General features: G+C 70.2%; 42 protein-coding genes. 24 read left to right on the top strand and 18 right to left on the bottom strand.

The features are described from left to right. A partial coding sequence (locus VG296_RS21640; protein WP_325568419.1) for an NAD(P)H-dependent oxidoreductase occupies positions 1-354 on the bottom strand: 354 nt, incomplete at its 3' end. Between the two features lie 110 nt (positions 355-464). Here VG296_RS21640 and VG296_RS21635 point away from each other — a divergent pair. Then, entirely contained in the window at positions 465-1,079 is a 615-nt protein-coding gene (locus tag VG296_RS21635) for a helix-turn-helix domain-containing protein (RefSeq protein ID WP_325568417.1), read from the top strand. A 30-nt stretch (positions 1,080-1,109) separates the two neighbouring features. On the opposite strand, the gene VG296_RS21630 is transcribed toward VG296_RS21635, so the two are convergent. Next, positions 1,110-1,928, bottom strand: coding sequence for an enoyl-CoA hydratase/isomerase family protein (locus VG296_RS21630; protein ID WP_325568415.1), 819 nt, complete (start codon positions 1,926-1,928; stop codon positions 1,110-1,112). 64 nt (positions 1,929-1,992) lie between these two features. Here VG296_RS21630 and VG296_RS21625 point away from each other — a divergent pair, with 64 nt between their 5' ends. Both VG296_RS21625 and VG296_RS21620 read left to right on the top strand, forming a co-directional pair. Continuing rightward, on the top strand, positions 1,993-3,276 hold the full coding sequence (locus tag VG296_RS21625) for a CoA transferase (RefSeq protein ID WP_325568413.1): 1,284 nt from the start codon (positions 1,993-1,995) through the stop codon (positions 3,274-3,276). Positions 3,277-3,303: 27 nt separating this feature from the next. Beyond that, positions 3,304-4,215: an SDR family NAD(P)-dependent oxidoreductase gene (locus VG296_RS21620; RefSeq protein ID WP_325568411.1), complete on the top strand. Its 912-nt coding sequence runs from the start codon at positions 3,304-3,306 to the stop codon at positions 4,213-4,215. Between the two features lie 9 nt (positions 4,216-4,224). Here VG296_RS21620 and VG296_RS21615 read toward each other — a convergent pair whose 3' ends face one another. Then, positions 4,225-5,004, bottom strand: a complete 780-nt coding sequence (locus tag VG296_RS21615) for an enoyl-CoA hydratase-related protein (protein ID WP_325568409.1) — start codon at positions 5,002-5,004, stop codon at positions 4,225-4,227. Between the two features lie 100 nt (positions 5,005-5,104). Between VG296_RS21615 and VG296_RS21610 the strand changes: the two genes are divergently transcribed. The 9 genes from VG296_RS21610 to VG296_RS21570 are packed head-to-tail and all read left to right on the top strand — an operon-like array spanning position 5,105 to position 13,858. Further along, the gene (locus VG296_RS21610; protein WP_349259654.1) at positions 5,105-6,319 is read left to right on the top strand and encodes a CoA transferase; all 1,215 of its coding nucleotides are present in this window, start codon (positions 5,105-5,107) and stop codon (positions 6,317-6,319) included. Next, complete coding sequence (locus tag VG296_RS21605) at positions 6,316-7,158, top strand: NAD(P)-dependent oxidoreductase (protein WP_325568405.1); 843 nt, start codon at positions 6,316-6,318, stop codon at positions 7,156-7,158. Before VG296_RS21610 ends, VG296_RS21605 begins: the two co-directional genes overlap by 4 nt. 8 nt (positions 7,159-7,166) lie before the next feature. Continuing rightward, entirely contained in the window at positions 7,167-8,471 is a 1,305-nt protein-coding gene (locus tag VG296_RS21600; protein ID WP_325568403.1) for a cytochrome P450, read from the top strand. Between the two features lie 17 nt (positions 8,472-8,488). Further along, positions 8,489-9,919, top strand: a complete 1,431-nt coding sequence (locus tag VG296_RS21595) for an aldehyde dehydrogenase family protein (RefSeq protein ID WP_349259653.1) — start codon at positions 8,489-8,491, stop codon at positions 9,917-9,919. Between the two features lie 31 nt (positions 9,920-9,950). Then, positions 9,951-10,811 (top strand): mycofactocin-coupled SDR family oxidoreductase, encoded by an 861-nt coding sequence (locus VG296_RS21590; RefSeq protein ID WP_325568400.1) that lies wholly within the window; start codon positions 9,951-9,953, stop codon positions 10,809-10,811. Between the two features lie 35 nt (positions 10,812-10,846). Continuing rightward, positions 10,847-11,038, top strand: coding sequence for a ferredoxin (locus VG296_RS21585; RefSeq protein WP_325568398.1), 192 nt, complete (start codon positions 10,847-10,849; stop codon positions 11,036-11,038). A gap of 10 nt (positions 11,039-11,048) precedes the next feature. Beyond that, complete coding sequence (locus tag VG296_RS21580) at positions 11,049-11,858, top strand: SDR family NAD(P)-dependent oxidoreductase (RefSeq protein WP_325568396.1); 810 nt, start codon at positions 11,049-11,051, stop codon at positions 11,856-11,858. Between the two features lie 13 nt (positions 11,859-11,871). After that, positions 11,872-13,524, top strand: coding sequence for a thiolase C-terminal domain-containing protein (locus VG296_RS21575; RefSeq protein ID WP_325568394.1), 1,653 nt, complete (start codon positions 11,872-11,874; stop codon positions 13,522-13,524). Positions 13,525-13,543: 19 nt separating this feature from the next. After that, a complete protein-coding gene (locus VG296_RS21570) occupies positions 13,544-13,858 on the top strand; it encodes a hypothetical protein (RefSeq protein ID WP_325568392.1) in 315 nt (104 codons plus the stop codon). Between the two features lie 60 nt (positions 13,859-13,918). Here the strand turns inward: VG296_RS21570 and VG296_RS21565 are convergent, their stop codons facing one another. Further along, a complete protein-coding gene (locus VG296_RS21565; protein WP_325568391.1) occupies positions 13,919-14,386 on the bottom strand; it encodes a MaoC family dehydratase in 468 nt (155 codons plus the stop codon). Positions 14,387-14,467: 81 nt separating this feature from the next. Here VG296_RS21565 and VG296_RS21560 point away from each other — a divergent pair, with 81 nt between their 5' ends. The 3 genes from VG296_RS21560 to VG296_RS21550 are packed head-to-tail and all read left to right on the top strand — an operon-like array spanning position 14,468 to position 17,338. Continuing rightward, positions 14,468-15,637, top strand: a complete 1,170-nt coding sequence (locus VG296_RS21560; protein WP_325568389.1) for an acyl-CoA dehydrogenase family protein — start codon at positions 14,468-14,470, stop codon at positions 15,635-15,637. Positions 15,638-15,641: 4 nt separating this feature from the next. After that, positions 15,642-16,796 carry an acyl-CoA dehydrogenase family protein gene (locus tag VG296_RS21555; protein ID WP_325568387.1) on the top strand — a complete coding sequence of 385 codons (1,155 nt, stop codon included), beginning with the start codon at positions 15,642-15,644 and terminating at the stop codon, positions 16,794-16,796. 32 nt (positions 16,797-16,828) lie between these two features. After that, positions 16,829-17,338 carry an enoyl-CoA hydratase/isomerase family protein gene (locus VG296_RS21550; RefSeq protein ID WP_325568385.1) on the top strand — a complete coding sequence of 170 codons (510 nt, stop codon included), beginning with the start codon at positions 16,829-16,831 and terminating at the stop codon, positions 17,336-17,338. Here VG296_RS21550 and VG296_RS21545 read toward each other — a convergent pair. Further along, positions 17,274-18,320 (bottom strand): enoyl-CoA hydratase/isomerase family protein, encoded by a 1,047-nt coding sequence (locus VG296_RS21545; protein ID WP_325568383.1) that lies wholly within the window; start codon positions 18,318-18,320, stop codon positions 17,274-17,276. The genes VG296_RS21550 and VG296_RS21545 overlap by 65 nt on opposite strands. 61 nt (positions 18,321-18,381) lie before the next feature. Between VG296_RS21545 and VG296_RS21540 the strand changes: the two genes are divergently transcribed. From VG296_RS21540 to VG296_RS21530, 3 genes are all read left to right on the top strand, one after another. Continuing rightward, a complete protein-coding gene (locus tag VG296_RS21540) occupies positions 18,382-19,239 on the top strand; it encodes an acyl-CoA thioesterase (protein ID WP_325568382.1) in 858 nt (285 codons plus the stop codon). A gap of 74 nt (positions 19,240-19,313) precedes the next feature. Beyond that, complete coding sequence (locus VG296_RS21535) at positions 19,314-20,573, top strand: CoA transferase (RefSeq protein WP_325568380.1); 1,260 nt, start codon at positions 19,314-19,316, stop codon at positions 20,571-20,573. A 7-nt stretch (positions 20,574-20,580) separates the two neighbouring features. After that, complete coding sequence (locus tag VG296_RS21530) at positions 20,581-21,978, top strand: amidohydrolase family protein (protein WP_325568378.1); 1,398 nt, start codon at positions 20,581-20,583, stop codon at positions 21,976-21,978. 7 nt (positions 21,979-21,985) lie between these two features. Here VG296_RS21530 and VG296_RS21525 read toward each other — a convergent pair whose 3' ends face one another. The 8 genes from VG296_RS21525 to mftA all read right to left on the bottom strand — a co-directional run bounded on the left by VG296_RS21525 (position 21,986) and on the right by mftA (position 29,183). Then, the gene (locus VG296_RS21525; protein ID WP_325568376.1) at positions 21,986-23,074 is read right to left on the bottom strand and encodes an MBL fold metallo-hydrolase; all 1,089 of its coding nucleotides are present in this window, start codon (positions 23,072-23,074) and stop codon (positions 21,986-21,988) included. An 83-nt stretch (positions 23,075-23,157) separates the two neighbouring features. Beyond that, a complete protein-coding gene (locus tag VG296_RS21520) occupies positions 23,158-24,771 on the bottom strand; it encodes an MFS transporter (RefSeq protein ID WP_325568374.1) in 1,614 nt (537 codons plus the stop codon). A gap of 71 nt (positions 24,772-24,842) precedes the next feature. Beyond that, entirely contained in the window at positions 24,843-26,021 is a 1,179-nt protein-coding gene (gene mftD, locus VG296_RS21515) for a pre-mycofactocin synthase MftD (protein ID WP_325568372.1), read from the bottom strand. Positions 26,022-26,055: 34 nt separating this feature from the next. After that, positions 26,056-26,898 carry a mycofactocin-coupled SDR family oxidoreductase gene (locus VG296_RS21510; RefSeq protein WP_325568370.1) on the bottom strand — a complete coding sequence of 281 codons (843 nt, stop codon included), beginning with the start codon at positions 26,896-26,898 and terminating at the stop codon, positions 26,056-26,058. Beyond that, complete coding sequence (gene mftE, locus VG296_RS21505; protein ID WP_325568368.1) at positions 26,865-27,566, bottom strand: mycofactocin biosynthesis peptidyl-dipeptidase MftE; 702 nt, start codon at positions 27,564-27,566, stop codon at positions 26,865-26,867. Before mftE ends, VG296_RS21510 begins: the two co-directional genes overlap by 34 nt. Position 27,567: 1 nt before the next feature. Then, positions 27,568-28,758: a mycofactocin radical SAM maturase gene (gene mftC / locus VG296_RS21500; RefSeq protein ID WP_325568366.1), complete on the bottom strand. Its 1,191-nt coding sequence runs from the start codon at positions 28,756-28,758 to the stop codon at positions 27,568-27,570. Further along, the gene (mftB, locus tag VG296_RS21495) at positions 28,742-29,068 is read right to left on the bottom strand and encodes a mycofactocin biosynthesis chaperone MftB (RefSeq protein WP_325568364.1); all 327 of its coding nucleotides are present in this window, start codon (positions 29,066-29,068) and stop codon (positions 28,742-28,744) included. Before mftB ends, mftC begins: the two co-directional genes overlap by 17 nt. Next, entirely contained in the window at positions 29,058-29,183 is a 126-nt protein-coding gene (mftA, locus tag VG296_RS21490; RefSeq protein ID WP_325568362.1) for a mycofactocin precursor MftA, read from the bottom strand. The genes mftB and mftA overlap by 11 nt, the downstream gene beginning before the upstream one ends. A gap of 159 nt (positions 29,184-29,342) precedes the next feature. On the opposite strand from mftA, the gene VG296_RS21485 reads away from it, so the two are divergent. The 4 genes from VG296_RS21485 to VG296_RS21470 are packed head-to-tail and all read left to right on the top strand — an operon-like array spanning position 29,343 to position 33,982. Then, positions 29,343-30,878, top strand: a complete 1,536-nt coding sequence (locus VG296_RS21485) for a class I adenylate-forming enzyme family protein (protein ID WP_325568360.1) — start codon at positions 29,343-29,345, stop codon at positions 30,876-30,878. Beyond that, positions 30,878-31,906, top strand: coding sequence for a phosphotransferase family protein (locus tag VG296_RS21480; RefSeq protein ID WP_325568358.1), 1,029 nt, complete (start codon positions 30,878-30,880; stop codon positions 31,904-31,906). Before VG296_RS21485 ends, VG296_RS21480 begins: the two co-directional genes overlap by 1 nt. 25 nt (positions 31,907-31,931) lie before the next feature. Next, the gene (locus VG296_RS21475) at positions 31,932-33,173 is read left to right on the top strand and encodes an acyl-CoA dehydrogenase family protein (RefSeq protein WP_325568356.1); all 1,242 of its coding nucleotides are present in this window, start codon (positions 31,932-31,934) and stop codon (positions 33,171-33,173) included. Then, entirely contained in the window at positions 33,173-33,982 is an 810-nt protein-coding gene (locus tag VG296_RS21470) for an enoyl-CoA hydratase/isomerase family protein (protein WP_325568354.1), read from the top strand. Before VG296_RS21475 ends, VG296_RS21470 begins: the two co-directional genes overlap by 1 nt. On the opposite strand, the gene VG296_RS21465 is transcribed toward VG296_RS21470, so the two are convergent. Beyond that, positions 33,969-34,982, bottom strand: a complete 1,014-nt coding sequence (locus tag VG296_RS21465; RefSeq protein ID WP_325568352.1) for a lipocalin-like domain-containing protein — start codon at positions 34,980-34,982, stop codon at positions 33,969-33,971. The genes VG296_RS21470 and VG296_RS21465 overlap by 14 nt on opposite strands. A gap of 194 nt (positions 34,983-35,176) precedes the next feature. Here VG296_RS21465 and VG296_RS21460 point away from each other — a divergent pair, with 194 nt between their 5' ends. Beyond that, on the top strand, positions 35,177-35,902 hold the full coding sequence (locus VG296_RS21460; protein WP_325568350.1) for a dihydrofolate reductase family protein: 726 nt from the start codon (positions 35,177-35,179) through the stop codon (positions 35,900-35,902). Positions 35,903-36,268: 366 nt separating this feature from the next. Beyond that, a complete protein-coding gene (locus VG296_RS21455; protein WP_325568348.1) occupies positions 36,269-37,492 on the top strand; it encodes an FAD/NAD(P)-binding oxidoreductase in 1,224 nt (407 codons plus the stop codon). 163 nt (positions 37,493-37,655) lie between these two features. Here the strand turns inward: VG296_RS21455 and VG296_RS21450 are convergent, their stop codons facing one another. The 4 genes from VG296_RS21450 to VG296_RS21435 form a co-directional block, all read right to left on the bottom strand. Continuing rightward, positions 37,656-39,194 (bottom strand): MFS transporter, encoded by a 1,539-nt coding sequence (locus tag VG296_RS21450; protein WP_414641119.1) that lies wholly within the window; start codon positions 39,192-39,194, stop codon positions 37,656-37,658. A 723-nt stretch (positions 39,195-39,917) separates the two neighbouring features. After that, positions 39,918-40,799, bottom strand: coding sequence for an SDR family oxidoreductase (locus VG296_RS21445; RefSeq protein WP_325568344.1), 882 nt, complete (start codon positions 40,797-40,799; stop codon positions 39,918-39,920). Then, positions 40,792-43,731: an amino acid permease gene (locus VG296_RS21440; RefSeq protein WP_325568343.1), complete on the bottom strand. Its 2,940-nt coding sequence runs from the start codon at positions 43,729-43,731 to the stop codon at positions 40,792-40,794. The genes VG296_RS21445 and VG296_RS21440 overlap by 8 nt, the downstream gene beginning before the upstream one ends. Before the next feature lie 234 nt (positions 43,732-43,965). Beyond that, positions 43,966-45,183 (bottom strand): penicillin acylase family protein (locus tag VG296_RS21435; RefSeq protein ID WP_325568341.1); only part of this gene is annotated, 1,218 nt, incomplete at its 5' end.

Raw genomic sequence — 45,183 nt, 5'->3', positions numbered from 1 at the left:
GGAGCCGTAGGAGACGAAGGCCGCCGCCTTGTTGTTCCACTCGGCGTGCAGGTAGTCGATCGCGTTCTTCAGTACGCCGGAGGTGGAGTGGTTGTACTCCGGGCTGACGAAGATGAAGCCGTCGTACTGGTTGATCGTCGCTGCCCAGGCCTTGGTGTGCTCGTTCGCGTACTGGCCCATGGCCGGCGGCATCGCCTCGTCCAGGTGCGGCAGCGGGTAGTCCGCCAGGTCCACGAGTTCGTACTTCGCGCCGGTGCGGGCCGAGGCCTTTTCCAGGACCCAGTCGGCCACGGCCTTGCCGTTGCGTCCGGGCCGCGTGCTGCCGAGGATGATCGCGATCTTCAGGTCGCTCATGGGGACTCCCGATTGATTGCAGGTGCGTGCACGGTCGAACGGGTGTCGCCGCGCTCCCAGCATAAACGGACTTTACCCCGATTCGTATTCCGCTCGGTAGGCTGGCCCTCATGGAACGACCCGCGCTGTCCCTGGGCCCGCCGCGCGCCGAGCGCGCGGACGCCGCGCGCAACCGCAGGCACCTGCTCGCCACCGCCCGCACGATGCTCGCCGAGAACGGCGGCGCGGACACGCTGACCATGGACGCGCTGGCCGAACGGGCCGGACTGGGCAAGGGGACCGTGTTCCGCCGATTCGGCACCCGCGCCGGAATCTTCCAGGCGCTGCTCGAGGACGACGAACACGACTTCCAACTGCAGGTGATCGCCGGACTGCCCCCATTGGGCCCGGGAGCGCCTCCGCTCGAGCGGCTGATCGCCTACGGCCGAGCCAGGATCGCCTTCCTGATCGACCACCGCGAGATCGCCCGCGCCAGCCTCGACGGCAGCCAGCCCGTGCCGGCCGGCACCGAGTCGCCGCTGTCCCGCACCCACATCCGCATGCTGCTCGCCCATCTCCGACTCGAGAACACCGACCTCGACATGCTCGCCGTCCAACTCACCGCCGCCCTCGACGGCCCCCTGCTGCTCTACATGTCGAGCGCCGACCTGACCGAACCGACCACAACCGACAAACGCATGGCCCACGCCTGGCAGAACCTCATCGAACGCGTCTGCAGACCCTGACCGGTACCCGAGCTGTGAGCAGCCACTGAGCTAGCGCAGCCGCCATTCGTCGCGCCGGCCCGATGCGAATCGACGCTGGCCCTCGGCCAGCGACTCCTGGTCGGTGCCCAGTTGCACCAGCGTCTTGGCCACGTCGAGTGCCTGGCGGTGGCCGAGCTCCTGTGCGTACCAAACGGCTCGGACGCTCGTCTGGACCGCTAGCGGCGGTTGGGCGGCGATGGCGGCGGCGACGCGGTGTGCCGCCTCGTGCAACTCGGCCGCCGGCACCACCTCCTGGACGAGACCGATCTGATGCGCTCGCTGGGCGCTGAGGCGTTCCGCGTTGCCCATCAGCGTCATCCGCATCACCTCGCCCAGCGGCATGCGTTGCAGCATCAGCATCGGCTCGAACACGGCGGCCATGCCGAAGGTGGTATGCGGGTCGAAGAAGGTCGCGTGTTCGGCCGCGATGATGAACTCGACCTCGCCCAGCAGGTAGAAGGCGCCGCCGCAGGCCATGCCGTTCACCGCGGCGATGACCGGCTTCCACAGCTGGCCCGCCGTCTTCGGCGGGAGCAGGTCGCCCGGGTCGTCCAGATGCAGCGGCGTCGAGCCGCGCCGGCCGACCTCGCTCGGCCCTCCCTCGCCGACGCCGGCCGCGGTTCGGTCGATGCCCGTGCAGAACGCCTTGTCCCCGGCGCCGGTCAGGACGACTGCCCGCACGTCGTCGTTCTCACGCAGCATGCGCCAGCACTCGTGGATCTCGCGCATCATCCGGCCGTCGAAGGCGTTGTGCACCTCGGGGCGGTCGAGGGTCACCCAGGCCACGCCGTCGCGCTCGGCGTAGTCGAGAGTCTGGTATCGGGACACCGGTGCGTCCTCCTGATAGAATTGTGTACTGTATAAAATATGTCATCTACACGATGGAGGCGCGGTGCGCCAGAGTGACGAGGCCTCGACGTTGCCGGGCGCACGTTCCTCGGGCGAGACGCTGCTCGCCGGGCTGCGCATTGTGGAGTGCTCGATGCTCGGCCCGGGGGCGGTCTCCACGCCGCTGGCCGATCTCGGCGCCGAGGTGATCAAGGTGGAGCCGCCCTCCGGCGACTACATCAGGAAGATGAGCTGGCCGATCGTCGACGGGGTCTCCCTGCTGCACCTGCACGTGAACCGGGGCAAGCGGAGCATCGCGCTCGACCTGGCGAACCCGGCGGCCCGGGACGTCTTCTTGGAGCTGGTCGCCGAGGCCGACGCCGTGGTCGAGGCCATGCGGCCCGGTGGGCTGGAGCGCCGCGGCCTCGGCTACGACCGGCTGCGCGCCATCAACCCAAGAATCGTCATGCTCAGCATCACCGGGTACGGCATGACCGGACCGTACCGGGACCTGCCCAGCCACGGCATCGCCTATGACGCCTGGGCCGGGACCGTGGCGCCGGTGCCGGGACCGGAGGGCATGCCGTCGATTCCGGACCATACCTCCATCGGTATCACGGCGGGTCCGCTGTTCGGCGCCACCGCGCTGCTCGCGGGAGTGCTGAATGCCCGGCAAACGGGCGAGGGCTGCTACCTCGAGGTTGCGCAGTCGGATGCGGCGGCGGCCTTCGACTGGCTGCGCAGCGAGACCCATCGCGCCTATCTGCGGCCGGAGGCAGAAGTCACGGGCAACTCCGCGGACGACTATGAGCGCCGGCCACCCGGCACCGGCGGCATGCTCGACGGCGTGCGCTATCAGTTCTATCCCTCCAGCGACGGCCACGTGCTTTTCATGGCCTCGGAACGGAAGTTCTGGCGCAACTTCTGCGCGGCGGCCGGCCGGGAGGACCTGTTCGAGGCGCGGCCGGGCGCGATGCTGGCCGACCATGCCCGCGGTGATCTGACGCTGCGCCGCGAGCTGAGCGCGATCTTCCGGCTGCGCAGCACCGCCGAGTGGGTCGAGTTCGGGCTCGAACACGATGTGCCGATCGGGCCGGTCAACACCCCGGATTCCATCGCCGAGGACCCGCAGTTCGCCGACCGGCTGCCGTGGCAGTCGGCATCTCGCCTGTCCGCGGAGCAGCTGCCGTTCCCGGCCCGGGTCGTCGGCGAGGCCCCGCCCGCCGCCGCGGCAGCGGCTCCGACACCGGGGGAGCACGGCGAGGCGATCCTTCGCGATGTGCTGGGCTACACCGACGACCGCATCGCCGAGCTGCGCGAATCCGGCGCACTGGGCTCGGATTCCTGAACTTCGCCCATAACCGAGGAGGCCAAAGTGGCACGTCTGCTTGAGGACAAGGTCGCCGTCGTCACCGGCGCCGCACACGGGATCGGCCGCGGCCATGCCCTCGAGCTGGCCCGGCACGGCGCCAAGGTGGTCGTCAACGATCTCGGCACGTCGGTGCGGGGAGAGGGCGCCGGCCGGGACGCCGACGAGGTCGTGGAACTTATCAGCAAGAGCGAGGGCGTGGCCATCGCGGACTATTCCGACATCGCCGACGAGGAACAGGCGCGAGAGCTGATCGAGCGGGCGGTCGAGCGGTTCGGCCGGGTGGACGTGGTGGTCAACAATGCGGGGATCGCGCGCGACAAGGTCGTGTGGAACATGTCGGCCGCGGATTTCGACGCGGTCATGCGGGTCCATGTGCGCGGCAGCTGGCTGCTGACCCACTTCGCCGCACAGCATTGGCGGACCCGATCGCAGGCGGGGGAGAGCGTGACCGGCCGCATCATCAACACCACCTCGGGCGCGGGCCTCAACGGGAACTTCGGCCAGTCCAACTATGCGACCGCGAAGGCTGCGATCGTCGGCCTGACCCTGACCACCAGTCTCGAGCTCTACCGCTACGGCGTAACGGTCAACGCGATAGGCCCGGGCGGCATGACCCGGCTGACCGCCACCATGGCGGCCGGTCAGCAGTCCTTCGAGCCGGACGAGCTGTCCGCGGACGAGTTCCACCCGATGGACCCGGCGGGCAGCTCGCCGGTGGTCGCCTGGCTCGCCAGCGACGAGGCGCAGCACGTCACGGGCCAGGTGATCCGGGTGATCCACGACAAGATCTATCTGATGGGCGGCTGGTACGAGAAGGCCACGGTCAGCAGCGACGGCGCCCGGTGGGACGCCGCCACACTGGGCCGGATCATGGCCACCGACATCTTCCACACCAGGGCGCCGGGCCTGCGTTGAGCCGGGCTGTCACCGGTCGGCGCCGCTTTGGGCGTGCCGGGCGGCGATCCCGTCGCGGATCGCCGCCACCCGCTCGCGGAAGTCCGGCTGTTCGACAGACCACTGCTGTGCTTCCAGTTCGAGCGCCACCGCCTGCGCCGCGTCGCGGAGCCCCTCGCTCGCGCGCAGGGTCTGTTTGGTGCGGCGGACCAACTCCGCGGACCGTCCGGCGACTCGGCGCGCGAGCCGGGTGGCCGCTTCGGGCAACTCCGCGTCCGGCACACAACGCCACGCCAGACCGTGCGCGGCCGCCTCCGCGCCGGTCAGTGCGTCGCCGCAGAGCACCATTGCGGCAGCACCCTGATAGCCGATCCGCCGGGTCAGCCGCCACAGGTGCCCGCCGCCGGGATGGATCCCGACGTCGAGGAACCTCGGGTCGAAGCGCGCGCTCTCGCCGGCGAGCACGACGTCGCACGCCAGAGGCAGGTTCACTCCGGCGCCTACGGCCGGGCCGCACACCGCCGCGATGGTCGGTATCGGCGCGTCGGCGAGCGCGAGGAATCCCGCGTACATGGCCCCGAGACCGTGCCGCGGATCGAGCAGCCCCTCCAGGGAGCCGCCGGCGCAGAACACCGGCGGCTCGGCGTCCAGGACGAGCACGGCCGCTCCGGCACCGAGGGCGCGGGAGACCGCGGCGGCCAACGCGTCGCTCAACGCCTTGCTCAACGCGTTGCGGTGCGCGGGGTCGGCCAGGGTGATCCTGGCGATCCCGTCCTCGATGGCGACTCGGACCGGTTCAGTGGCGGGCATGGCGTCTCCCTCGAACTCTTGCTCATGGCGTGTATAAGATATACATTCTTCAAAGTCAGTGACCAGCTCCAACGAGGGAGGCGGCATGCCGGGCAGACCCATGGACGGCGTCCGGGTCGTCGAGGTCGCGCAGTTCACCTACGTCCCGGCGGCCGGCGCGGTGCTCGCCGACTGGGGCGCGGACGTGATCAAGGTCGAGCACGCGGTGACCGGGGACGCGCAGCGGGGCTTCGCGTATCTCGGCCCGGTGGCGGCCGGCGGCAGCTTCGCGCCGCTGATGGAGCATCCGAACCGGGGCAAGCGCAGCATCGGCCTGGCGCTGGAGAAGCCCGAGGCGCTCGAGGTGCTCTACGACATCGTGCGGCGCAGCGACGTGTTCGTGACGAACTTCCTGCCCGATGCCCGCGCTCGGCTCAAGCTCGACGTCGAACACATCCGGGCGGTCAACCCGGACATCATCTACGTCCGGGGCACCGCGCTCGGCGTGCGCGGCCCCGAGGCGGACCGCGGCGGGTACGATCAGCCGACCTTCTGGTGCCGGGCCGGCAGCGCCGCGGGCATCTCGTCGCCGGACCTGGACGGCGTTCTCGGCATGCCGGGACCCGCCTACGGCGACTCCGTCGGCGGCATGACCATCGCCGGCGGGATCAGCGCCGCCCTGTTCGCCAGGGAGCGCACCGGCGAGCCGTCCGTGGTGGACGTCTCGCTGCTGAGCGTCGGCGCGTGGGCCAACGGCTTGGCCGTCGATCTGTCCCTGGTCAGCGGGAAGCCCTGGCTGCCCAACGGACCTGAGCACAGCGGCGGCTTCGTGCGCAATCCGCTCGTCGGCATCTTCCGCACCGCCGACGGCCGCTATCTCAACCTGAACATGATGCAGCCCGGGCGGTATTGGCCGGACTTCTGCAAGCACATCGACCGGCCGGAACTCGCGCTCGACGAGCGCTTCGACACGGCCGAGAAGCTGATGGACAACGCGGTCGAGGCGGCCGGGATCATCGCGGGCGAGATCGCCGGGCAGACGTTCGCGCATTGGATGGAGCGTTTCCGCGCCCTCGAGGGGCAGTGGGCACCAGTCCAGAACAGCGTGGAGGTAGGGCAGGATATCCAGCTCAGGGCGAACGGATTCATCGCAGAGGTCATCGACGTCGACGGACAGGTCCGCGAATTGGTGACCGCGCCGGTCCAGTTCGACGAGGCGCCGGCGCAGCCGATCCGCGGCCCGCAGTTCGCCGAGCACACCCAGCAGGTGCTGACCGAGCTCGGCCTGGACGAACAGGCGATCCTCGATCTGCGGATCGCGGGCGCGGTCGCATGAGCCAGGTGAGGGCCGGGTTCATCGGACTCGGCAGGCAGGGCTCGCCGATAGCGCGCAGGATCCGACGCTCCGGCACACCGGTGACCGTGTGGGCGCGCCGTCCCGAGGTCGCCGCGCAGGCTGCCGGCGAATGGGGCGCGGCGGTCGCCGACAGCCCGGCCTCCGTCGGCCGCGCGAGCGACGTGGTCGGGATCTGCGTGTTCGACGCCGCGGGTGTGGAAGAGGTCTTGTTCGGGCCGGAAGGCGCGGCCGACGCGATGGCCGAGGGCGCGATCGTGCTCGTCCACACCACCGTCTCGCCCACGCAGATCCGCGGTTTCGCCGAGCTCGGCCGGAAACGCGGGATCTTCGTGCTCGACGCGCCGGTCAGCGGCGGCCCCGCCGCCGCTGAATCGGGCGAGCTACTGGCCATGCTCGCCGGTCCGGCTGAGGCCGTCGACCGGGTCACTCCCGTGGTCCGGAGCTTCGCGGGCCGGACTGTGCTGCTCGGCGACGTCGGCGCGGCCTCGCTGGCCAAACTCCTGAACAACGCGCTGCTGGCCGCCCAGGTGGCGCTCGTGCACGACGTACTGGAGACCGGGGAGCGCAACGGTGTCGGTGACGGGCTGCTCGACGTGCTCCGCGCGGGCAGCGCGCGCAGTTTCGCGGCGGAGCTGCTCGCCGCCTCCGGATCCCTGGAAGTACTGCTCGGCGGCCAGTTCGGCCCGACCATGAGCAAGGACGTGAACCTGCTCGCCGACGAGCTCGGCCGCCCAGAACCGCGGCCGACCGTGCTGGAACTGGCCGGCGACGTGCACCGCAGGATCGCCCGTCAGACCGAATCGATGCGAAGGGTGTGAATACTGATATGGACGAGCGGCCGGAGGCACCCCCGCTGGCGCCGCACGCGGTGGTTGACGGGCGGGCACAGATAGCGCTGAACATCCACGGCGCGGAGTTCTGCCGAGAGAACTACCGGATCTATGACGAACTGCGTTCGAGATGCCCGGTGGCCTGGTCTACCGAGCTCGGCGGCTACTGGCTGCTCACCGACTACGACTCGGTCTTCGAGGCGACGCGCGACGACGAGCTGTTCTACTCCAGCGCGGGCGCCAGTGTCCGGGACGATTCGGGCGTGACCGAGGATCAGGTCGCCATGCTGACGGTCATGCCGCCGATCCAGACCGATCCGCCGGAAACCGGAAAGATGCGGGCGTTGACGGTCAAGCACCTCTCGCCGGCCGCGGCCGAGCGGATGGAACCGGAGATCCGGGAGATCGCCAACGAGCTGATCGACTCGTTCATCGAACGCGGCGAGGCCGACATCGTCGCGGAGCTCACCACGCCGCTGCCGGCCAAGGTCATCCTGCGCCTGATGAACTTCGACGACAGCCGCTGGGCCGAGTGGGTCGTCTACGTCCACACGTTGATCCACGGCGCGGAGGGCGGCGAATCGCTCGAGGCCGTGGCGGGCGGGATGCGTCAGGCGATCGGCGAGGAGATGCGGCGCCGGGCCGAGCTCGGGCTCTCCGACGACGACATGGTCGGCAGCATCCTGACAGCGAAGGTCGACGGCCGGGAGCTCACCGCGCAGGAGAAGTTCGGCTACATCCTGCTGCTGCTGTTCGGCGGTATGGACACCACCAGCGGCCTGACCGGCAACACCCTGGTGGAACTCGCCGGCAATCCGGACCTCAAGCGACAGCTCATCGACAACCCCGATCTCATGGGCACCGCCACCGAGGAGTTCCTGCGCCACGGCTCGCCGACCCAGGGCCTCGGTCGGACGGTCAGCCGGGACGTGGACTTCCACGGCCAGCAGCTCAAGGCCGACGAGAAGATCATGCTCATGTGGGCCGCGGCCAACCGGGACCCGGCCGTCTTCGAGGAACCGGACACGATCAAGCTCGACCGCCACCCCAACCGGCACATGGCCTTCGGCGTGGGGCAGCACCGGTGTCTCGGATCCAACCTGGCGCGCACCATGTTCAAAGTCATGATCACCGCGATCCTGGACCGGCTGCCGGACTTCACCATGATCGACGACGAGCCGGTGCGGTTCAGCGACGCGGCGAACGTCTACGCCCCTCGCTCGCTGCGCATCCGATTCACGCCCGGAGAGCCGACCGGCGTCAAGGCCGCTACGAGTACGAATGAAGGTGGCGCCAGGTGACCGGTGGCGGAGAGCTCATGCTCATCGGCGGCGAACTGGTCGGCGCTGCCGACGGGGCGACGTTCGAGAACATCAACCCGGCCACCGAGGAGGTCATCGGTTCCATTCCGGACGCCGGGTTCCTCGACGTGGACCGGGCGGTGGGTGCGGCCCGCCGGGCCTTCGACTCCACCGGTTGGTCCGTGGACGCGGCGTTCCGCCGGGAGTGCCTGCACCAGCTCCGCGAGGGCCTTCGAAAGAACCTCGATGCGCTCCGCCCCTCCATCGTCGCGGAGACCGGTACGCCGGTGATGCTCACCCGCACGATTCAGCTCGACGCCGCGGTGGAGTTCACCGGACATTACATCGACCTGCTGGACGACTACGCGTTCGAGCGGGTCCTGCCGGACCGGCCGGGCGGCCCGGCAGGCCGGCGCATCGTGCGGCGGGAGGCCGCCGGCGTCGTCGCCGGAATCACCCCCTGGAACTACCCGCTCTACCTGAACCTCTGCAAGCTGGCGGCCGCTCTGGCGGCCGGCTGCACCTTCGTGCTCAAGCCGGCGCCGGACACCCCGTGGAGCGCCACACTGCTCGGCGAGATCATCGCGGAGCACACCGACATCCCGCCCGGCGTCGTCAACGTTCTGACGACCAGCAGTACGGACGTGGCGGCCGCGCTGGTAAGCCATCCCAATGTGGACGCCGTCACCTTCACCGGCTCCACCGCGGTCGGGCGCCGGATCATGGCCGGGGCAGCAGGCACGATCAAGCGGGTGACTCTCGAGCTCGGAGGCAAGTCCGCCGCGATCGTGCTCGACGACGCCGATCTGGCCCAGGTCATCCCGGGAGTGGCCGGCGCCGTGTGCAGCCATGCCGGCCAGGGCTGCGCGTTGCTCACCCGCCTGCTGGTACCCCGCAGCCGACTGGATGAGGCCGTGGGGATCGCCAGGAGCGTGATGGAGCGCGTTCCCTGGGGAGATCCGCAGGATCCTGCGAACCTGATGGGCCCGCTGGTCAGCCGACGTCAACTCGACAGCGTGCTCGGCTACTTCGCGCTCGCCGCGCAGGAGGGCCGGATCGTGCTGGGCGGGCGGCGGTCCGGCCGCTTCGCCAAGGGCTATTTCGTCGAGCCCACGCTGATCACGGACGTCGCGCCGACGGCCCGGGTGGTGCAGGAGGAGATCTTCGGCCCCGCGCTCGTCGTGCAGCCCTTCGACGATGACGACGACGCCGTGGGCATCGCCGACAGCACGATCTTCGGACTATCAGGAGCTGTATTCAGCGGCGACGTCGAGCGGGCGATGGCCGTGGCTCGGCGGCTGCGCACCGGAACCGTGAGCGTGAACGGCGCGGCCTGGTTCGACCCGGGTTCGCCGTTCGGCGGCTACAAGCAGAGCGGCCTCGGCCGGGAGTGGGGCACCGAAGGGCTCGAGGACTTCCTCGAGGTCAAGACGATCGCGCGGCCGTAGCCGGCCCGAGCTGACAGCACAGGAGTGGAAAATGGGACGTGTAGAAGGCAAGGTCGCGTTCGTCACCGGCGCGGCGCGCGGTCAGGGGCGAAGCCACGCCGTACGGCTGGCTTCGGAGGGCGCGGACATCATCGCGGCGGACATCTGCCGCGACATCGACACCGTGACCTACCCGCTCGCCCGGCCGGACGACCTCAAGGAGACCGCGCGCCTGGTCGAGGAGCAGGGACGGCGCATCGTCGCTCGCGAGGCGGACGTGCGCAGCGCCGAGCAGTTGCGCACGGTTCTCGAGGACGGCGTCCGCGAACTCGGCCGCCTGGATGTGGTGGTGGCGCAGGCCGGCATCCTCCCGATGGGCGGAAAGCGGGAGCTGCAAGCCTGGTCGGATGTGATCGATGTCAACCTGATCGGCACGATCAACGCGGTGCAGGCCGCCCTGCCGCATCTGCGGAAGGGTGCCTCGGTCATCGCCACGGGCTCGGTCGCCGCCTTCATGGCGCGCACGATCGAGCCGACGCCGGGTGCCGACCCGGGAGGCGCCGGCTACAGCTTCGCCAAGCGCGTACTCGGCGACTACATCCACGAGGTGGCACGCCAACTCGCGCCGCGCGGGATGCGCGCGAACGCCGTGCACCCGACCAACGTCGACACGGCGATGCTGCAGAACGAGGTCATGTACCGCACTTTCCGTCCGGATCTGGAGGATCCCGGCCGGGAGGAAGCGGAACTGGGCTTCAAGTCGCAGCAGGCCATGGATGTGCCGTATATCGAGCCGATGGACATCAGCAACGCCGTGCTGTTCCTGGCCTCCGACGAGGCGCGGTACATCACGGGCATGCAACTTCGTGTAGACGCCGGCGGTTACCTGAAGATGCATCAGTTCCACATCTGATCGGCACCCGCCTGGAAATCCTGAGGAGAACAAGCATGCGCGTCACCGTCGATCGAGAGCTGTGCCAGGGCCACACTCTGTGCAACGCCTTCGGGCCAGACGTCTACCGGCTGGACGACGAAGGGCGCTGCCTTCCCGTGGACAAGCCCCTTCCGGCAGAGCTCGAAGACCAGGCCGTGGAGGGCGCTCGGGCCTGCCCCGAGCAGGCCATCAGGCTCGAGCGCTAGCCGGCCCGGCATGGATCTGGGACTTCGCGACGCGAGCGTCGCCGTCACCGGTGGGTCGAAGGGCATGGGGCGGGCAGCCGCCGAGGCCGTCGCCGCCGAGGGCGCCAGGGTCGCGGTACTGGCGAGGACCAGAGCCGACCTGGTCGAGACCATCGAGGCCCTGCACAAGCTCGGCGCCGCCGAAGCGCTCGCGGTTCCGGTCGACCTCGCCGTGCCCGAGCAGGTCGACGCGGCGTTCGCCGAGCTCGGTCGACGCTGGGGCTCGCTGAATGTGCTGATCAACGCCGCGGGGCCGGTGGGCGTGGGCGTCGGCCGGTTCGCGGACCTGGCGGACGGGGAATGGCGGGCCACGATGGACGTCGGCCTGCTCGGCGCCGTCCGCTGCGTCCGTGCGGCGCTGCCGCTGCTACGCCGGGCCGAGTGGGCGCGCATCGTGAACGTCTCCGCGCACTCGACCCGGCGCCAGTCGCCGGACATCGTGGCCTACACCGCAGCGAAGGCCGCTCTCACCAGTCTGAGCAAGAACCTTGCGATAAGTCTGGCGCCCGAAGGAATCCTGGTGAACACCGTCTCGCCGGGCTCGTTCCTCTCCGCCGGCCTGCGGGCCTACCTCGAGGCGCTGCCGCCCGAGCGCGGCGCCGATCCGTCCGACCTGCACGACGCCATGAGGGTGATCGCGGAGGACTTCGGCCACCCGGCCCGGCTCGGGCGGGCAGGCGATCCCGCCGAGATCGGTCCGGTCATCGCCTTCGCCGGCTCGCGGGTCAACAGTTATATGACAGGTGCCGACATTAATGTAGACGGCGGCTCGGACTTCTGAGAGGTGATCGGCGATGTTCCCAGTACCCGAAGTCGATCTGCGGTCCGAGTTCTACTGGACCTCCGGCGCCGACGGCGTGCTGCGCATTCAGCGCTGCTCGGACTGCGGGAGCCTGGTGCATCCGCCGAGCGCGGCCTGTCATCGGTGCCGCTGCTCCGAGCTCGGCGTTCAGGAGGTGAGCGGCCGTGGGACGATCGTCGCGGCGACCGTGAACCATCAGGCGTGGCGGCCCGGTCTGGAGGTCCCGTACGCCCTCGCCGTTCTCGCGATCGACGAGGACCCGCGGGTCCGGCTCACCGCGCGCGTCGTCGGCGCGGAACCGACGGCGGTGCGGATCGGGGCGCGGGCCGCGGTGTCCTTCGAAGAGCGCGAAGACGTGTTCGTGCCGGTGCTGGAGCTCCTCGATGAGGCTCCGGTCGCCGAACTGCCGGTCGTCGACGAGTCCCCGGCGCAGATCAGGGCGGCGGTCCGCGGCCCGCGGTCCGGCCGCCGCTACGAGCACGACAGTGTCATCAGCGGCATCGGCGGCAGCCGGATCGGCAGGCGGCTGATGTCAGACCCGCTCACGTTGACCGTGCGGGCGTGCAAGGCCGCCGTCGAGGACGCCGGGCTCTCCCTCTCCGACATCGACGGGCTGGCCACGTACCCGGGCGGCGGCGTGGGGAACGGATTCGGCGAGGGAGGCCTCACCGCGCTCGAGGAAGCCCTGCGGATCAGGCCGACCTGGTACACGGGCGGCACCGAACTGCCGGGACCGGGCGGCAGCGTGATCGCGGCGATGCTGGCTGTCTCGGCCGGGCTGTGCCGGCACGTGCTGTGTTTTCGTACGGTATGGGAGGCCACTTACGCCGAACTGGTTCGCGCCGGTCGACGACCCGTCCCGGCCGGTGGCCGCGTGAGCGGGCCGATGACCTATACCGCGCCGGCCGGTTCGTTCTCCGCCGCCAATACCCTCGCACTCGGCGCCGCGCACTACATGCACCGGTTCGGCGCGAGCAGGGAGACCTTCGGCTGGATCGCTGTGAACGCGCGGGCGAACGCGGCGCGGCACCCGGATGCGATCTACCGGGCTCCGCTGACGATGGACGACTACCTCTCGGCTCGGATGGTGAGCACGCCGTTCGGGCTCTACGACTGCGACGTGCCGTGCGACGCCGCGATCGCCGTGGTGGTCTCGGCGGCGGAGACCGCCCACGACCTGCGCCATCCCGCGGTCGGGTTCGAGGCGGCGGGCACCCAGCTGGTGGAGCGGGTGAGCTGGGACCAGAGCACGCTGGCCCACGAGCCGCAGGTGCTCGGCCCGGCCGCCCACCTGTGGACCCGCACCGATCTTCGGCCGGCCGACGTGGATGTGGCAGAGCTCTACGACGGATTCACCTTCAACTGCCTTTCCTGGCTCGAGGCGCTCGGCTTCTGCGGCATCGGCGAGGCGCCGGAGTTCCTGGAGGGCGGTAAACGGATCGCGCTGGACGGCGTGATCCCGCTGAACACGCACGGCGGGCAGCTCTCACACGGCCGCACCCACGGCTTCGGACTCCTGCAAGAGGCGGTGATCCAGCTGCGGCACGAGGCGGGCGCGCGGCAGGTGGCCGGTGCCGAAGTGGCGGTGGTTTCCAGTGGTGGACTTACCCCGTCCAGCGCGTTGCTGCTGGTGCGGGACCGGTGAAAAAGTCAGGAGTGGACAGATGCCAGTGAAGGTGAAGTCGGGAGCAAGGCTGCGTTCTGCGGTGTGCGAGACGCAGATCGTCGTGATCCGTGCGCAGGAGAGCGAGATGGACCTGCGCTGCGGCGGCCGGCCGATGCTGCCGCTCGATGCGGCACGTGCCGAGCCGCCCGCGCCCGAACCCGGGTACGACACGCCGACGCTGATGGGCAAGCGGTACGGGGACGAGGCCGAGAGCATCGAGGTGCTGTGCACCAACGGCGGAACCTCCGCCCTGTCCCTCGGGGCCGAGCTGCTCGCCGTCAAGGGGCCGAGACCGCTGCCGGCCTCGGACTGACGCGGGCGGCGGGCGTCGGCAGTGCCCTGCCGGCGCCCGGTGCCACGGATTTGTCCTGTCTCAGCCGGCAGGCTCCTCGGCGGCGTACCGCAGCAGCATCTCGGCCACGCAGGCCGGCTTCGCGCGGCCCTCGATCTCCCAGACGAAGGTGATGCCCACCTGGACGCCCCCTTCGACCTCGCGCACCGAGCTGAGTGTCGCGCCGAGCCGGACCTTGCTGTTCACCGGAACGGGGGAGGGGAACCGAATCCTGTCGTAGCCGTAGTTGACCCCCATCCGCATCCCCTCGATCCGGTATATCGAGTTGGCCAGCCGCGGGCCGAGCGACAGCGTCAGCAGACCGTGGGCGATCGTGCCGCCGAACGGCCCCTGCGCGGCCCGCTCGGTGTCGACGTGGATCCACTGGTGGTCGCCGGTCAGCTCGGCGAACCGGTCGATGTCGGCCTGGGTGACGGCGCGGTAGTCGCTGTAGCCGAGGTGCCGGCCGACGGACGCGTTGAGCTCGGCGAGTCCGGTGATGATGCGCATGCGGTGTCCCTTCCGGTCGAGCGGGGGTATTGTGGGCACAATATACTTTATACAGTTTCTCGATTCGCGGAAGGAGCGCGGGTGGACCTGAGATTCAGCCGTACCGAGCTCGAGTTCCGGGACCGGTTGCGCGCCTGGCTCGCGGACACGGTGCCGCGTCTGCCCGCGCAGCCGCACTGGGACGACTGGCCCGCCAGGCGCCGGTACGACACCGCGTGGCAGCGGCAACTGTTCGAGGCCGGGTACGCGGGCGTCGACTGGCCCGCCGAGCACGGCGGCCTCGGTGCCACCCCGACGGAACAGCTGATCTTCCTCGAGGAGACCGCGAAGGCTCGGGCCCCGTATGTCGGTGCGAACTTCGTCGGGCTGCTCCACGCGGGACCGACGCTGATCACGGAGGGCACCGAGGAGCAGCGCTCCAGGCACCTGCCCGGGATCCTGTGCGGCGACGACGTGTGGTGCCAGGGCTTTTCCGAACCCGACGCGGGTTCGGATCTTGCCTCGCTGCGCACCGCGGCCGTCCGTGACGGCGACCGCTACGTGGTCAACGGTCGCAAGGTGTGGACTTCGATGGCGCAGGTGGCCGACTACTGCGAACTGCTGGTGCGCACCGATCCGGCAGCGCCGAGGCACCAGGGCATCAGCTGGCTGATCCTGCCGATGGACACGCCGGGCATCGAGGTGCGCCCGCTGCGCACGGCGACGGCGACGAGTGAGTTCAGCGAACTCGTCCTCGACGGGGTGCGGGTACCGGCGGCCAACAGGGTGGGCGCGGAGAACGACGGTTGGCGGGTCGCCATGGTCACCTTCGCCTTCGAGCGCGGTACCGCGTTCATCGGTGAACTGGTCGAGTCGCGCGGCATGCTCGCCGAGATCGTGCGCATCGCGCGCTCGACGCCCGATCGCGCGGGCGGCTTGCTCTGGGACGACCCCGGCCTGCGCCGCGAGGCGGGCCGGTTCTCCGCGGAGTTGCACGGACTGTGGGCGCTGATCCGGAAGAACGTGTCGGAGGCCTCCGCCGGACTCGTCCCCGTCGAGGGCGCCTCGGTGTTCAAGCTCGGCTTCACCGAGAACCGGCAGCGGCTCGGCGATCTCGCGGCACACGTACTCGGCCGCGCGGGACTCACGATGAGCGATCGGCTGGTGGAGGACCGGGTCGCCAAACTGGCGTACACCATCGCCGCCGGAACCTCGCAGATCCAGAAGAACATCCTGGCCGAGCGCGTGCTCGGGCTGCCGAAAGAGAGGTGAATCAGTGCGACGCGACCAGTACGACGACGACCACGAGTCGTTCCGGCAGATCGTGCGCGAGTTCGTGGAGCGCGAGGTGCTGCCGCACCAGGAGCGCTGGGAGCGGGAGCACGACATCGACCGGGCCACCTGGCTCGCGGCAGGCAAGCAGGGCCTGCTCGGGCTGATGGTGCCGCCGGAGTACGGCGGGCCCGGTGTCGAGGACTACCGCTTCCGCTGTGTGATCATGGAGGAGCTCGGGCGGGTCGGCGCCGGCTCGCTCACCGCCGGCTTCAGCCTCCAGGACGACGTCGCCATTCCGTACCTCCTGGACCTCGGCACCGACGGACAGCGGCAGCGCTGGCTGCCCGGCATGGTCAGCGGTCAGCTGATCGGCGCCGTCGCGATGACCGAACCGGGGGCGGGCAGCGATCTGCAGGGCATCCGCACCACGGCGGTCCGCGACGGGCGGGAGTGGGTGATCAACGGCAGCAAGACTTTCATCACCAACGGCGGGCACGCGGACCTGGTCATCGTAGTGTGCCGAACCGACCCCGAGGCCGGCTCGCGCGGCTTCAGCCTATTCGTGGTCGAGAGCGGGACCGACGGCTTCGAGCGCGGGCGGCGACTGGAGAAGCTGGGGCTGCATGCGCAGGACACCGCGGAGCTCTACTTCGACGGCGTGCGGGTGCCGGCCGAGAACCTGCTCGGCACGGAGGGCGCCGCCTTCCTGCACCTGATGGAGAGGCTGCCCAGGGAGCGGCTGAACATCGCGATGCAGGGGTATGCCGCCGCGCGCGCGGCGATCGACTGGACGGTGCAGTACACGACCGGCCGGACGGCCTTCGGCAAACCGATCGCCTCGTATCAGAACACGCAGTTCGAGCTGGCCGCGGCGGTGACCGAGGTCGATGTGCTCGAGGCATACGTCGACAAGGCGGTGCTGGCGCTCAACGACGGCTCGCTGACGGCCGTGGACGCGGCGAAGGCGAAGCTGTGGGCGAGCGAGGTGCAGAACCGGGTGATCGACAGGTGCCTGCAGCTGTTCGGCGGCTACGGATACATGTACGAGTACCCGATCTGCCGCGCCTTCGCCGACGCGCGGGTGCAGACGATCTACGGCGGTACCTCGGAAGTCATGAAACTGATCATCGGCCGCGATCTCACCGGGATCCGCTGAGTCGGACGCGAGCGGGAAGGCAGGGCCGAGAGGTGACTGAGCAGTTCACCGAGATCGACTATCAGCGCTCGGGTCCCGTCGGGCGGCTCACCCTGGGCCGACGGGAGAACAGCGTGCTGACCCCGACGATGATCCGCGAGCTGGCTCGGGCGCTGGACCTGGTCGCGGACGAGGACGTCCGCTTCCTGGTGGTCACCGGAGTCGGTCGGACCTTCTGCGCCGACGTCGATCCGGACTACGTCCAGCGCACCGCGGCGGCCGAGCGGGGATTCGACCGGCTGGTCGAGGACTTCCTCGAACCCTTCGTGGACTTCATCGGCCGCTTGCGCTCGGTGGCCGAGCATGTGATCTCCGCCGTCAACGGCTCGTGCTCGGCGGCTGGGCTGTGGATCGTCCGGGCCTGCGAATACGCGGTGCCGGCTGAGCAGGTCGACGACCTCCTGGACCGGCTCGGCACGGAAGCACGCGGCCGATCGGCTACTCGGCAGCGTCCACGAGCCCCCAGCGCAGCGCGGTCGCCACGTCCAGGCGCTTTCCGGTGAGCATCAGCCAGCCGGCCCGCCAGCGGCCGATTCGGCGTGTCACGCTCACCGTGCCGCCGGCTCCGGGCACCAGGCCCATACCGACCTCGGGCAGCGCGAAGTAGGCGCTCGGAGCGGCCGTCACCCGCCCGGCGAACGCGGCCATCTCGACTCCCGCGCCGATACAGGCGCCGTGCGTGCGGACGGTCACCCGCTCGGCGAGACGGTCGACGATCCGCCACGGTGCGCGGGCCAGCCGTACCAGGTAGGCCGTCGTCGGGTCGGTGGAGGTGCCGAACTCGGCCAGGTCGCCACCGGAGCAGAAGGCCGGCCCGGAGCCATGGATGCAGACCTCTGTGACGCTCGGATCGAGCTCGGCCACCTCGAGTGCGGCGAGCAGTTCCTCACGCATGGCGAAACTGATCGCGTTGCGCCGGTCGGGATGGTTCAGCGCGATCGACAGTCCCCCGCCGGTGCGCTCGAGAAGCACGAGCGGTGCGGATGGCACGGGGGGAGTGGGGACGTCACCGCGGTCGTTCAGCCAGCGCGCGAACTCCGGGCCGGACAGCAGCATCGAATACACCGCGGCCTCGGCGGCCAAACCTTCGTCCGTGCCGAGGCGTTCGGCCTGACGCAGCAATCGGCCGCAAGCCAGTGCGGCTCGAGGGCTGTGCGCGACGGCGGTGCGGAGGTTCGTGAGGCCCTCGTCCAGGTCGGGCAGGTGGATGAGCTCTCCGGCGGTATCCGGGTTGTCCGGTGGCGTCAGGGTGAACGTGGCGGCGGCCAGGAGCGGGGCCAGCCGTGTGTCCGGAGGTCGTCGGCGAAGGACGCCGACGGTGAGCGGCAGCGCGCACCGCACGGCCTCGGCGGCGGTAGCGATCCATTCGGCCGGTCGGTCGGTCCATTCGTCGAAGGGCAGCACGACCAGGGGACGGGCGGGCTCTCCGGTGGCGCCGAACGTCAGCTCCAGATCGATCCCGTCGGGGCCGAGCGCGCTAGGCATATATAGAATGTATCTTATCTAGTTGAGCTCCGAGGGGCTCGCTCACAGATCGGAGTTGCCGGTGACGACGCTGTCCGAACCCTCGACCCAAGCCCGGCCGGGCCTCGACGCCCTGCTGGACCTGCTCGACCTTGAGCAGGTCGAGGTCGACCTCTTCCGCAGCCGGGACCTCGGCGAGCCGGGCTACCGGCTGTTCGGCGGCCAGGTCGCCGCCCAGGCCATGGTCGCCGCGGAGCGCACCATCGCCGTCGCGGACGCCGAGGCCCGGACCAGGCCGCACTCTCTGCACGCCTATTTCCTGCGGCCGGGCGACACCGGCAAACGGGTGGTCTACCGCGTGGACAGGCTGCACGACGGGCGCACGTTCCAACGTCGCCGGGTCACGGCCATCCAGGACGGCGCGGTCATCCTCGCGCTCGAATCCTCGTTCACCACCGACCTCTCGCTCGCCGACCGCCAACCGCCCGCACCCGCCGTCCCGGATCCCGAGGCGTGCCCGCCGCTGGATGAGACGGTCCTCGGGACCAGGCTGCAACTGGTGGACGCGTTCGAATTCCGTACCGTGCCGGGAGCTCTCAACGAGCCCACGCCGCTCGTGCGCGATCTCTGGTTCCGTGCGCGCGGAAACCGGACCGACGGGCGGGCCAGCGGCTCCGCAGTGCTCACCTACATCAGTGACTTGACACTCGTCTTGGCGCTGCTGCGCGGGAGCGGGCCGCTGGAGGGTTACCGGCTGACCTCCATGGACCACGCGCTCTGGTTCCATCACGAGATCGCGCTCGACGACTGGCTGCTGTACGCGAAGCAGACCGTGGCGGCGGGGCCGCTGCGCGGACTGGTCCAGGGCAGCATCTTCCGCCGCGACGGGACGCTCGTCGCCACCGTGATGCAGGAAGGGCTCATCCACGCGAACGGCTGACCATCATGATTGGCACGGCAGATACTCCTCATCACCGCCGGCTACGCGAGTGGTGTGCCCCGCTGTTCCCCGACGTGAAGCTGCCCGCCCCGGCATCCCTTGATCCCGCGCATGACTGCGCCGTACTCGACTGGGCGTCATCCGGCGCGATGGCGCTCACAGGTTTTCGCGACGGACCGCCGATCGCCTCTCCCGCAGCCGCCATCGGGCTGCTCGCCGAGGCGACTCGCGCGCTCGAGCGGATGACCGGCGAGCTCGGCTCGCAAGTGAGCGTGGATCCCGGCGTCGTGCTGAGCGGCCGCGCCGCCCTGCTCGGGCTGACCCGTTCCGGGCAGACCTCCGCCGGGGGCGCCACACGGCTGTTGAGAGCCGCGGACGGCTGGTGCGCCGTCACACTCAGCCGCCCGACCGACTTCGACGCGGTGCCCGCGATCCTGGCCGCCGACAACGTGCCGGATGACCCCTGGTCGGCGCTGGCGGACGCCGCTCGCCTGGCGCCGGGCTCGGCCGCGGAGCTCGTGGCCAGGTGTCGGCTGCTCGGGGTTCCGGCGGCCGCTCTGCCATCGGCTCCGGCCGAGCGGTCGGTCATTCCGTTCCGCAGTAGCCGAATCGCGCCGCGGGCTCCCGCCGCCTCGCTCTCCGGTGCGATGGTCGTGGACCTCTCCAGCATGTGGGCCGGGCCGCTGTGCGCTCACCTCCTCGGAAAGGCGGGGGCTCGGGTGATCAAGGTGGAGGGCGCCACCCGGCCGGACGGGGCGCGGCGCGCTGACCCCCGGTTCTTCTCCTGGCTGCACGACGGCCACGAGCAGGTCACGCTCGACTTCCACGCCCCCGCCGGGCGGGCCGCTCTCGCCGCGCTTCTCGCCGAGGCCGACGTGGTGATCGAGGCGTCGCGTCCCCGAGCACTGGCCCAGCTCGGCCTGGCACCCGGGGAACACCGACATCGAGCCGGCCAAGTGTGGCTGAGCATCACCGGTCACGGACGGGCAGAGCCGGAGCTCGCAGCCTTCGGCGATGACGCCGCGGTGGCCGGTGGGCTCGTCGGCTGGCAGGAGGGCGAGCCGGTCTTCTGCGCGGACGCTGTCGCCGATCCGCTTACCGGCGTGTGCGGGGCGCTCGCGGTGTCGGCTGCGCTCCTCGGCGGCGGAGGCCTCTTGGTCGACCTCTCCATGAGGGCCGTGGCCGCCGCGTTCGCTTCGGCCGCCGCAGCGGGTTCCGCGGGGCACGGACCGCACGACGTGTACCGCGACGGACATGAATGGCTGGTCTACTGCCCCCGGCTGAGTCACCATCAGGCCGTGCTCCCGCCGAGATCGCCGGACCGGCTGTGGTGAGCACAGAATGCTGATTCGTCGAGCGTATGTGTGGGGGCGCGGGCCCGCGGATGTCCGCATCGCGGGTGGCCGCATCGGGGACTGCGCTCCGGGATTGCCCTCGGTGCCGGGCGAGGACGAACTCGACGCCCGCGGCGGTTGGCTCCTCCCGGGCCTGCACGACCATCACATCCACCTCCGAGCACTCGCCGTCGCCGCCGACTCCCTTCAGACCGGCCCGCCGGAGGTCCGAACGCGTGAAGAGCTCGCCGCCGCGTTGCGCCGCGTCGACCGCGAACTGCAGCCGGGACGGTGGATCCGGGGCATCGGCTATCACCAGTCGGTAGCCGGTGATCTGGACCGCGATGCGCTCGACCGCATGGTGCCGCACCGTCCGGTCCGCGTGCAGCACCGTTCCGGCGCGCTGTGGGCGCTCAACTCGCCCGCGGTCGAGCTGGTCGGCTTGGACGACTGTGAGCTCTCCGGCGTGGAGCGGAACGACGACGGAAGCCCGAGCGGACGGATTTGGCGGTTGGATGCATGGCTCGCCGAACGGATCGGTACCGCTGAGCTTGATCTGGCGGCGGTGAGCTCGATGGCGGCGCGGCGCGGAATCACCGGTTTCACCGACGCCACTCCGGGGTTGTCGGACCATGAACTCAGCGCTCTGGCGGACGCGGTGCGCACCGGCGCCATCCGTCAGCGGGTGCACTGCATGGCCCCGCCGCTCGCGAGCGACCCGCTCGTCCCGCTGTTCACGCTCGGTCCTACGAAGCTGTTGCTGGACGACGACGCGCTCCCCGCCCTGGACGAATTCACGGCGCTGGTCCGGTCGGCGCACGCTGCCGGACGTCCGGTCGCAGTGCACTGCGTCACTCGCACCCAGCTCGTGCTTGCCCAGGTGGCGTTCGATGAGGCGGGCATCCGCCCCGGTGACCGGATCGAACACGGCGCCCTCGTTCCCGCCGATTCACTGCCCTGGCTGCGTGAGCGTGGCGTCGCCGTGGTCACCCAGCCCCACTTCGCGGTCGAGCGCGGCGCGCAGTATGCGGACGAGGTGCCGGCCGACGAGATGCCGGACCTCTGGCGGCTGCGGTCCCTCCGCGCAGCCGGAGTCCGGATCGCGGCGGGCACCGACGCGCCGTTCGGGTCTGCCGATCCCTGGTCGGTGGTACGCGCCGCCGCGGCGCCGCGCGGGCTGCCACAGGGTCCTGAGAGCATCCCGGCCTTCGAGGCGGTGCGGCTGTTCCTCGGCCGGTCCCGGGCGCCGGACGTGCCGCGGAGCATCGGCCCCGGCGAGGCCGCCGACCTGACGCTGCTTCGGCCACCGCCGGCCGAAGCCCTCGGCGAGCTGGCGGCCGGGCTCGGCTCCGACCTGGTGGCCGCCACCCTCGTGGCCGGAGAGCCGATCTTCTTGGCCGGCTGACCCGCGGTCAGACGGGGCGACGCAGCCGCGCCACGGCGCCGGGCTCCTTCCCCTCCCAGACCAGCTCGCCCTCGTCGACCAGGAAATCCGCGTGCGCCGCGGTCTCGGCCAGCGCCGCGATCCGCATCCGCCCGATCTCCGCCCACGGCCGGGCCCACGACATGCGCTCGGCGAGCTCCCACACGGTGGGCCGACCGAGCAAGTCCACCACGGAGAGCAGCTCGGCGTTGCGCTGCTCGTGATGCGAGTGCAGCTGACGGACGCGCGCGGCGAGCCCGGCGAAGCGGTACTCGTGCGCGGGAAAAGCCTCGTGGTCGTCGTAGCCGGCCACCGCATCGAGGGATTCGAGGAACCGTCGCAGCGGCTTGTCTCCCCGCTCCGGGTGCAGGCCGATATTGGGCGTCACCCGCGGCAGAACGTGGTCTCCCGTGAGCAGCAGCAGTGCGTCGGGTTCACGCAGGCACAGGTGACCGGGCGTGTGGCCGGGCGTCCAGATCGCGTGCAGCCGCCGTCCGGGCAGCGGTACCGGATCGCCGTCCTCCAGGAGGACGTCGGGCTCGGCCATGTCGTTGATGCCGGGCGTGCTCTCACCGAGCTGGGCGAGCAGTTCCTCGATCGCCTCGTCGGGAGCACCGTCACCGCGCATCCGCCGGCCGACGCGCTCCAACCGGCGCATCCCCGGCTCCCGTTCGATGCGCTGAGGCAGGTTGTCCCGCTCCGCCGGATGCATCGCCACCCAGGCGCCGGACTCGGCACGCAGCCGCCTGGAGAGCCCGTGGTGGTCGGGGTGGACGTGGGTCGCGACCACGCCGAGCACGTCGCCGACCACCGCGCCCGCGGTTGCCAGCCCGGCCGTCAGCGCCTGCCAGCCCTCTTCGGTCTCCCAGCCCGGGTCGACCACGACGAGCCCGTGGTCGCCGGGTACCAGGTAGCTGAGCGTATAGCGCAGCGGATTGTCCGGGATGGGCACCGGGACCGACCACAGCCCACCGCCGAGCCGTTCCACCGGTGGGACCACGCGCCGCGCCCAGGCCGCGCGTTGCGCCGTGCCGAGCACGGTGATCGCGGAGTCGTCGGACGCCGGAGAGTTCGGCATGGTTCATCCAGCCCCTTCAGTGATCGACGATCGGGGAGTCCCGTGCGGCCCACGGGGCTCCCCGATCAGACGGAACGCGCGATTCAGAGTTCTTCGCTCACCCGGCCGGCGCTGGAGGGCTCACGTCCGTGCTTCATCACCAGGGCGACGATGAGCCCCAGCGCCCCGGCGATGACGATCACCCAGGCCACGCCGACGAATGCGTGCCAAGTGCCCAGGGAGTCGAGCTTGCTGAGGTTGACGGTGCTGACCGTCTTGCCGCCGGCTTTGACCGTCAGGATCAATGGGTTGGCGTAGATGAAGGCGGTCACCACGGCACTGCCCACGGCGGCGGCCAAAGAGCCGAACACGGCGAGCATGCCGGCGCTGATGCCCTGTTGGCGGGGTGGCACGGCGTCGATGAGCAGGTTCGGCGAACACGCGTACATCACGCCGAAGCCGATGCCGAACAGGCTCGAGGTGAGGGCGAAGAACCAGATCCCGTGCTGGGACGTGGTCAGCAGCGACACCCCGGCCAGCAGCAGGGCGAGATAGCCCACGAGGGCCGGCTTGCGCGGCCCGCGCTTCGCTCCCCACCAGCCGGCCCCCGGCCCCGTGAGCATGCTCCATCCTCCCTGGAACAGGGAGGCGTGCAGGGCCACGCCGATCAGGCTCACGCCGGCCGCGAACCTCAGGCCGTCGTTGAGGCTGATGTGCAGGAACGCCACGGTCTGCGCCAGCGACAGATGGGTCTGCGCCGCCGCGCCCTTCTGGGCGGCGAGGATCAGTGTGTTCGCAGGCGGCGTCTCCAGCATGAGCGGTACCGCGTAGGCGATGGCGCCTACCGCGAGCGAGCCGAAGAAGTAGAGCCCGATCGTCATGAGGACCTTGGGATTGAGCAGTACCGGAAGGTCGATGATCGGTTCCGCGACACGCCGTTCCCAGGGCAGGAACAAGGCGATCAGCACGACTCCGGCGGCGAGGTACGGGAGCGAGCCGGACGAGGTCCAGCCCCAAGTGGGGCCGTTGCTCAGATAGACCAGGCACAGTGCCACTCCGCCGCTCAGGATGAGCGCGCCCAATACGTCGAGCCGCTGCTTGACGCGGTACTTCGTCTCGGGGACGAGCAGCGCCACCAGGACCAGCGTGAGCGCGCCGTAGACGAGCAGGAACCAGAAGATCGACCGCCAGCTGTTGTGGTCGGTCAGGTAACCGCTCAGCAGCGGGGCCGCGATCGCCGAGAGGCCGAAGCCGGTGACGATCACGCCGAGCGACATCGGGATGTAGCGGCGGGGGAGCAGATCGCGGAACAGGCCGTAGGACACCGCGACGTTGCCCAGCGACAGGGCCTGGAAACCCCGGCCGACCAGGAACAGCGCCCAGTCGTGGCCGACCACGCAGAGCACGGAACCGATGACGAACAGCGCGCCGCTGATGAGCAGCAGACGCTTCTTGCCCCACAGGTCGGAGGCCTTGCCGGCCAGCGGGGTGGCGACGCCGCCCACCAGGCCGAAGATGGTGGTCATCCAGCTGATGTTCGCGCCGACCCCGGGGAAGCTCGGTGCGATCAGGATGGCGGCCGGGCTGACCATCGAATACTGGAGTGTGGAGCACTCGCACAGCAGCGTGACCACGATGATGATCGTCCAGGTCTTCGCCTTCTGTGTCTCTGCGAGTCTTCCGGTCTCTATTTCCACCCTGGGGGCGTCGAGGACCATCCGTGTTCCCTTTCACTCGTCGTTGAGCAGGTGGTCACAGCGGAGCACATATTTTATATAGTATCAAGTCTCTATTCGGCGTCGCCCAGACCCCGCTCGAACCGCGGCGGGACCAGGACGTGCTCCCGGCGCAGCTCGTGCACGCTGCCGAGCCCGAGGGCCAGCAGGGTGGAGTCGATTCCGTTCCGCAGCACGTCGAGCACGTTCTCCACTCCGGCCTGGCCGTTCGCCGCCAGTCCCCAGAGGTAGGCGCGCCCGATCATGACCGCGCGGGCGCCGAGGGCCAGGGCGCTCACGACGTCGCTGCCGCGGCGGATGCCGCCGTCGAGCAGCACTTCGATCTGGTCGCCGACCGCGGCCGCGACGGCCGGCAGCGCGCGGATGGTCGCGGGTGTGCCGTCGAGGTTGTTGCCGCCGTGGTTGGACACCGAGATGGCGCTGACCCCGGCGTCCACCGCGCGTCTGGCCTCGTCGGCGCGGAGGACCCCCTTCAGCAGGAACGGCCCCTCCCACTGCCGCCGCAGCCAGGCCACGTCGTCCCACGTGGGCGGCGGAGTCTGCATCCACTGGCCGTACGCCGCGAAGAAGCCCGGCGCGTCCTGTCCGGGTTCTGACATATTGGGCACGGTGAGCTCGGGCAGGCGGCGGGTGCGGGCGTAGCCGAGCAGCCAGCGCGGGCGGCGCACCCCCTCCGGGGCGAACCTGAGCAGTTCCCGCGCGCTGAGCCGCGCGGGGATGTGCGGGCTGCCCCAATCCCGGCTGTGCGAGAAGGACCAGTCGAGGGTGAGGATCAGCCCGGCCGCTCGCGCGGCGCGGGCGCGCTCGACGCGCCGCAGGATGTCCTCGCGCCCGCCGATCCAGTAGATCTGGAAGAAGGTGTCGGGATTGGCGGCGACGACCTCCTCGATCGGCTTGCTGCCGAAGGAGCTCAGGCCCATCGCCGTTCCTCGTGCGGCCGCCGCCCGGGCGACGGCGACCTCCCCGTCCGGGTGCACCGCCTGGACGCCGGTCGGCGAGATGACGACCGGCAGCGCGATGGTCCGGCCGAGCACGGTCGTGGCCAGTTCGCGTTTGTCCGCGAGGCTCGCGGTCCGCGGCGCGAACCGCAGTTCGCCGAAGGCCTCGACGTTGTCCTGGAGCGTCACGCCCCGCTCGGATCCGGCATGGAGGGCGGAATACACCGAGGTAGGCAGCCGTCTGCGGGCGCGTCGCTGGGCTTCGGCGACGGATTCGAACCATGCGTTGCTCATTGCAGGACCTCGTGTCTCGAGCAGGCGGGGGCGGTCACAGGGCGAGTCCGCCGTCCACCGGAATGACCGCTCCGGTCATCGCGCTGCTGTCCGGGCCGGCCAGGAACGCCAGGACGGCGGCGATCTCCGCGGGTCGCAGCAGCCTGTGTTCCGGCTGCTGCGCGGCGAACTCGGCGGCCCCGGACAGGCCGTAGAGGCGGGCGCTCTCGGCGAGGATCCCGGTGTCGGTCGAGCCGGGGCTGACCGCGTTCGCGGTTACCCCGGTGCCACCCAGTTCGGCGCCCAGCGCCCGGATCAGGCCGGCGACTCCCGCTTTGGCCGCGCAATAGGCGGCCAGTTTCGGCAGACCGCGGGTGGCGGCGGCCGAGGCGACCGCGAGGAACCGTCCAGAACGCGGCGGCGGCCGGTGAAGCAGCGCCGGGATCGCCGCCCTGGCGAGGTTGACCACCCCGCCGAGGTCGACGTCGAGCACCGCGCGTTCCCGGTCTTCCGGCACCTCCCAGAGCGGCGCGCCGCCCGCGATCACGCCGGCGGCGGCGATCGCGGCGTCCAACCCGCCCCACCGGTCCCGTGCCTCGGCGACCGCGGCCCGAAGCCCGGCGAGGTCGCGGACGTCGACGACGGCCTGCCGGACCCGACCCGGCTCCCCGGCGTACGACGCGGCCCGCGCCACGACGGCGTCGAGCTCCTGCTTGGTGCCCAGCGGGTAGGGCAGAGCCGGATCATCAGCGGCCTGATCCACGGCGAGCACCGCCCAGCCGCGTTCCGCCAGCGCGAGGACGGTGGCCGCGCCGATGCCGCGTGCCGCTCCGGTCACCACGGCCACCCGCCCGGCCCGGCCGCTCATCGCCGCGCCCCGGCGTACCGGCCAAGCCATGCCTCGACGTATCGGACGAGTGCGCCGCCCAGCTCGTTGAGCAGTTGCGCGCCGGCGACGGCGGTCGCCTTGGTGGGATCGCCCAGCACGCCCGACGGGCTGACCGCGCGTACGCCTTCGGCGCGCAGCCTCGGCATGATCTCGGCCAGCGGTCGGCGCTCGCCCGGTGCGCTCAGCTCCACCCGCACGATGGCGGGACGCAACGCCAGCAGCATCGCCGTCTCCTCCCGGCCCGCGTGCGCGTCACCGTTCTCCCAGTCGGGCTGGAAGAGCACCACGTCCCTGGATTCGGCTTGCAGTCTGGCGACCGCACGGCCGAGCGGTTCGGCGTTGCCTCCGTGCCCGGAGACGAACAACAGCCGCGAGAACGTCTCGGCGGCCGAGCGGCCCAGCTCCAGTGCGAGGTGCTCGGTTGCGTCCTGGCCGATCGAGAGGGTGCCCGCGAAGCCGGCGTGCTCCCCGCTGGAGCCGTACGGCACCAGCGGCGCGATCAGCACGTCCGGCAGTTCGGCGGCCAGGCGTTCGCACAGTGCCATGGCGATGTCGGCGTCGGTGGACAGCGGCAGATGCGGGCCATGCTGCTCGGTCGAGCCCATCGGCACGGCCAGCAGGGCGCCGCCGGCCGCTCGTTCGGCGACCTCGGGCCAGGTGAGCTCCGCCAGCCACATCTCAACGCACCGCCTCGGAGAATCCGGCCAGTGGACTCTCCTCGCACGTCCGTTCCGGCGGCCGACGGCCGATCGTGACCGGCACCCGTCCGCTCCCGGCGGCGCGTCCGTGCGAGTGGTCCGGCATCGACCGCGGCGCCGTGCCCGGTGCGACCGCGGCGAGCGCCGTCTCGCCGTGCCCGCGTACGCATTCCGGGTCGGGGCCGTCCAACGGCAGGCCGGTGAAGAACTTCGCCGCCATGCAGCCGCCCCGACACGAGTCGTAGGCCGAACACGCGGAGCACGCGCCACCGGTCTGCGGGCGGCGCAGGTCGGCGAAGAGCTCTGATTCCCGCCACACCCTCGCGAAGCCGCCGTCGCCGCGCACGTTCCCGGCCCGGAAGGCGTCGTGGATCGCGAACGGGCATGCGTACACGTCGCCGATCGGATCGACCAGGCACACCACGCGGCCCGCTCCGCAGAGGTTCAACCCCGGCGGCGCTTGTCCGTACCCTGCCAAGTGGAAGAACGAGTCGCCGGTCAGCACGCGTTCGCCGTGTTCGAGTAGCCATTCGTACAGCGCGCGCTGCTGGTCCGCGGTGGGATGCAGCTCATCCCACACGTCGGCGCCGCGGCCCGAGGGCCGTAGCCGGGTCAGCCGTAGCTGCGCGCCGAGCCGTTCGGCGATCTCCTCGAAGGCGTCGAGCTGCCCGACGTTGTGACGGGTCACCACCACGGACAGCTTGAATCCGGCGAAGCCCGCCGCGGCGAGGTTCTCCATGGCCTGCAACGCGGTCCGATACGAGCCCGCGCCGCGCACCGCGTCGTTGACGCTCTCGGTGGCGCCGTCCAGGGAGATCTGCACGTCCACGTAATCGCTGCCGGCCAGCCGCGCTGCCGTCTTCGGGGTGATGCGCACGCCGTTGGTGGAGAACTTCACTCCGACGTGGTGCGCGGTCGCGTAGTCGACCAGCTCCCAGAAGTCCGACCGCACCGTGGGTTCGCCGCCGCCGATGTTCACGTAGAACACCTGCATCCGTTCGAACTCATCGATCAGGGCCTTGCACTCCGCGGTGCCGAGTTCCCGCGGATCGCGCCGGCCCGAGGACGACAGGCAGTGCACGCACGAGAGGTTGCAGGCGTAGGTCAGCTCCCACGTCAGGCAGATCGGTGCCTCGAGGCCGTACTGGAACTCGTCAATCAGCGGTGCCATCTGCTCGCTCCTCGGGCCGGATCGTGCCGGACGCGGCCAGCGCGGCCAGCGCCCGCCGGTAGCGGGGTAGTTCGGCCGCCGAGATGCCGGCCGCGGCGCACGCGGCCCGTGCGGACGGCTGCTCGGCCAGGGCGAGGACCGCGGCCGAGAGCCTCGGGTCGGTCAGGAAGGAGAGCTTGCGCGTGCCGAAGTGATAGAGCAGCGCGCCGAACCGCTCCGGACGCAGCGAGACCCGTTCATCGAGCCGCCAGGCCTCGTCGAGTCCGAACTCCCGCGCCGGCCGGACGTCCGGCGCGGCGTCAGTAGACACCGCACATGCCGTCGATGGAGATCTCCTCGACCAGCAGGTCCTCGATCACGACGTCCGCCTCTTCCGAGCCGGTGTCTTCCTCGGTCCGCTCTGCCACGTCCGTCTCGTCAGCCATCTTCGCCCCTAGGCAGGATCGTCCTGGTCATCACGACATAGTGACCACTATGCTGGAGGTTAACGCCGCGTGCTTGCTGAATCAAGAGTCTGGATACAAGAGAAGGTATACTTTATAATCTCTGCAGGCGCGCCGACGGCGCCGCCGGAAGGAGCCGGGATGCGCACGAGCCTGTGGGCCCTCGTCGAGGAGAGGGCCGGGGCGAGCCCCGACGGCGAGATGATGGTGGACGAGCTCGGCCGGCGGATGACCTTCCGGGAGTACCGCGCCGCCGCGCTGCGCGCCGCGGCCGGACTGGCCGATCTGGGTGTCGCCGACGGCACCCCCGTGACCTGGCAGCTGCCCACCTGGATCGAGTCGGCCGTGCTCGTCGGCGCGCTCAGCCGCCTCGGCGCGGTGCAGAACCCCGTGCTCCCGAGCTACCGGGAGCACGAGTTGGCGTTCGTGACGCGGCAGACCGGAGCGCTCCTGCTCATCGTGCCGCCGACCTGGCGCGGCTTCGACTATCCCGCACTCGCCGAGACGGTCGCCGCCGGGCAGCCCGGATTGCGCGTGCTCGTGGTGGACGGCGCCCTTCCCGCGGGGGATCCCGCGCGTTTGCCACCGATCCCCGGCACGGGCGGTGTGCGCTGGCACTTCTACACCTCCGGCACCACCGCCGAGCCCAAAGGCGCCCGGCACACCGACGCCGGGGTGCTGGCCGGCGGCATCGGCATGGCCGGTCGGCTCGAAGCCACCGCCGAGGACCGGGCGGCCGTGGTCTTCCCCTTCGCCCACATCGGCGGCTGCACCACCTGGCTCACCGCCTGCCTGGCCACCGGATTGACCATGATCCTCACCGCGGCCTTCGACCCGGTCGCCACCGTCGAGCAGCTCGGCCGCGAGGGCGTGACTCTCGCCGGCGCGGGCACCGTCTTCCAGTTCGCGTATCTGGCCGCGCAGCGCCGCACCCCGGACAGGCCGATCTTTCCCGCGATCCGCTGTGCGCTGGCGGGCGCGTCCCCGAAGCCATCCACTCTGCATGCTGATATCAAGGCCGAGATTGGTGGCCTGGGAGTGGCGTCCGGGTACGGCCTCACCGAGGCGCCCATCCTCACGATGGGCAGTCCGCACGACCCGGACGAGGTCCTCGCTCGCTGCGAAGGACGGCCTCTCGACGGCGTCCGGCTGCGCGTGGTGCGTGCCGACGGCGGCGAGGCGGCTCGCGGCCAGGAGGGCGAGGTGCGGGCGAAGGGGCCCCAGGTGATGCTCGGCTACCTCGACCCCGCGCTGGACTCCGACGCGTTCGACGAGGACGGCTGGCTGCGCACCGGCGACCTGGGCCGACTCGACGAGAGCGGCAACCTGACCGTCACCGGGCGCATCAAGGACGTCATCATCCGCAGGGGCGAGACCATCAGCGCTCGGGAGGTCGAGGACTTGCTCGCCGAGCATCCCGATGTGGCCGAGGCCAGCGTCGTCGGGCTTCCCGACCCGGAAGCCGGGGAGCGCGCGTGCGCCGTGATCGTTCCCGCTCCGAATACGGCACCGACCCTCCAGATCCTGGTCGACTTCCTGCGAGCACGCGGCCTCATGCCGCAGAAGCTGCCCGAGTCGATGGAGACCGTTGTCGAGTTGCCGCGCAATGCGGCCGGAAAAGTCCTCAAGAACGAACTGCGCGACCGTCTCACCGAAAGGGTCCGCCGATGGGGCTGATGGAGGATTTACCCGGTGTGTCCCGCGCCGCGCTCGCCGTGTTCCTCTCTGACGCAGCCGGTGCGCAGGCGCCGCCCACCGAGGCGATGCGGATCTCGCTTCTGTCCGGGGGCCGCTCCAACCTGACCTACCGCGTCGACTGGGGCCCTCATCGCTGGGTCCTGCGTCGTCCGCCGTTGGGGCATGTGCTGCGGACCGCGCACGACATGCGGCGTGAAGCCCGCGTGCTCACCGCGCTCGCTCCCACCGCTGTTCCAGTGCCCGCCGTAGTGGCTCTGTGCGAGGACGAGGGGGTCATCGGAGCTCCCTTCTACGTCATGGAGGCGGTCGAAGGCCAGGTCCTGCGCACCGACGAAGATCTCGCGCGGTTGGACCCCCACACGGCGAGGGAACTCGCGTACGCCTTCGTCGACACCCTCGCCGACCTGCACAACGTCGAGCCCGCCGAGGTGGGTCTGGCCGACTTCGGCCGCCCGGAGGGCTACCTCGAACGCCAACTGGCGCGTTGGGCCGTCCAACTCGCCGATTCCCACTGCCGTACGGTCGAGGGCTTCGACGAACTGGCACGCCGACTGGGGGAGCGGCGGCCCGCGTCGCAGGGATATGCCCTCGTGCACGGGGACTACCGGCTGGACAACGTCATCGTCGACCCGGCCGAGCCGGGACGTGTGCGCGCGGTCCTGGACTGGGAGATGGCCACACTCGGAGACCCACTCGCGGACGTCGGGCTGTTCCACCTGTACTGGATCGGCTGGGCGGGCATCGACAACCCCATCGCCGGCACGCCGGGCCTGCTTCCGGCCTTCCCCGACTGGTCCGAACTCGCCGAGCGCTACGCGCACCGAAGCACCCTGAAGCTTGACGATCTCGACTGGTACATGGCGTTCGCCGCGTACAAGCTCGCCGTCATCCTCGAGGGCATCCACTACCGGCACCGCAACGGCATGACTGTCGGGGAGGGCTTCGAGGAGATCGGCGCCATGGTCCCGCAACTCGTCGAGCGCGGGCTCACCCACCTTCGCGGCTGACGCCCCGACACGAACGGACCGCCAGATGGACTTTTCCTTCGATGAGCGCACCGAGAAGTTGCGGGAGAGCCTCGGCACGTTCGTACGCACCCGCGTCATACCGGCCGAGCCGCTCTTTGCGCAGCCGGCTCCCGGCCCCGGCTCGTCCGGCTGGGGGCGTCCCGCGGCGATGGCCGAGTTGCAGCGCGAGGCGCGAGCCCGCGGATTGTGGAACCTGTTCATGCCACGTCGTTCTCCGCACGGCGCGGGGCTGTCGGCCCTCCAATACGCGCCCCTTGCCGAGATCACCGGCTGGAGCCCATGGATCGCACCCGAGGCGCTCAATTGCGCTGCTCCGGACACCGGCAACATGGAACTGCTGGATATGTTCGCCACCGAAGAGCAGAAGAGGCAGTGGCTCGAACCGCTGCTGACGGCGAGTATCCGCTCCGCGTACTGCATGACAGAACCCGCAGTCGCCTCCTCCGACGCGTCGAACATCCGGTTGCGGGCGAGGCGAGACGGCGACCACTACGTCCTCGACGGCCGCAAGTGGTGGGCCACCGGCGCCATGGCACCGGAATGCGAGCTACTCGTCGTGCTCGCCATCACCGACCCGGACGCCGAGCGGCGGCGGCGCCAGAGCATCCTGCTCGTCCCCAAGGACACACCCGGCGTCCGCGTGGTACGCGGCCTGTCGGTCTTCGGCTTCACCGATTCGGCCCACGGCGGCCACGCCGAGGTGCATTTCGACGGCGCCCGCATACCCGTCGGCAGCCTGCTGGGAGACGAAGGCGAAGGCGCGCGCCTCGCCCAGGCCCGCCTCGGCCCCGGACGCATCCACCACTGCATGCGCCTGGTGGGCATGGCCGAGCGGGCCGTGGAGCTGATGTGCGCCCGCGCCGAGGAACGCAGCGCCTTCGGGCGCCCGCTCGCGGACCACGGCGAGGTGCTGGCCTGGATCGCCGAGGCCCGGCTTCGGATCGACCAACTCCGCCTGATGGTTCTTCAGGCCGCCTGGCTGATCGACGAAGTCGGTGCGCGCGCGGCCCGCACCGAGATCTCCGCCATCAAGGTGGCCGCCCCGCCGACCGCCGAATGGGTGATCGACCGAGCCATTCAGGTGCACGGCGCGGCGGGTATGGCGCAGGACCTGCCCTTGGCAATGCTCTGGGCCCAGGCGCGCGGGCTGCGCTTCGCCGACGGCCCCGACGAGGTGCATCGCATGGTTCTCGGCCGACGTGAGCTCGACCGCCAACGACGTAGGCGCACGGGAGAGGACACGTGATGACGACGACCGGCCCGGCCGCCCCGGTACGACTGGAGCTCGATCACGAGCGCCGTGTGGCCCATATCGTTCTGGCACGGGAAAACACAGGCAACGCATTCGAGCTCGACTTCATCAGGGCCTTGCGTGATGCCGTTCGGCAAGTGGCGGACCTGACCCGCGACACTGCGCCCGGCAGCATGGCCGCCGTACTGCTGCGCGCCGAGGGTCGGAACTTCAGCGTCGGCGGCAATCTGCGTGAATTCGCAGCCCAGGGAGATGACGTCGGCCCGTACGTCAGGGAACTCGCCGACACCGCGCACTCGGCCGTGCTCGCGCTCGCCGGCCTCCAGGTGCCCGTCGTCGCCGAGGTGCGCGGAGCCGTCGCCGGGGGAGGGGTCGGCCTCGCGCTCACTGCCGACCTGATCGTGGCCGCGCGCTCCACGAAGCTGCGGCTCGCCTACACCGCCATCGGCCTGACCCCGGACTGCGGGACCTCGTGGTTCCTCCCCCGGATGCTCGGCGAGCAGCGGGCGCTCGACCTCACCCTCACCAATCGGACGCTCACGCCTGCCGAAGCCGAGCGATGGGGTCTCTTCAGTCGAGTCGTCGACGACGCGGATGCACCGCTCGTCGCCGAGGAGCTAGCCGGCACCCTGGCCGCCGGCCACGGCAGCGCACTTCGTCGCGCGAAGCTGCTGATGCGCGACAGAGGGCTCGCCGGATTGCGCGAGCGCCTCGAACTCGAGGCGGTACTCATCGCCGAAGCCGCCGCCCGGCCTGAGGCTCGGGCGGCGGCGAAACGGTTCCTCGGCCTTACGGCGCGGTGAAGTTCGGGGTGATCTCGGTGTAGTCGAGACCCGCTACCGGCAGTCCGTTCTGAACGCCGACGACCGCGGAGGAACCTTCCCAGTAGCCGGTCGGCGTTCCCTGGGCGGTGAGGGTTGTCGGTTCCTGATCGGCCTGCTGTGCCAGCACGGTGAAGGTGCCGTCCGGCACGGTGACCTGCCAGTTCTGCGGGTAGGTGACATGCGTGACGGGGCTGGTCCAGCTGCCCAGCGGCGTCTCGCTGATCTGGTTCGGGTTGAGGTTGACCGTGGAGCCGTTGGGGTGGATCTCGGTGCCCACGATCTGGGCCACCTTGCCGGTGGCGTCATGGATGAAATAGAGCATGTACTGCGTGCCGTTGGCGAGCTGCATGCTGAACCAGGTCCAGCCGCCGGTGCCCGGGGCGAAGTCGCCCCACTGGTGGTCCTGCCACGCCATGCCGGTCACCTTGACCGGAACGCCGTGGTCCATGACCGTCCCCGAGGCGTGCAAGGCCGTCTCGGAGTAGTAGTAGGACTGACCGAACGGCCCGTAGGGGATGAGGCCCCCGTTGCCGTGCAGCGCGGCGGGCGTGGACTGGTCGGCGGAGAGGCTGATGCCGTAGTTGCCGTCCTTGAACGCCGCCGTGAGCGTGTTCTGGCCGTTGACGCCGTGCATGTTCCAGCCGTTGACGGAGTTGTCGTAGCCGCCCCCGGGCGGGATGACGTCGGGCTGCTGTGCGTACTCGGACATGTCGGCCTCGTACGTGCCCCGGGTCAGGTCGGTGATGGCGAACTGGCCGTTGTACAGCGCGGATGCCGGCTCGGTGTTCTGGGCGTTGATCCGGATGAAGCTCAGCAGGAAGCCGTACCGGTGCACCTTGCCCGACGGGTCCACGCCGGTGAGGTGGCCGTTGAAGTACCACCACTCCATGACGGTGGACGGGTGCGGGCTCTCGTCCTGCGGCAGCGTGACCGCCGCCGTCGTGGCATGCGCCGGGCCGCCGGCCAGCAGCGCCGCCACGGTGAGGGGAACGAGGAGGAGCTGCGCAAGGCGCCTCGCCCTTGAGGTACCTGCACGTGATCGCATAGACTAGCCTCCGTTCATTTTGTATATTTCATTTAATATGTTCTGGTGCAGCCGGGAGCCTAACAGTGCACGAAGATCACATCAAGGGATCGGTGCATCCCCGGCAGCAACTGACCAAAAGTGGATATATGGCCGATGACGAGCCCGGCCTGTCCGCGCTCTACGCGTATCCCGACGGCGTGCGGCGATGGGTGCGCGCGAACATGGTGGCGTCGGTGGACGGCCTGGCCGAGGCGGCCGGCGTCTCGGCCGGCTTGTCCAGCCCCGCCGACCGGCGACTATTTCGACTGCTTCGCGGGCTGGCGGACGTCATCCTCGTGGGCGCCGGGACGGTGCGTGCCGAAGGGTACGGACCGGCTCGGGTCTGCCCGGAACACGCGCAAGCCCGAGCGGCCGCCGGACAACGACCGGCCGCCGCCGTCGCCGTCGTCAGCGCATCGCTCGAGCTGGATTTCGACAGCCGGCTCTACACGGAGGCGACGACTCCGACGATCACCGTGACCGTCGAGGACGCGCACCCCGACCGCCTGGCTCGCGCGCGTGCGGCCGGCGAAGTGGTGCTGGCCGGACGCGGTGGCCGTGTCGACCTCGCCGCGGCGATCGACATCCTCGCGGACAGCGGCCGCGGCAGGGTGCTGTGCGAGGGCGGGCCCACACTCCTTGCCGCCGTCGCGGCAGCGGACTCCTTGGACGAGCTCTGCCTTACCGTCTCGCCGCAACTGCGCGCCGGCGCCGGCCTGCGGATCCTGGTCGGCCCGGCCTTCGCGGAGCCGACCAGGCTGAATCTCGCCGCGCTGCTGACCGACAGCGGCTTCGTGTTCGCGCGTTACCTCGTGGCTCACCGCGGCGCATGACCCGGTGCGGCGTCCGGATGCGTCCGTGAAAAGTTCGGCGGCCCGCTGCGCGGTCGCCGGGCGCTCGGCATAGCCCGCCATGACCGTCGCGACGATCTCGGCGAGGCTCAGTCCCGGACGGTATATCGCCGCTGTCACCTCCTCGAGCGGCGCGGCCTCGCGGACCTGCGGGTCCGCCAGGGCCGCCGCGATTCGGCGCTGCCCGGAGCTTCGGCGTGCCGCCGCGGCTCGGCTGCCGGCCGGTCGGGTCGTGCGTTGTCGGTGACTGCCACGTCTCGTCCGTCCGCACTGTCGCGAGCTCGATCGAGCACGCATTATACAATATATACTTTGAGCGGTGTGGCCCGCGATGGAGGAGGTCTCGGAATGAGCGACACGCCCGGTCCGGTCGTGGTCGTCGGCACCGGCGCCGCCGGTCTCGCGACGGTGGAAGGCTTGCGTCGCCACGGCTACGACGGGCCCATCAGCTGGGTAGGCGCCGAGGCGCATCTGCCCTACGACCGGCCGCCGCTGTCCAAGCAGATCCTGACCGGCGCGTGGGAGGCCGACCGGATCGCGCTGTGCTCCGAGGAGCGGATCGGTGACCTTGACGTGGAGCTGCGGACCAGGAGCACGGTCGCTCGAGTGGACCTGCCGGGAAAGCTCGTCCACCTCGCCGACGGCACGACGCTGCCGTTCGGCACATTGGTCGCCGCGACCGGTGTCCGGCCGAGGACGTTGCCCAGCTTCAACGGCGTAGGCGGCGTGCACACCGTCCGCACCATCGACGACGTGCTCGCCCTGCGCGGTCGGCTCGGCCCTGGCCGCCGAGTCGTGATCATCGGGGGCGGCTTCCTCGGCACCGAGTTGGCCGCATCCGCGCGCACCCTCGGTGCGGAGGTCCATGTCTTCGAACCCGAGCCGACACCGCTTGCCGCCGTGGTGGGCATTGAAATCGGCGCGATGCTGGCCCGAGTGCACCGCGAGCATGGAGTCGACGTACGTACCGGCCCCGCCGCGCTGGTCACGGGACCGGACGTCCGCAGCACTGCCGTCACAGGCGTCGTACTCGCCGACGGCACCAGGATTCCGGCCGACCTTGTGGTGGTCGCGATCGGCTCGGTCGCGGCCACGGAGTGGCTAAGCGGCAGCGGAATCGACTGCGCCGACGGAGTGCGGTGCGACGAGTATTGCGCGGCCGCGCCCGGCGTCTACGCGGCCGGCGACGTCGCATCGTGGCAGCACGTCGGCTTCGGCGCCCGCGTGCGTCTCGAACACCGAACCAACGCCGGCGAGCAGGGCCAGTACGTCGCGAAACGAATTCTCGGGCTCGTCACGGAGCCCTTCAAGCCGGTTCCGTACTTCTGGTCCGACCAGTACGACCTCAAGATCCAGGCGTTCGGGCTGCTGCGCGGCTACGACGAGATCCGCATCGTCGACGGTGCGGTCGAGGACGGCGCGTTCCTTGCCCTGTATCGGAAAGGCCCGCGCCTGGCGGGCGTTCTCGGTGTGCGCAGGGCCCGCGCCTTGGGCGGCTGGCGGTCACTGGTCGCGGCGGGCGCACTGTGGAGCGAGATCGACGCGTCCGCCGTCGACACCGTAGCGCGGTGAAGCGTTGCGACCCTCCCCCCGGGTCGGGCTCGGGCGATGACGGGCGGGGCGTTGTAGCCCTCGACGTGCAGTGCCGGCTCGCCCGCGGGCAGTGCGCTGTCCGGGAAGGACACGATGAGCGTGCGTGTTTCGCCGGGGAGCAGCCACAAGTAGTCGGTGCGCGTCAGTTGGTTCGGCTGGTGGCGCTGGTAGCCGCCTCGGTCGGCGCGGCGGTAGCGGCCTGGGCGGCTGCGGCCCGCAGCTGGGCCAGCCGTTGTCGGGAGGGCAGCAGCACGAGGGCGAGCAGTACTCCGAGGCCGAACAGGGCTGCGGAGATGGCGAACGCGAGTGTGTAGCCGTGTGTGGCTGCGGCCGCTTCCGCCGTGGCCCGCGGAGTGGGGTGGGCGGCGAGGTAGCGGGCTGTCGCGGTGAGCGCGATCGTGCTGAGTGCGGCGGTACCTATGGAGCCGCCGACCTGCTGCATCGTGTTGACCAGGGCGGATGCTACGCCGGCGTCTTGGCGTCGCACGCCGGCTGTGGCGGTGTTGATGGCCGGCGCGATGATCATGCCGAAGCCCAGTCCCATGACGAGCAGGGCAGGTAGTACGTCGGGGATGTAGCCGGACGAGACGGTGAGCCGGCTGAGGTACGCCATCGCGCCGCCGCCGAGCAGCATGCCCGTGGCGATCAGTGCGCGGGGCCCGAGGCGGGGCAGCAGGAAGATGCTGGAGGTGTTGGAGCTGGCGAAAATGCACGCGATCATGGGCAGGAAGGCCAGGCCGGTGCCCACCGGTGTATACCCCTTGACTGTCTGCAGGTAGTAGGTCAGGAACAGGAACACGCCGAAGATCGCGATGCCGGCGACGCCGACGGCGACGTAGGCACCGCCACGGGTGCGGTCGAGGATCACCGACAGCGGCAACAGCGGATGGCGCGCGCGCCGCTCAGCGAAGGCGAACCCGGCCAGCAGCATCAGGCCGGCGGCCAGCGACCCGAGAGTGAGCGAGGAGCCCCAGCCCGCGGTCTCGGCGTGTGAGAACCCGAACACGATCGCGAACAGCCCGCTACAGGCCAGCAACGTGCCGGCCCAGTCCATGCGCGGCCGCTCGGCGGGACGGGGGGTGTGCATGAAGACCAGGGCGCCGGCCACGGCGATCGCGGCGAAGATCAGGTTGACGTACAGCGTCCAGCGCCAGTTCAGGTACTCGGTCAGGACTCCGCCGAGGATCAGGCCGACGGCTCCGCCCCCGGCGGCCACGGACCCGAACACTCCGAACGCCCGGCCCCGCTCGCGCGGTTCGTGAAACGTGCTGACCAGGGTGCCCAACGCCGCGGGGGCGAGGATCGCGCCGAACGCGCCCTGCAGCGTGCGGGCCATGACCAGCATTCCGAAGGAGACGGACGCCCCGCCCAGGGCCGAAGCGGCCGCGAAGCCGATCAGGCCGGTGATGAACACGGTCTTGCGGCTGAACATGTCGCCGATACGCCCGCCGAGCAGGAGCAGGCTGCCGAACGCCAGGGCGTACGCGGTCACCACCCACTGCCGGTCGCCGTCGGCGAATCCCAGGTCGCGTTGGGCGGAGGGGAGCGCGATGTTCACGATGGTCGCGTCAAGCACGACCATGAGCTGGGCGATGGCAACGATCACCAGTACCAGCCATCGGTGGTCCGCTCGTGGATCGGCTCTCATCGACTTCTGGGCGTCGGCGGGGTGTTGTGCCATTGCGGTTCTCTCCCCAGGATTTCGGCGGCCTGCGCCGCCGGGCGGCAGAGGCGATGAACAATCGCACCCGTTCACCGCACCGAGCAAGGCGGCCTGCGCCTGCAGAGCGGTCCCATGGCGTTCAGTGATCGGCGGCTTCAGGGTGAACTCCCGGCCGGGAACGCAGGTCGGATCCGTGCGGTGCCGCCGAGGTCTGGAACAACTCGTGTTCGGCAAGACACCGTCGACGGTGAGATCACACCCACCGCAGGGCCAGAAATCCAGCATACGCCGAGCGGCGCCGATCCGGACCGGGCTCGCGGCCGCCTCGGCGATGCCGCAGCTCGGGGGCGGCGCCGGCGGCAGGTCACACGATCGGCGGGCCGCCCTCGACCGGCTATCCGGCGGCATTCCGCACCGAGCCCGCGGACCGGAGGGCCCACCGCTTCGTTCAGCCGCCGCCGGGCCTGGACGCCGGGGTGGCGCCCTACTCGCCCTCATGATCGAAATCCGAGCCGGCCTGGCCCATTGCCACAACGGCGGGCCACCGCGTATCCGTCCGACGCGGATTCTGGGACCGTTTGGGGACCACACACTATGCGTGATCTTGAACGACCTGCGGGGGAGCGGCCGGCAAAACTGGTCCGCAGATGGTCTCCAGGTTCTGAGAGCGTCGAGCTGTCGCTCCGAAGCGGGCCGGCGTAGCAGCCTCGAGGCGACAGCTCTACACCAGGTGGCGGGGCGTCATCGTGCGGATTCCGTGGTCGCCGCGGCCGCGGCCGGGGAGGGGAGGGCGACGCCGTGCTCTCGCAGGAAGCGGTCCCGGCCGCGCAGGCCGATTCGGTTCATCGGGGGGAGCAGGCGGGGCAGCAGCCACGGGAGGCTTTCGACGGCTCGGGTCAGCAGGCTGTCGCTGTAGGGCACGTAGATCTCGAGGCGGCGGGTGCGCAGGGCGCGCTCGAAGGCGTCCGCGACGTCGGATGGAGTGGAGATCTTGCCGACGAAGTTGAGCAGGCTGCCGCCGTGGGTCGCCTCCTGCATGAGCATCGGGGTGTCGACGGCGCTGGGGTAGACCCCGGAGACCGCGACGCCGGTGCCGTTGAGTTCGGCGCTGAGTGCGCACAGGTAGGCGCGCAGGCCCGCCTTCGCCGCCGAGTACGCCGCCGAGCCGGGCAGTGCGATGATGCCGCCCATGGAGACCGTGGCCAGCAGGTGGCCACGTTCGCGTTCGGTGAAGGTGCGGGCGGCCGCGGCGATCACGTGGATCGGCCCGCTGAGCATGACGGCCAACTGCCGATCGACGACCTCGAGGGGGAGGTCGACCGCATCACCTGGGGCGATGATCCCGGCGTTGCAGATCAGCACCTCCAGGTCCTCGGCCCATTCGCCCGCGATGCGGGCGGCCAGTTCCGCGGTCGCGGCCGGGTCGCTGAGATCGCATTCGACGGCCTCGATGCCGGGTAGGCCGTCGAGGGCCTCGCTGACGGCTCCGGCGTGCAGGTCGACGGCGATGATCCGGTAGCCCTGCGCCGAGAGGCGTCGTGCCACCTCGGCTCCGATGCCGCCGGCCGCGCCGGTCAGCAGCGCCGTTCGGCGCCGGCGAGTGGTCGGGTTCGGGTCAGGCATGGGCTCTCGCCTCCGCTGAGCCGGCCGTCGCAGTGCCTGCGTCAGCTGAGCCGGCCTGCGCGGTGCGGGCCGCCGCGGGGGCCGGGGCGCCGGGTCGGATGTCGTCGTAGTACTGGTGGTCGAGGTCGGGCCAATCGAACCGGTCGCGCAGATCGGCGAGGTAGCTCTGGTAGGCGGAGGACTCGACGTAGTTGGCGTGCCGGGGGCTGTCGATGTAGTCGATGCCGCCGCGTAGGTTCGGGTAGTCGTTGGTCTTCCGGTGGCGCAGTTCGTCGCGGTGCTCCCCGGTCTCGCGGGCGCGGATGTCCATGACGACGAGCTGGGCCATCTCGTCGAAGCGCTTGTAGGCGGCGTCGGCGAACTCGATGAAGCCGAGTACGTAGAGGCTGTCGTGCGAACGGTTGAATACATTGAGGTAAAGCTGCGGATGCCCGTCCTTCCAGGCGAACAGGTCGGGGTCGAGGAATGGGAGCTTGTACTCGTAGCCGGTGCAGAGTACGACCAGGTCGAACTCCTCGACGGAGCCGTCCTTGAAGACGGCGCCGTCCGCGGTGAAGTGTTCGATGTCGGGCTTGGCGATCAGGTCGCCGTGCGCGAGATGGTGCAGCACCTGGGTGTTCATGATCGGGTGGCTTGCCAGGGCGTCGTGGTCCGGCGCGGGAAGCCCGAATCGGGTCAGGTCGCCGACGAGGGAGTCGATGAGCTTGTTGATATCCGAGGACAGGCTTACGCCCTTGGGCGGCTCGAGGATTCCGCTGACGACGGCGTCGGTGGGGAGGCCGGCGATGTGCTTGGGCAGGTAGCGGTAGCCGCGGCGGACGGACAGGAAGGCGCGGTCGGCGAGCCGTGCGGCATCGCTGGCGATGTCGACTCCTGAGTTGCCGGCGCCGACGATCAGGACGCGCTTGCCGAGGAACTCCTGCCCGGACCGGTAGGAGACCGAGTGTCTGATCTCGCCGCCGAAGGATTCCGCGCCCTGGATGGCGGGCGCATTGGCGTGCCAGGTCACCCCGGGCGCGGCGACGAGGCCGTCGTAGTCCAGGACGCGGCCGTCGGAGAGCGAGATCCGCCACCGGTCGCCGTCCAGCTCCTCGGCGCGCTCGACGCCGGTGTTGAAGGTGACTTTGCCGTAGAGGCCCCAGTCGCGGGCGAAGCCGCGGAGGTAGTCGCGGATCTGCCACCAGGTCGGGTAGTCGGGGAAGTCGGCGGGCATCGGCGCGCCGTAGAAGCCGCTGGTGTACTTCGAGCTGATGAAGTGGGCCGACTCGTACATCGGGGTGCCGGGGTTGTCGATGTCCCAAATACCGCCGAAGTCGCTGTGGCGCTCGAACCAGTCGAAGGGCACGCCCTCCTTCATCAGCGCGCGGGCCATGATCATCGAGCTGGGTCCGCCGCCGACGATGACGTATTTGCGGGTGTACGTGACCTTCGCGCGGGCGACGGTCGCGTCGGTGCGCTTGCGCAGATGGCTGACCGCGAAGGCGGCGTAGACCGCGGGCTTGGCCCGCCGGAACCAGAGCGCGACCGCGACCCCACCGCCGGCGACGATGACGAGCAGGGCCGGGAAGAGGTCGATCACCTTGTTCGCCGTGCCGGTCAGGGTGGCGTAATTGGCGACCGCCAGTGCCACGCCGGTGCCCAGACCGAGGAAGGCGATGACGGGTGCGACGACCCCGGAGAACCACGCCCGGTCCTTACGGCGCCAGAAGAATACGAGCACTGCCAGCGCCGTGACCGCCTGGACCGAGATGATTCCGAGGGTGCCGAGTCCGATGAGGCTCGCGGCGATGACCAGGTAGGGGTCTGCCCCGGCCAGCGCAAGAGCCCCGACGACCAGCACCGTGAGGGCCGAGACCGCGATGCTGGCGATGTGCGGGCTCAGATGGCGCGGGTGGTACTCGCCCAGCGGGCGCGGGAGAAACGCCTCCCGGCCGAGAGCGAATACGTAACGGCTGGCGGCGTTGTGCAGGGCCAGGTAGGAGGCGAGCAGGCTGGTGCACATGAGGACGGCGCAAGCGTTGTACAGGGCGGTGCCGCCGTACTGCTGGGCGAGCGCGAAGACGAAGTTGCCGACCTGCTGCTGGGCCAGCGCGGGCGCCTGGTCGCCGCCGGCGCCGCCGATGAGTATCAGCGAGGTGAACACGTAGAAGACCGCGATGACGCTGACGGCGGTGAAGGCCGCGCGGGGGATGCTGCGCTCGGGGCTCTTCGTCTCCTCGCCGTAGAGCGCGGCGGACTCGAAGCCCACGAAGCTCGTGAAGGCGAACATCGCCGAGATCCCGATCGAGCCGGTGAACACGACGTGCGGGCTGAATGCCTGCCACGGCAAGGCCGCGGCGTGCCGCTGTCCGACCGTGAGCACGTCGAGGGCGATGAGGACCGCGAACTCCAGGCACATCAACACGCCGAGAATCCGCGCGGAGAGATCGACGTTGCGATAGCCCAGAAATGCGACGATCGCGACCGAGACCGCCGTGCACACCCCCCACGGCACATTGATGCCGGATGTGGCCAGCACGAGCGAGGTGAAATAGCCGAACGCGGCGGGCAGCCCGATCGCGAGTGCGGCATAGCCCAGAATCGCGAGGTACGCCGACGCCGCGCCGAGCGGTTTGCCCAGAGCTCGTGCGACCAGCAGATAGAAGGCTCCCTCGTTGGCCACCCGCCGTGTCATCGCGGCGAAGCCGGCGCAGAAGCACAGCAGCACGACCGCTGCCAGCACGAAGACGGAAGGCAGCGCGATCCCGTTGCCGCGGATGAGCGCGAGTGGGACGTTGCCGACCATCGCCGCCATCGGCGCCGCCGCGGCGATCACGAGGAATACGACCCGGCCCGTGGTCAGCGTGCGCTCGCGTCCCGCTGACGGGCCGCTGGGTTCGGTGAGTGCTGTCGGCGACGGTATGGGCGACGGCGCGGGCGACGGTGTGGACATGGCGCGGACCTCCGTGGAGCGGTTGCGAGAACGGGGCCGGATACCGCCGTTGGCGGCAGGTTGTTTCCGGCATCGTAGATAGGTCATTTGATCTGGTCAACCGTCCAGATGGGCTGAACTGGCAAAACTCGCAGGATGGGAACTTGGCTGAGGTGTGTCCGGTGAAGCACGCGCGCGCCGGACCCCGCATGCTCGCGAGGTCCGGCACGCACGCATCGTCAGCCCGTCAGCCCGTCAGCCGCCGGAGGTGAACTGGACGACCTGCTGGTAGGTCGGCCGGTTCTGCCAGCTGGTCAGGGGGTGGCTGATCCCGCCCCACGGAACCTGCACGATGCTGTCCGCGCACCACTGGTTGCCCGCCGCACAGTACTTGTCCGCCGGGTAGACCGTGGCCGCCGACTCCTGCGAGGCCGCGGTGAGCGAGTTGAGCAACACGGTGCGGCACGCGCTCAGACTGCCGCCGCCGCAGTACTGGACCGGCAGCGGGGCCTGCACGCTCTGGCCGAGCACGCTGCGCAGATCGTCGCTGACGTAGCCCCACCAGCCGAACTGGAACGACGAGCCCTTGTGGGGCTGGTTCAAGTTGGACGAGGAGGCCAGGCCCGGGACGCTGATCTGCTGCCCGCCCGAGGGCGAGTCATTGGTCTGCATGTCCGTCACCAGCGCGTCGAACAGGCCCGTGCCCATGCCCGGTTGGAACTCGGCTTGCAGGAGCAGCGGCCACCAGGCGTCCATCAGCTGGATCGCCGCGGAGTTCTGGAAGGTCTGCGCGCCGGCCGCGGTCGGCAGGATTCTGCTTCCCGCGTTCATCCACGTGGTCAGTTCGGAGACCAGTTGCGCCTGGGCGGGGTCAGTCACCGGCTGACTGCCGATCACCTTCAACAACAGCGGTAGTACTTCCGAACCGCGCAGGTCGGTGGTCGCGGCGGTCTCCATAACCTGGATGAGTGATGTCTCGGTGAACTTGGCGCCGGTCGCGAGATAGTTCTTGATGCCGGTGTTGAGCAGGTCGACGCGCTGGACCGCGCCGAAGCTGTAGTTGCCGTCGGCGGCGCTGTAGCCCAGGGCCTGTTTGTTGTTCCAGCTGACGTAGTAGTCCTGGTCCACGGAGTTCGGGTGCGCGGAGGCCGCGGTATCCGACTCGGTGAGGGTGGTCGGATTCCAGCCGACCCACTCGTTCGCGGTGGTGCCCCACAGCGGCAGGTTCGGGTCGGTGCCCGCGGCCCGCACCGGGTTCTGGCCCGAGTTGAAGTACGCGGTGTGCGCGGAGTTGACGTAGAACCAGTTGAAGTCGTATTGCACGTTCGAGGCGGCCTGTTCGAACCCGGTCGTGGTGCTCATGAGGGTCGGATTGTTGAACATCATGAACCCGATCGCCGAGTCCGCCTCGTGCATGTACGTCGATCTCTGCACCGTGTACGCCACGGGTTTACCGCCGATCGTCGCCGTGTA

It is taken from the genome of Actinospica sp. (genome assembly GCF_035552695.1).
Lineage (GTDB): Bacteria > Actinomycetota > Actinomycetes > Streptomycetales > Catenulisporaceae > Actinospica.
The sequence above is the reverse complement of the archived record's forward strand: the minus strand, read 5'-3'. Positions and strand labels throughout refer to the sequence as shown.

What these genes read in the sequence shown, in the direction of transcription:
- VG296_RS21635 (WP_325568417.1), top strand. Translation starts at nt 465, where the DNA reads ATGGAACGACCCGCGCTGTCCCTGGGCCCGCCGCGCGCCGAGCGCGCG.
- VG296_RS21615 (WP_325568409.1), bottom strand. Translation starts at nt 5,004, where the DNA reads ATGCCCGCCACTGAACCGGTCCGAGTCGCCATCGAGGACGGGATCGCC.
- VG296_RS21610 (WP_349259654.1), top strand. Translation starts at nt 5,105, where the DNA reads ATGGACGGCGTCCGGGTCGTCGAGGTCGCGCAGTTCACCTACGTCCCG.
- VG296_RS21605 (WP_325568405.1), top strand. Translation starts at nt 6,316, where the DNA reads ATGAGCCAGGTGAGGGCCGGGTTCATCGGACTCGGCAGGCAGGGCTCG.
- VG296_RS21600 (WP_325568403.1), top strand. Translation starts at nt 7,167, where the DNA reads ATGGACGAGCGGCCGGAGGCACCCCCGCTGGCGCCGCACGCGGTGGTT.
- VG296_RS21595 (WP_349259653.1), top strand. Translation starts at nt 8,489, where the DNA reads ATGCTCATCGGCGGCGAACTGGTCGGCGCTGCCGACGGGGCGACGTTC.
- VG296_RS21590 (WP_325568400.1), top strand. Translation starts at nt 9,951, where the DNA reads ATGGGACGTGTAGAAGGCAAGGTCGCGTTCGTCACCGGCGCGGCGCGC.
- VG296_RS21585 (WP_325568398.1), top strand. Translation starts at nt 10,847, where the DNA reads ATGCGCGTCACCGTCGATCGAGAGCTGTGCCAGGGCCACACTCTGTGC.
- VG296_RS21580 (WP_325568396.1), top strand. Translation starts at nt 11,049, where the DNA reads ATGGATCTGGGACTTCGCGACGCGAGCGTCGCCGTCACCGGTGGGTCG.
- VG296_RS21575 (WP_325568394.1), top strand. Translation starts at nt 11,872, where the DNA reads ATGTTCCCAGTACCCGAAGTCGATCTGCGGTCCGAGTTCTACTGGACC.
- VG296_RS21570 (WP_325568392.1), top strand. Translation starts at nt 13,544, where the DNA reads ATGCCAGTGAAGGTGAAGTCGGGAGCAAGGCTGCGTTCTGCGGTGTGC.
- VG296_RS21565 (WP_325568391.1), bottom strand. Translation starts at nt 14,386, where the DNA reads ATGCGCATCATCACCGGACTCGCCGAGCTCAACGCGTCCGTCGGCCGG.
- VG296_RS21545 (WP_325568383.1), bottom strand. Translation starts at nt 18,320, where the DNA reads ATGCCTAGCGCGCTCGGCCCCGACGGGATCGATCTGGAGCTGACGTTC.
- VG296_RS21530 (WP_325568378.1), top strand. Translation starts at nt 20,581, where the DNA reads ATGCTGATTCGTCGAGCGTATGTGTGGGGGCGCGGGCCCGCGGATGTC.
- VG296_RS21525 (WP_325568376.1), bottom strand. Translation starts at nt 23,074, where the DNA reads ATGCCGAACTCTCCGGCGTCCGACGACTCCGCGATCACCGTGCTCGGC.
- VG296_RS21520 (WP_325568374.1), bottom strand. Translation starts at nt 24,771, where the DNA reads ATGGTCCTCGACGCCCCCAGGGTGGAAATAGAGACCGGAAGACTCGCA.
- mftD (WP_325568372.1), bottom strand. Translation starts at nt 26,021, where the DNA reads ATGAGCAACGCATGGTTCGAATCCGTCGCCGAAGCCCAGCGACGCGCC.
- VG296_RS21510 (WP_325568370.1), bottom strand. Translation starts at nt 26,898, where the DNA reads ATGGCTTGGCCGGTACGCCGGGGCGCGGCGATGAGCGGCCGGGCCGGG.
- mftE (WP_325568368.1), bottom strand. Translation starts at nt 27,566, where the DNA reads ATGTGGCTGGCGGAGCTCACCTGGCCCGAGGTCGCCGAACGAGCGGCC.
- mftC (WP_325568366.1), bottom strand. Translation starts at nt 28,758, where the DNA reads ATGGCACCGCTGATTGACGAGTTCCAGTACGGCCTCGAGGCACCGATC.
- mftA (WP_325568362.1), bottom strand. Translation starts at nt 29,183, where the DNA reads ATGGCTGACGAGACGGACGTGGCAGAGCGGACCGAGGAAGACACCGGC.
- VG296_RS21485 (WP_325568360.1), top strand. Translation starts at nt 29,343, where the DNA reads ATGCGCACGAGCCTGTGGGCCCTCGTCGAGGAGAGGGCCGGGGCGAGC.
- VG296_RS21480 (WP_325568358.1), top strand. Translation starts at nt 30,878, where the DNA reads ATGGAGGATTTACCCGGTGTGTCCCGCGCCGCGCTCGCCGTGTTCCTC.
- VG296_RS21475 (WP_325568356.1), top strand. Translation starts at nt 31,932, where the DNA reads ATGGACTTTTCCTTCGATGAGCGCACCGAGAAGTTGCGGGAGAGCCTC.
- VG296_RS21470 (WP_325568354.1), top strand. Translation starts at nt 33,173, where the DNA reads ATGACGACGACCGGCCCGGCCGCCCCGGTACGACTGGAGCTCGATCAC.
- VG296_RS21460 (WP_325568350.1), top strand. Translation starts at nt 35,177, where the DNA reads ATGGCCGATGACGAGCCCGGCCTGTCCGCGCTCTACGCGTATCCCGAC.
- VG296_RS21455 (WP_325568348.1), top strand. Translation starts at nt 36,269, where the DNA reads ATGAGCGACACGCCCGGTCCGGTCGTGGTCGTCGGCACCGGCGCCGCC.
- VG296_RS21450 (WP_414641119.1), bottom strand. Translation starts at nt 39,194, where the DNA reads ATGGCACAACACCCCGCCGACGCCCAGAAGTCGATGAGAGCCGATCCA.
- VG296_RS21445 (WP_325568344.1), bottom strand. Translation starts at nt 40,799, where the DNA reads ATGCCTGACCCGAACCCGACCACTCGCCGGCGCCGAACGGCGCTGCTG.
- VG296_RS21440 (WP_325568343.1), bottom strand. Translation starts at nt 43,731, where the DNA reads ATGTCCACACCGTCGCCCGCGCCGTCGCCCATACCGTCGCCGACAGCA.